Origin of the sequence: Methanothermobacter sp. EMTCatA1, assembly GCF_002356395.1 — an archaeon.
Classification (GTDB): domain Archaea; phylum Methanobacteriota; class Methanobacteria; order Methanobacteriales; family Methanothermobacteraceae; genus Methanothermobacter; species Methanothermobacter thermautotrophicus.
Genome location: NZ_AP018336.1, coordinates 861,013 through 918,683, shown reverse-complemented (window position 1 = coordinate 918,683; position 57,671 = coordinate 861,013). Strand labels below are relative to the sequence as shown.

The following is a 57,671-nucleotide window of genomic DNA, read 5'->3' as shown; positions in this document are numbered from 1 at the left end:
TGAACGTGCCACCTGGAATCTCCCATCAACATGCTCGGTGTATACCACCCTCCCGGAGACCGGGGCCCTGTTAACATGGACATCGAAGGGTGACATGAAGGTACTTATGAGGATACCACCACTCCCATCAGGGAATATCCGCTCAATGAGGGGGTAGTCTGATCCCACCCGTTCTATCCTGTCTATCTTACCTGAAAGGCGCCTTCCATCTGCAGGGGCAATGACGAGGTCCTCATCGGAGGGCGGCACCCTCTCAGGGTCCCTGAAGAACTGCATCATGAAAGCTATAACCGTGAACATGAGTATACCTATAGCATGGTAACCAAATAGCAGAGGAATCGTGGCCACACTCACGAGGAAGCTGGCCCTCCTTGCAACACCCTTTACAAACAAATAACTCACCTGTTCCCATTACCGGTAATCTGATCTGATAGGTTTCTTCTCACATGGAGTTCACGGTGGCATGAACATCAGTTTCTTTTCACATGGAGTTCGCAGCGATATGAACACCATATGATGAACCTCAGATGTGAATATTCTGGTGAAACATATATATACTCATGTACCGAAGATTAAATGTAATCCAAGTTAAAAGAGTAGCTTCCCTCTGATGGGGGGAACTTCATTCTAAAGTTCCTTCTGGTAGATGTGATGGTGATGATAGAAAGTAAGATAAAGGTTCTCAGAAAGGCGGCACAGGTCTCAACGGCCCAGAGTTCAGATAAACTGTGGTGTGTCATTGCTGGTAATGAGGACATGGTTAACGCTGTGGCCTATGAGGCAATATCATCCCGGGACCTTGTAAGGATAATCTTCAGGGAACACGTTACCATCAGAGACTCCTTTTTAAGGAAGAGGTTCGACCTCATCATGCTTTATGGTGACAGCAACAAGATAAGGGACCTTTCACTTATCTGTAAGGAGAAAGGAGGAGCCTACATTAAGATAGCCCCATACTACGTTGAGAACGAACCCAACCTTGTACTCCTTGTTGCGCCAGAGAACTATATGAAGAAATTTGCAGGGGAAGCTGAAAAGAACGATGCGGGATTCTCATTCATACTTGAAGATAAAACAAGCGGTTTCATAGAAACAGATGTTTATCTCACAGAGAGGCTTCCATCAGTAATAAGGAACATCATAGACCCCCTCTTCAAGGTTACAGACGTTGTTCTTGTAACACTTCTCATCTCTGTCCATGAAAGGGAGGACGTTGAGAGGATAGCTGAAATAGCATCCCGTAACAACATATTTGCAGTTGACTTTAAAGACATATTCGAGGAGGAGTGAAATGTTTTCATTTGGAAAGAAATCTGAAGAAAAACCTGAAAAGAAGAGTGCCATCACCAACACACTCGGGATAGACCTGGGTACCCTCAACACCGTTGTTGCCAAGCCGGCAGGAGATAAATTTGATATCTACAAGATCCCATCTGTGGTGGCTGTGAAGAAGGATGACCCATCATATGTCCTTGCAGTGGGTGAAGAGGCAAAGATGATGCTCGGGAGGACACCAGAGGACATAATCGCAGTTAGACCACTCAGGAAGGGTGTTATTGAGAGCGTGGCCCAGGCAGAGGCCCTCCTGGTCTATGCAATGGAGATGGGTGCCGGTGACTCTGATTCCATAGACAGGATAGTTATAGGCATACCCGGGGACGCATCGGAGGTTGAGAGGAACGCTGTCGAGGAGATAGGGAGGAAGGCCGGCGCCAGCTATGTCCTGGTCATAAGTGAGGGGCTTGCAGCGGCCATAGGCGCAGGTCTTCCAATAGCCGAGGCATCAGGTACCATGGTAATTGACATCGGCGCCGGTTCAAGTGACATCGTGGTGATATCCCTGGGTGGAATAACCGATATCCAGACCATTAGGGTTGGTGGAGACGACATAGACAGCAACATAGTTGAACTGGTTAAGGAGAAATTCAATGTTGAGATAGGTATCCATGAGGCAGAAAAGGCAAAGATAGAGGTCGGGATGGTCAAATGTGATGAGGATCTTGAAAACCTCAAAACAGTGGTCATAGGAAAATGCATGGAAACCAACAAGCCCAAAAAGGTTGAAATAGATTCAGAGATGGTTGCAGAGGCAGCGGAGCCCGTGGTGAATGGTATTGTTAAATCCATCGCAGAGGTTCTCGAGAGACTCTCACCGGAACTCATATCCGGGGTTTACAACAAGACAGTTGTTGTTGGTGGAACCTCACAGCTGAGGGGTTTGAAGGAGAGGATCTATGATGAGGTGGGCATCCCTGTTGAGATATCAGATGACCCCATGACAGTGGTGGCCAAGGGAGCCGCAATAGTTGCTGCAGAGCCAAGGGCCCTTGAACCAGAGGTAAGGCTCAAGGCCATGAAATAATCATTTTTTTGATTTGAAGGGGCCTCCAGCGGATGAAGGTTCTTGGTATTGATGAGGCTGGTAGGGGACCGGTGATAGGCCCCCTGGTTGTGGCGGGTGTGATGATCCCTGAGAGGAAATTCTCCATACTCCGCAAGATTGGTGTGAAGGACTCCAAGAAGCTCACACCTGAGAGGAGACGGTTCCTTGCAAGGAAGATAAGGAGAATGGCCAGGGTGTTCACGGTTAAGATCTCGGCCTCTGACATTGACCGAATGCGTGAGAGGGGCTTCAATCTGAATGAGATAGAGAAGATAGCCATAAAGAGGATAATAGTCGAGGCCCAGCCAGACCGTGTGATCATTGACTCGGTGGATGTTAAGCCAGAGAGGCTTGAGGAGGACATCAGGTCACACTTCGGGGAAATTGAGGTCACTGCAGAACACGGTGCAGATACAAAGTACTACCCCGTGGCCGCGGCATCCATAATAGCCAAGGTCGAAAGGGACCTTGAAATAGAGAGCATACAGAAGAAGAACAGGAAACTCGGGGATATTGGGTCCGGTTACCCCTCCGACCCGCGTACCCGTGAATTTCTTGAATCATTCACCTATGATGAACTGCCAGACTTTGTCAGGAGGTCATGGGCAACCGTTCAGAAGAAGAAGCAGTGAATTAACTGAAAACTAAAGATTTATGGCGCCCTCAGCATTTCATGGCGATTGAGATCATGGTGTTCCTTTAACTGTGAGTGGGACCATGATAATCCTTTAACTGTATAGCCTGATTAAAACCACTATTCTTAAATACCCATTGATTTTTAAATATCCACCAGGTGAGGCAGAAAAATGTTTCTAGATCCCGTTATCAACTTCTTTGGCACAGTACTTGAGATGTTCCGCAGCGGTGGTGTTATCACCTACCTCATAGCAGCAATAGGAATCTATGGATTCATCACAGCACTGGAGAAGATACACTACCTGAGGAAGATTTCACGTGTAAGCACGCCCCAGATAATAGGGGCTGTCAATGAGTCCATGGAGAAGGGAGGGGCCCTGGAGGCCCTCAGAGAGATAGGTCAGTACCAGAACCCGGTATCAAAGATAATATCAGAGGCCCTCAAGATAGGGTACCGGAACCGTTCAGAGGTGGAGGATGCCATGGAGCGAGTGTTCATCGTGGAGATGAGTAACATGACCCGGGGCCTCGGGACCCTGAGAACCATCATAGAGGTGGCCCCGATGCTGGGTCTGATAGGGACTGTCATAGGGATCTGGTACACATTCAGGGCCCTTGGGGTTAACGCTGACCCTGCTGCAATGGCTGAAGGGATCTATGTGGCCCTGATAACAACCATACTTGGACTTGCCGTCGCCATCATCCTGATGCCACTCTACTCCTACATAACAGGAAGAATCGATGATGAGATTGACAAGATTGAACTCATAAAGAAGATGACCAACTGGGGCTACGCCGTTATGAGGATAAATGTTGAGGGGAATGTGGACGACGTTGTGAAGGCACTCATGGAATCTGATGGTGTGGTGAGTGTCCGGGTTGTTGATGAACCCGACGCCAATGTGGTTGTGGCGTTCAAGCCAAGCATGCTTGAGAAGAGCATAAACAATATTATAATTGAAAGGTGCGGTAAGAGTGCTGAGATCATTGAGAGTAAACTGAGACAGTGATAGGATGGCTCTTGACACAGAAAGGTACAGGAACAAGATCCATGGTAAGCCCAGATTCAACATGGTCCCATTCATTGACATACTCTTCACGATTCTGATCTTCCTTGTTGTGACAGCAACATTCTCTGGAGGCGGAACTGGAGAGGCGTCCGGAAAACCTGAAATAAGTGAGAACACAGGGCCCTCCGAGTACTACCTCATCCCGGTGGCAGGTCTCAGGAGGGTCACCGTGAACGGCGTTGACATGTCCGACCGCATAAGGAACAGTGCGGTGGCTGTCCACACAAGGGTCATAGATGAGGGTGAAATAATAATAAGGCCAAAGGAGGGGGCCATAATCATAACCACACCCCCGGACCTTCCAGTCGAAAGGGCTGTGAGGACTCCCTCATAGTCATTCACTGAGGAACCTCATAATGGCCAAGAAATTACCCATGGTCCATGTGGAATCTCATAAAAACCTTCATAGGAATCCTCATAAAAAAAGTTTTGAAGTGGTGGTTTTTTTGTATCTTGGAAGAATACTTGCAGTCGGAAGAAACAGTAATGGGTCCTTTGTGGCATACAGGGTTTCAAGCAGATCATTCCCCAACAGGACGACGAGCATCCATGAGGAGAGGGTGGCAGTTGTCCCGGTGGAGGGACATGAAAGTGATGTCTTCAGGAACCCGTACATAGCATATAACTGCATCAGGATAGTTGGTGACACTGCGGTTGTATCCAACGGGTCCCATACAGACACCATCGCAGATAAGGTGGCCCTCGGCATGAACCTCAGGGACGCCATCGGCCTTTCACTCCTTGCAATGGACTATGAGAAGGATGAACTCAACACCCCCCGCATAGCAGCGGCCATCAACGGCTCAGAGGCCTTCATAGGTATAGTGACTGCAGACGGGATGATGGTCAGCAGGGTCCCGGAGGAGACACCAGTGTACATCTCCACCTATGAACAGACAGAGCCAGCAGCCACCGAATTCGAGGCAGGAAGTGCGGAGGAGGCAGCGGAGTTCATACTTAAAGGGGGTGAATTTGCCTCCTTCACACACCCGGTTACAGCAGCAGCCGCATTCAACGATGGTGAGGGCTGGAGTCTGGCGACAAGAGAAATATAAAGGTGCTTGGATGGGAATAAGTTTAATCGGAGTCGAGGGCATGCCCCTCGTGGGGGAGGGTGATGACATTGCATATCTCATCATCAGTGCCCTCAATGAGGGGGGAGAGGACCTCCTTGATGGCGACATAATCGTGATCGCCGAAACCATCATATCTAAGGCAGAGGGCAACATAATATCCCTTGAAGAAATCGAACCATCCCCAGAGGCTCTGGATATCGCAGAAAGGACTGGTAAGGATCCATCGCTCGTTGAGGCGATCCTGGGCGAGTCCAGTGAAATAATCAGGATTGGCCATGACTTCATAGTCTCCGAAACCCGCCACGGCTTTGTATGTGCAAATGCAGGTATCGACGAGTCCAACGTTGACGATGGCCTGGCAACACCCCTCCCCCGTGACCCCGATGGAAGTGCGGAGAGGATACTGCGGACGTTGCAGGAGGCCACCGGAAGGGAGCTTGCTGTTATAATATCGGACACCCAGGGAAGGCCCTTCAGGGAGGGAGCAGTGGGTGTTGCAGTGGGTGTTGCAGGTCTTTCACCCATCTGGGACCGTAAAGGTGAAAGGGACCTCTATGGGAGAAGCCTTGAGACCACAAGGGTTGCAGTTGCAGATGAACTTGCAGCTGCAGCATCCCTTGTAATGGGCCAGGCAGATGAGGGCGTACCCGCTGTCATTATCAGAGGTTACCCCTGGGGGCACCTGAGATCAGATGGGGGCGTGAAACCACTCTTAAGACCGAGGGAACTGGACGTATTCAGGGGCCAATCAATATTATCCAGGTAATAATGAATATCCTGTGTGGAGGCAATCAATGATAACCGTTCTATCGGGGGGTACAGGAACACCAAAGCTCCTGCAGGGGCTCGTCAGGGTAGTTGATCCTGAAGAGATAACAGTTATAGTGAATACAGTTGAGAACGGCTACTTTTCAGGAGTCTATGTGGCTCCTGACGTTGACACGGTTCTCTACACCCTTGCAGGTATCATCAACGAGGAGACCTGGTACGGTGTGGATGACGATACCTTCATCACCCATGAGACCCTCAGGGAACTTGGATGCCCTGAACTCCTCAGAATAGGGGACAGGGATCGGGCATTTAAGATACAGAAGACCCTCCTCCTGGAGGAGATGCCCCTTCACCGGGCTGTAGAGATACAGTCCAGGGCACTGGGCGTTAAATCCAGGGTTCTGCCCATGAGTAATGAGGATTCCGACATAGTCATAGTCACCGATGAGGGGGATATGAAGTTCCATGAATTCCTTGTTGAGAGGAGATCCGAGCCGGCGGTCCTTGATGTGAGATTCAGCAGGGTTAAACCCGCCCCCGGTGTGCTTGATGCCATTGAATCAGCAGACATGGTTATACTGGGGCCATCAAATCCGGTCACATCCATAGGGCCCATCATACATATGAAGGGAGTCATTAATTCCCTGAGAAAGGTGAATGTATCTGCTGTATCCCCCTTTACAGGTGGGAGGCCCTTCAGTGGCCCAGCCGGGAAATTCATGGAGGCAAGGGGCCATGATGCCTCAAGTCTTGGGGTTGCAGAGATCTACGCAGATTTTCTTGATAGGCTGGTGATCGATAAAACCGATTCTGATCTCAAGGGGGAAATAGAAAAACTAATAAAAGAGGTGACAATAACAAAGACCAACATGAAAAACATAGGGGATAAAATAATGTTGGCCAGAATACTTTTGGGTGAAATATTATGATACAGATGACCTTAATTCAAATAGACAATTATGGGCCATGGACAGTCACACCAACCCCCCGTAATGAGGCGGATCTCCAGATAATGCAGGCAGAACTTTACGCTGATCTTCAGCGCCAGTTTGCTGCCCGTCAGGGACTTGTGTTCTTCACAAGATTTGATAACATGCTTGCAGTCACCAACGGAATGGACCTTGAGGACCACCGCAGGATACAGAAATCCATAGGCAACAGGTACCCCATAACCGTGAGCATGGGTGTGGGCGCTGCTGAGACACCCTACGATGCTCAGAGGAACGCTTCAAGGGCTCTTCAGAGCCATGGAGGCGCCCAGTCAGAGGAGAGGAAGGAGGTACTTGCCATAGACGGCCTTGTGGATGAAGGCTACGTGCAGATAGCTCACATCGATATCAATGGCATCACAGAGACAATGACCGACATTGTACCTGCCTATGACACATCCTTCATCGTGAACAGGGTTCAGCATTTTCTGATGAAGAAGCTTATAAAGGAGGGCGCCCTCCTCTTCTTCATAGGCGGAGACAACTTCATGTCCCCATGCAATGGTCTTGAACCTCAAGGTCTCCTGAGGATAATCAATGAGATAGATGATGAAATAAACGTGGCCCTTAAGGCGGGCATAGGCAAGGCTCCAACAGCCGAGAAGGCGGCAAACCTGGCTGACCTGGCCCTTGAGGAAATAAGGGGCGGCTTCACCTATGACCTTGTCCATGTGATGAAGGAATAGTCCCTAATTAGATTGATTCTCCATAAAAAAATCAGGGTTGTTGATAGCATACGTGTCCTGGCCCCCATGGCAGGAATAAGCGACGCGGAATTCTGCCTGAAACTTATCCCCTATGGATTCGACATGGTCACCCTTGGAGGTTACAATGCGGATAGAGAGACCTCCAGGGCCGGCAGGCTCATAGCTCAGAGGGGCAGACCTGAATTTGATTTTGAATGTTCTGAACTGAGATCAATCATCAATCATGAGGCCTCAAGGATAAAGGAGATGTTCGATGTAATGGTTTCAGTGAATATCAGGGCCCTTGAACCTGAAAGGATGGTGGAAATCTCCTCCATTGAGTCTGTTGACGTTGTTGAGATCAATGCACACTGCAGACAGCCGGAGATAACAGAAATAGGAGCAGGCCAGTCAATGCTCCTGGATCCTGAATTCCTGGAGGACTTCACAGCGGAGGTTACACGGAGGGCTAAATCTGAGGTTTCAGTCAAGATACGTGGAAACGTACCTGGAGCTGACACCTTAGGGGTGGCAGGGGTCCTGGCTGACCTTGGGGTCGACTACATCCACCTCGATGCAATGAAACCCGGGGAGGATAGGGCTGACCTGGAACTTGTATCCCTTGTTTCAGGGGTGAAGGGGGACTCCATCCTCATAGGTAACAATTCTGTGAGGGACCTTGAATCCGCGAGGGCAATGCTTGCAGCCGGAGCTGATGCTGTGTCGGTTGCAAGGGCGGCAATATCCGGCAGACTCGGCTTCAACCTCAGGGAACTGAAATTTAATTCAGACTAAAAATTTAGGAAAATTTTAATAGTCCCTTCATCAAAAGAATATACAGATTCATGTTTACTGACAATGTTGATTCTGGTAGCTGAGGGTGAGGACATGTCTTTCATAAAACTGGAAAATGTCACAAAGAAGTTTAAGGGTGTTGAGGTTCTAAGGGATATCAGTGTTGAAATCGATGAGGGCAAGGTTCTGGGTATACTCGGAAGGAGTGGAGCCGGAAAATCAGTTCTCATCAACATGCTCCGTGGTATGAAGGAGTACAGGCCTGACAGCGGTCGGGTGATCTACAACGTCGCCATATGTCCTGAATGCCTCCGTGTGGAGCCACCATCCTTTGACGGCAGGAACTGCTCCTGCGGATCAAGCTTTGCACTGGAGGAGGTCGATTTCTGGAACTGTGACAAGAAGATATTCGCCGCTGTGAGGAGAAGGATAGCCATCATGCTGCAGAGGACCTTCGCCCTTTATGAGGATGACACCGTAATCGATAACGTCATAAAGTCAATGCCCGAGCTTGAATATGAGACAGCCCTCTACCGGGCCCTGGAGCTCCTTGAGATGACTCAGATGGGCCACAGAATAACCCACATTGCAAGGGACCTGAGTGGTGGTGAAAAACAGAGGGTCGTACTCGCAAGACAGCTTGCAAAGGAACCCATGCTCTTCCTGGCCGATGAACCAACAGGTACACTGGACCCCCAGACAGCGGAACTCATACACGACGCACTCATTGAGGGTGTCAAGGACAAGGGCATCACAATGATTATAACCTCCCACTGGCCAGAGGTCATGAGCGACCTCTCAGACCACGCCATATGGATCGAGAAGGGCGAAATCATCGAGGAGGGAGACCCGGACACAGTGGTGGCCAGGTTCATGGAACAGGTACCCGCCCCCGAGAAGTCAAAGGAATTCGAACAGGAAAGCCCCATAATAAAGATGGTTGATGTCAAGAAACACTACTACTCCATTGACAGGGGTGTTGTTAAGGCAGTTGATGGGGTTGACCTCACAGTCTATGAGGGCGAGATCTTCGGTGTTGTTGGTCTAAGCGGTGCCGGGAAGACAACCCTATCCAGGATAATAATAGGTATCACAGAGCCCAGCAGCGGGAAGGTCTGTGTGAGGCTTGGTGATGAGTGGATTGACATGACCGAGAAGGGACCCCTCGGCCGTGGCCGTGTAACACCCTACCTTGGAATACTGCACCAGGAGTACAGCCTCTACCCCCACAGGGATGTTCTGGGCAACCTCACAGAGGCCATAAGCCTGGAGCTGCCCGCCGAATTCGCAAGGATGAAGGCTGTATATGTACTGAAGGCGGTCGGATTTGACGATAAATATGCTGAAAGCATCCTTAGCAAGTATCCCGATGAACTCTCAGGTGGTGAGAGGCACAGGGTCGCCCTTGCCCAGGTCCTCATCAGGGAGCCGCGCATAATAATACTTGACGAGCCGACAGGTACAATGGACCCCATAACCAGGGTGCAGGTCACAGACTCAATCCTCAAGGCAAGGGAGGAACTGAATCAGACCTTCCTCATAATATCCCATGACATGGACTTTGTCCTGGATGTATGTGACAGGGCATCCCTGATGAGGGGTGGCAGGATTCTAAAGACAGGGGACCCCGAGTCAATTGTCGGTGACCTCACACCCGACGAGAAGAGTAAGATGCTCAGGGAGTAAATCAGCCCTTATCAGGGAAACCACAATTTATTTATTAAACTGCAATTAAAGCCATTAAAGTATCTGTTAACCATGATGTTTTATTAATAGAATAAATATAGTTAATAAAGGAGGACTTTGTTTGGTATGGAGCGATGCACCATCCCACGTTTGCAGGGGTGGTGATAAGAGGGCACTCACCTTCTGCTGCCCGCCGGTTAAACCCTGCCCCATAATGATAGCCCTTGAGGAGGCAGGGCTCACACCCCAGGATTACATTGAAATCAAGGAGTCATTCGCAAAGAGAACAAGGCTCGGGGAGGGCCAGGGGACATGCTTCGGTTCCCTGGTATGGTGCTGCAAGCCATCAAAACCATGCCCCCTCCGGGACATGGCCATGAAGAGGATAAACATGAGCACCGAGGAGTACATGGAACTCAAGAAGAAGCTCTCCGAGGAACTCGTCGGCACATCAGAACCCGACACCGAGAGCGTGAAGGCCCTTGCAGATGCCTTCAACGTAACTCCTGAGGAGGCCAGGGAGGCCCTTGAGGATGCGGCCAACGACCTCAGGACGGCGATGAAGATACTGAGAATGAAGTCCCTCTGACGGATGATAGGATGTCCCTCACACCCCTCTACATGGACATGGATGGTAGAAGGGTCCTCATTGTTGGCTCCGGTACGGTGGGGAGGAGGAGGGCTGAAAGATTCCTTAAAGCAGGGGCAGAGGTCGCGGTTATTGGCACATCAGAAATTGAGGGGACCATCCCTGCCGCGGAGAACGACCTTGAGTACTGGGTGGACTGGGCCGAGCTCATAGTGGCAGCAAGTCCTGACGGGGACCTGAATGAAAGGGTGACTGAACTTGCAGGCGGTAAACTGATAAACAGGGCAGATAACCCCTCAAGGGGCAACGTCGTGGTCCCGGCCACCTTCAACATTGGAGAGGTTTCAGTGTCGATCTTCACAGGGACAAAGAGCCCCCTAATGGCAAGGTATCTGAGGGAGAGGATCCAGGAGGCCATCAGCCCCCAGGACCTCCTCATGATCGAGGTCCAGGACAGAGCAAGGAGGATTCTGATGGGCGAGGCCGGTGATCACAGGAAGAGGCGCAGGATACTCTATGAAATTTCAGAGGACCCCCTCGTGAGGGAGATGATTGAAGGGGGAGACCTTGATGGGGCAGTTGAAAGGGCTGAAATCATAATCAGGGAACGGCTGGGGTGTTGCAGGTGATTCTCAACATAAGGCTGGACCACAAGACATCCGATGTGAAGACCATGGAGTCCTCACATGAGAGGATGGAGGCCCTGGTGGATGAACTTGAGTCCAGGGGAGCTGTGATGGAGAAGGTCCCAATAAGGACCTGCAACCGCATCGAATACTACCTTTCAGTCCAGGAGATACCCCATGGCTTTGAGTTCGATGGATTCACGGTTGAAGGGGATGAGGATGCCCTCAGGCATATCCTGAGACTTGCATCCGGTCTTGAATCCATGATAATAGGGGAGGACCAGATACTCGGCCAGATAAAGGCTGCAAGGGTTCAGGCCATGCGTGAAGGGACCTGCGGCCCGGTCCTTGACATGGTGTTCACCAAGGCAGTCCATGTTGGGCAGACCGTAAGGAGGAAGACCCAGATAAACAGGGGCTCTGTTTCCATAGGGTCAGCAGCGGTTGACCTTGCAGAATCCATACATGGAGATCTGAAATGCAGGAAGGTCCTTGTCATAGGGGCAGGTAAGATGGGGACCCTCGTTGCAAGGGCACTTGCAGAGAAGCACCTCAGCGCCATAATGGTGGCCAACAGGACCTATGAGAGGGCCTACCAGCTGGCATGTGAACTCGGTGGGGATGCTATACACTTCGACAGACTCAACAGAGCCCTCAGGGACGCAGACGTTGTTATCAGTGCCACGGGCTCACCCCACTACATCCTGACCCGTGAACGTGTCAGGGACGCCATACCCCCGGAGAGAAGACCAGCTGTGGTCATGGTGGACATAGCCAACCCACGTGACATAGAGGAGTCGGTAAGAGAACTTGGCATCAGACTCTTCACAATCGATGATCTGAGGGGAGTGGCGGAAGAGAACAGGAGAAGGAGGGAGGCAGAGGCGAGGGAAGCTGAAAGAATTGTTGAAAGTGAACTTAAGCTCCTCCTGAGGTCCCTCAAACACATGGAAGTTGAGCCCCTGCTTGCAGAGGTGAGGGGTAATATGGAGTCAATCCGCAGGCGCGAGGCAGAAAGGGCCCTCAATAAGATCATGAACTCCTCGGACCCTGAGAGAGTTATTGAGGCCCTCAGCCGGTCCATCGTGGATAAGATATTCCATGATATAGCCATCAGCATCCGGCAGGCGGCTGAGAGGGGCGATGAGGAATTTCTGAGCATGTGTGCGGAACTCTTTAACTGCAGAGATATAAAATGAGGAACTCTTAAGAAGATTATTCTTTCTGTGCGGTGTAAGTCCGTTAAAGCTATTCTTTCTATGTAAGTGAAAAAGCTATTTAAATATTGCTTGACGGCTATTTCTTTCTCTGTAAAAGGCTATCTCTGTAGATAAAAAAGTTCGTTTCAGGCGAACATGTGTCTGGGTTCGCCTGAGACCTTACGCTCCTTAAGGGCGTACTCTATGTGTTCGGCTCTAACAGACGCGCTGTCCTCTGCTATGGCCCGGTGGAGGGCCGTCTTAAGAACCCTGTCCTTTATATCCCTCCCTGACATTTCCCTCGTGAGCTTGACAAGTTTGTCAACAGGGAAATCCACCTTGAGAGGCATGGTTTCAATGTATTTCTCAAGCATCAGTTTTCTCTCCTCATCATCAGGCAACTTGAACTCAATTTCCTCCTCAAAACGACTCCTTATGGCCTTATCAAGCAGTTCGGGGTTGTTGGTGGCTCCTATTGTTACAACACCCCAGTTCTGGTTTATACCATCCATCTCTGTGAGGAGGGCGTTTACGACCTCTGAGACGTCTCCACGGAGTGACTGGTATCTCCTGTCAAGGCCAATGGCATCCATTTCATCTATGAATATGACTGAGGGGGCTGTCTTTGATGCGAGCTCATAGAGTTCATGTATCTGCCTTGCACCATCACCAACATGTTCCCCTATGAGGCTCGTGGCCTTTATGAGGTAAAGGGGGACCTTCAGTTCATTTGCAAGGGACTTTGCAAGCATGGTCTTACCTGTCCCCGGGCTTCCATGGAAGAGAACGTTCCTGGGGGCCCAGTCCCTGAAGCGGTCCGGATCTTCAAGGTACTTCATGATTATCCTGCACTTTATCTTGGCGTCCTCCTGCCCGATAACGTCATCCATGGTGATGCTGCTCCTGACCTCATGGAATTCCTCCCGATCATTCTCCAGGAGTATTATTGAGGTGTTCCTGGTTATCTTTGAACCGTCAGGATGGGCCCTTATTATCTTGAAGGCATAGTCAGGGAGCAGTTTCTGGTCAAAGAGGTATGAACCCTCAGCTGCCATGAAACCCTCCCACTGGTCCCTGGCGTATATCTCAAAGAGCTCCTTGTTAACAGCGTCTATCCTCGGAGCCTCCATGAGGTTGCATACAAAGGGGTATCCAACTGGCTGCAGCACAACAAGTTTCGCCTCCCTTTCAGGGTCTGCTGCCTGTACTGGAAACTTTTTATCGGATACCTGGGGGTCATAGATTATATTGTTGAATTTCACCACATCACCTGTTCTTCAGAAACAAATTCTGGTACTGATATATTTCAGAAACAAGGTCATCATAAATAAATTGTGCAGTTGTCTGTATAAACCTTTAGGTCAGATGATTCAAGTTAGAGTTACCATCATTTCCTGGAGGTTTACTTATCTCTGGAGGTATTCCTTGATGATGCCCTTTATTTTCCGGGCATCAGTGTCCTTCATTGGTGTCTCAGAGATTATGGTGGCATCCCACCCACCATCCACAAGAACCTCTATGAGGGGCTCTATGGGAGGCCCGCAGCCCTCAGAGAGGCTGTGGTGCTTCCTCTCCCCGGCGTCGGTGTACTCTATCCCTGTGAAGTGGCAGTGTAGGTGATGGGATCCGAGCCTGGACTCGATTCTCTCAAGTATCCCCATGTAACTGGAGGCGTCCCTTATGCATCCACCGCCCCTTGCATGTATGTGTGCAAAGTCTATGGTGGGCATGACCTCATCGAATTCCTCTGAAAGCCGTATTATCTCATCAAGGCTTCCAAGCTGTGACCTCTTACCGGTTGTCTCAGGTGCAAGGGTGAATTCCCTGATATCTGCACCATGGAGGCGCTCGATGAGTTCATCCAGGGCTTTGATGCAGAGTCCAAGGGCTCCTGATCTTCCATGGTCGCCATAGAATCCAGGGTGGAATACGATCCTGTAGGCTCCCATCAGTTCCGCTGCAACGGCACAGTCAAATAGGCGTTCAATGGATTTTTCAACGGTTTCCTTCTTGGCCGATGAGAGGTTTATGTAGTATGGTCCGTGCATCGAGACAAGGATGTCATTCTTTCTGGAGTTCTCTCCAATCCTGATGGCGTTCTCTTTCTTTAACCTGAGGCCATAGGTTGCCTGGTACTCATAGGCGTCCAGTCCCATGGCCCTGATCTTGCTGAAGACATTGACGGTGCTTCCACGGTAACCAACAGGGTTACCTGCCGGACCAACCCTTATCAAAAACAACACCACTAGAAAAAAGAAGGGGAGATTTAGAGGATACCCATGGCCCTGTTGGTCTTCATGATGGACTTCATGTTGTCCTCCTCGAGCTCCAGGAGTGCCCTTATGGCATCCACACTCTCGGGCACAGCATCTGACTCCTGGTGGACGGCCTGCATATAGAAGAGTTCCCCGTCAACAACGTTTATTGACTCCTCCCATACAGGTATCTCGAAGAGGTCGTTCCTTGACCTTCCAAGTTCCTTGGCGTACTCCATTATCTCAGCCGTTGATGCGAGACCCTCAGAGGCCCTGACAAGCATGACCCTCGTGGTCTCATCGAGTCGGGCCTTTATCTCATCGGCCTCAACAGGATCCTCAAGTTCAACCATTATGTTGTGCTGGTGCATCAGTGTTGTTGGGACCAGGAGGGCCACCGTATGGATGTTAACGCCCTTCATGACGGTCTTGAGGTCGGGGCCGTGGTGTGATGGCACGGTTGGAGGGTTCGGTACTATGGCGTTTATCGGCCCCTTTTTGACCTGCACGGGGTCGGCACCCCTCCTCACCATAACAGCCCTCACCTTTCTTATGCCGCAGAGGTCATCGATGGGTTTGAGGGTTCTGCAGAGGCCTGTTGTGTTGCATGAAACCACACGGGTATAGTCGGCTCCAAGGGATTCATCGTAGTTTGCAAATGAGTTGAAGGATAATCCTATGGCGTCGTGTTTTTCACCGCCCTGGAATATGGCCTTTATGCCCTTCTTCCTGTACATTTCAAGGTTCTTTGCACCTATACCCTCAGGTGTTGCATCAACCACTATATCTGCTTCCTCCAGCATATCTTCCACGGTACCGCTCACAGGTATGCCGGCCTCGTCGAAGAGCTTCTCACGTTCAGGGATGCTGACGTAGAGGTCGTATCCTTTCTCGATTGCAACCCTCGCCTCAAAATCAGGTTTTGTTTTGCTGACACCAGCGACCTTCATGTCGTCCTGGGCAGCTACAGCATCAGCAACTCTCTTTCCTATTGTCCCATACCCGTTAATGGCTACAGATATCATTTAAAAAAACCTCCTATCCCCTGAAAAACGCTGTTCCCAGGGAAACCTCTTGAGTTTAAATTCCTAACCTGATACTATTTTTAATGGATCATTTTATATACTTATCTAAAAGTGCGGTGAATGGCGGATCCGGGATTAGGGGGTCCCTTGATAATCTTTAATGCTTCCCATGGACTCTGAGGGAAAAGGATACCTCTAAGGGCCCGGGATTTAAAGGAAATGTTGGGGGTGCAGCTTCATCCACAGAGAAACCGCAGTTATTGTTCACCGGGTTAGTAGCGATCAGTTTTTTCTTGAAAAAAGGATTATGTGTCTAAAAATAAAAATGTAAGATGCTTCAGCTACTGGTTCTCCACAGCCTCGAGTTTCTCTGGCAGATAGGTGTCTACAACATACTCAAGACCATACTTTGAGAATGACTGCTGTTCTGCCTTCTTACCGATAGTGAGCATCTTCTTGATCTCTGTCTTCCAGAAATCACCCCTGTACCTTGGGTCGTGGAGGAGCTCCTTGAGCCTCACAACATCGACGTCCTTGAGGGGATCCGTTGGAAGGTCATAGTTTATTATGTCACTTGCAGTCACACCCAGGAACTTTGCATCCGGGGTTGCAAGCTGATGGTTCACATGGGCGAGTTTTGCACTGCCTGAGATTATGACCATGGCGATATGGAATCCCCATGGATCTCCGTCGTTGCAGATGTAAACCGGGAGGTTGAGTTCCTCGTTGACCCTCTTGATGAACCTCCTTGTTGCCCTTGCAGCCTGACCCTTCAGTCCGACTATAAGGGCATCAAACTTCTTGTAGGCCTTCTCCTGAACGAGACGGTGGAACATACCCATTGTCTCAACTGCAATGACACGTTCAACGTCATGGTCCACAAATTCAACCTCATCGATGGTTGGAGATATGTTGTAGCCTGATTTACCTGATCGGAGGGCGTCTATTTCAATATCACCCTCACGGACAGTCAGGGCCCCGTAGACGGATGCTCCGTCCTCCTCTGGCATGAGGCCCAGTTCCTCCCTGGTCATGCCCAGGGTGACCTCAAGGTCCTCACCAACGATGTTGGACTCCTGCTGGTCCGCAAAGTCCACCTCCCAACCCTCTGAGATGTAGTAGAGTTCCCTGAGGGTGGCTGTTTTTTCCCTCGCCACCAGGTCCTTGCAGAAGTTGGCTGTGTAGAGCATCTGCCCTATCTTCTTGATCTGCTTAACGTTACCCATTGAACGTGTACCGTATCGGTCTCCAAGGACGTAGTGCCTCTTAGCTTCATCATAGATTATGTTGGATGTGCCCCTTGACGGGACCTTTATCCTGGGGATCCTCCCATGGGTCACATCATCGAGTATAACGTCTCCAAGACTTTTGAGTTTGTTAATGGCTATTTCCCTTCTATTCATTCAGTGATTCCCCCAGAATTTCAAGTTTCGCCCTTCTTGTAACTGTGTCGAGCAGTTCTCTGTAATCGGGTTCTTCCCTCTCCGCCAGAAGAGCGGCCTGTTTTATGATCACAGGCACGTAGGTCTCAAAGATCTTCGCCCTTTGAGCCTCCTCCTTGGCTGCCTTCTTCTTCCTGAGGTACTTGTAGAGTTTCCTTGCAACTATCATGGTGGCCTGCCGGATCTCCCCGAGTATCTCGGGTTCAGGTGACACGCTCTGCTTACCTGTTGACAGGTAGGGGACGTTGGTTGACACCACATTGACGAATATGCTTATGGGTGCATTTTCAAGGTCCCTTATGCCGTAACGCTTCCAGTCGAGGCTCTTAACACCCTCTGTTATGGCACAGCTTCCGGCGTCGAAGGTGAGTGGTACCCTGTTGGCGAACCTCATTATCTCAGCCTTTCTCTGGTCACCGACCAGTCTGCCGGAGTTTCCGCCGTAGGCGATACCTGCCTCAACGATGAAGGCTATACCCCCACGGTAGGTCTTTGGCTTCCTTGTTACCGTTGCTGTGAACTCTGGCTGGAGTATCTCCTTCATACCCTTCTCAATCTGCTCCTCTCCGATGGGTATGAGGCCGGAGGTCGGTGGGGACATGAACTTCATCTTCTTGAAGGCCTCAACTATCTGCTCGGCCTCCTCCCACTTCATGTCCTTCGGTCTTTTGTTGAGGTCTATCCCTGTCAGTTCCTCCAGTTCCTTGATCTTCATGGAGGACATCCTTGAGAGGTTGCTTTTCAGCATGCTCCCGAACCGCCTTTTATCGGTGTGCTTTGCCATGAATATAAGGTCATCGGCGGTGACACCCCATGGGTGGGGGAGAACCTCCTTTGGCATTGGGGGTATGACGTCTGATGCCCTGTTGAAGACGTAACGGTTCCCGGTTGGGTCATTGAATACTATCCTGGCATGGGGGTTGGCTATCATTGTCCTCCTTATGTACTCGTAGGCTCCCTGTTCTGAGAGTGAATAGGAGACGTCCTTGAAGTGGAGTTCTATGCAGACACCGGTACCATCGACTTCGACTTCCTCCTTTTCGAGTATGAGGCCCTGGTTCTTTTTAACATCCATCTTGAGGGTCATTTTGACCCCCTTGAGTTCCCCGTTTTCCATTGTACCTGAGATGACCTTCACGGGTTTACCTGTGGTCATCTGTGATAGCAGCACACAGCCACTGCATCCGAGTCCCTGCTGTCCCCTGGACTGGATGTTTCTGAACTTTGACCCTGCGAACATGGTACAGAAGACCTTTGGGATGTACTTTTCAGGTATACCTGGGCCATTGTCCTGGTGTCTCAGGATGTAGTGGTCCTTCCCGATCCTCTTGAGATCTATTTTGATCTCAGGGAGTATACCTGCCTCTTCGGCAGCGTCAAAGCTGTTGGTTATGAGTTCATGGAACACTATTGTAAGTGACCTTATTTTCCCGGTAAAACCAAGCATCTGCTTGTTTTTTCTGAAGAATTCTGAGGGGGTGAGTTCCTGGAATCCTTCATCAAAGAGATCCAAAGCTTGCCTCGCCAAAAATTCGCCTCCTTTAAAAATTTTTCATGGGATTAATACATGGGGGCTGCCATGTTCATATGGATACATGTGTAATTCATGCCATATAAACTTATACTCCTATATGTAACTATTACAGAAGATGCATTTTGGAGGGTATCTTTAGAATAATTGAAGTTAGCACCCATGAAAAGTAGGTTTGTGATGGAGTTTACATTAATTTAGCGCCTTCCTGAAACTCCTTCATTTTCAGTTCCTGCTTCTTCTTTTCAAGAAATGCGTACACAGATTTGTGTCTTGCACCATTAAGTATCATTTCTATGGCTTCCCTGGCAACAGCGAGTTTCTCAAATTCTCCTATGAGTGAAACTGTCTTGCCGTAAACAGATATGTCCACGCCTGTCATATCGTGGATTATACGCCTTGTTATACCTTCACGGCCGATGACACGGCCCTTCTGCCTTGCAATGGCCTTCTTGGATTTACCAACATAGTCGGTTATCTTGATGACCTCAAGGGCAACATCGTCATCAAGGAGCCTCAGGGCAACCTCCGGGTTGAAACCCCTCCCTATGGCCCTGACAATGTGCCTGGCCTTCCATGGTGAGAGGGGGTCCTCCAGTTCATCCTGTGGTATGAGAGTAACTGCACCGGTTTCGCTGTCAATTTCCAGTTCAGTCTGGGTCAGGCGCTCTATTTTTGCCTTAACCGCACCGTTTTTGCCTATTAAAACTCCAACCCTCTCACGGGGTATTTTAATGTATTCCTCGGCTGGCATTTCATTCACCTCGATGAAATAAGTGGTTTATGGTTCATGCTGTTTTTGGCAATGTTTTTGGTTTTCATGGGTTTGCCGATTATCAGGGACTTCCTGGCCTATGGATCTGCTGTTTATTTCCTGTAGAGGCCCCTAACATCATACTGGTTTTTTTCTACAGTATATATGTTTCCCCGGTTCTTCATGTTTACTTTCCAGTTATCCTCTCTCGCATATAATCTGCACTTACAGAAACCCCTATCCTTCTGAAGTCACGTATTATGTTCTCTATGTCCCTTTCAAGGAGTTCGCTGGCAAGGGGATGGTCAAGGACCATGGCCTGGGATACATCTATTATCACGGGTTCACCGCAATGGTTGAGTATGTTGAAGAATGATAGATCCCCATGGACAAGCCTGGCTCCCTTATAGAGGCGGTGCATGTATTCAATTATTATCTCAAGGGCTTTCTCAGGGTCCCCGGGTGGGGCGTCCCGCATGGTGGGCGCCGGAACACCATCCTTACCAATGAATTCCATTATGAGTACATTGTCCCTTGCAGTGACCGGTTCCGGCACACGGACCCCCGCCTCAAGGGCCCTCTTAAGATTCCTGAATTCCTTGTTAACCCAGGCCTGGACCAGCTGGCGCCTGTTTGTTGTCCTGACCTTGAATCGGGGGTCCCCCTGGATGTAGTACTGCATCTTCTTGAAGTCGGATGTGGCCACCCGGTAGATCTTGACCGCAACGAAGTCGTCGGTGTCTGTGATGCCCTTGAAGACATTGGCCTCCTTCCCGGTACTCACAGCACCATTGAGAACAGCAAGATAACCTGAATTCGCCAGCTTGTAGAGGGTTTTGAGGGTCAGCTCATCAAAGACCTCGCTACCGACCCGCCGGTCCTCAACACCCTTCAATCTTTTAACAGCTTCCATCCGGCCAAGGTCAGAATCAACCCTGTTCACTGCCCTGGATTTAAGGGCCCTGATCTCAGGGGCCTTCCCGGTTTCTTCGGGGTCCATTAAAATCAACTTCACAGTTTAAGGTAACCCTTCCTTTCGAGCCAGTTTGACTCTGTACGTGTGTATCTCCAGACAATATCAGCCTTCTCTTCGCTCTGGAACTCCCAGGGCTTAACAAGGACCACGTCCCCTTCACGTATCCATATCCTCTTTTTCATCTTACCCGGGATACGGCCGAGCCTTATATGGCCATCGGCACACCTCACCTTCAGTTTTCCGTGGCCCATTATCTGTTCAACAACTCCCGGTATCTCACCCCTCCTCGGGGTCCTAACACGCCTGACTTCCTGTGTCTGATGTCCTCTACTCAAATACTCTCCTCCTGATTTTTTCGTTGATTAACTTTGATTTTAATGGAATTTAATATCCAGCAATCAAAGAAATAGACATTATAATTTATTACCTCTGCAGATATAAATAAATTGCTCAGGAGACTAGATTCGCGGTGATTTGATGGGTGTTGAATTTCTTGAGATAATCGATCTGGATGATGCCAGGAGAATAACAGGGAAACTGTTCAGTGAACTCTACAGGCAGGGCACTGAAACTGTTGATATACTGGATGCTGATGGAAGGGTGCTTGCTGATGACACTGAAAGTCCGGTGGACCTCCCACCATTTGACAGGGCCTCCAGGGATGGCTACGCTGTGAGGGCCGCGGACACCTTCGGGGCAGATGAGGAGAACCCTGTCACTTTGAGGTGCATCGAGACCGTTGATGCTGGGTCTGTACCGTCCCTTGAGCTCTCTGAGGGTTTGTGTACCCGGATAAGTACCGGGGCCCCTGTGCCTGAGGGTGCAGACGCAGTGGTCATGGTGGAGTACACCTTGGAGGAGGGTGACCGGGTTTACATCCAGAGACCTGCCTACCCCTCCCAGCACATAGCTGCAAGGGGATCCGATATCAGGGCGGGAAGCGTCCTCCTCAGGGCCGGAACCATACTCTCACCCGATAAAATAGCAGCCCTCTCAGCTGCAGGGATAACCCGCGTCAATGTGATTTCAAAGCCATCTGTATGTGTTATATCCACTGGTAATGAACTCATTGAGCCATCAGGACAGCTAGAGCCAGGTAAAATATTTGATTCAAATTCCGCGGGCCTTTCATCCGCCCTGAAGGAGGCTGGCTGCTCTGTTAAACATGGCGGTATAGTGCGGGATGACTATGGAGAGCTCAGGGATGCCATCCTCAGGGGTCTTGAGGAGGCTGATATTGTAATAACATCCGGGGGGACATCTGCAGGGGTCGGTGACATACTCTCGGAGGTCCTGGATGAACTGGGCAGGGTGGTTATTCATGGTATCTCAATAAAGCCTGGTAAACCCACCATAGTCGGGGTGGTTGATGATAAAATTGTTGTCGGACTCCCAGGCTTCCCTGTATCAGCCCTCATAGTGTTCATGTCACTCATAGAACCATTCATCAGGAAACTGTCAGGTAAAAAGGCATCCTCAGGGCAGGTTAAAACCCTTAAACTTGCGGAGAGGCTCCATTCATCAAGGGGCAGGGTGCACTATGCACTTGTGATGGTGGAGGGGGATTATGCACGCCCAATATTCAAGGATTCAGGTGCAGTAGCAGCCCTGGCAGGGGCCGATGGTTACATCGAGGTCCCCAAGAACATTGAGATCATCAATGAGGGAGAGGAAGTTGAAGTTGTCCTCTTCGAAAATCAGTAGTATGGGGTAGAAAATCAGCAGTTAAAGGGTCGGTGTGAGGTCCCGGGGATCACTTCAGTCACCTGGCTCTCCCATATCCCTGAGGATCTTCAGAACATGGTCCATGAGGTCGTTGATGTCACCGAAGACAGCCTCACCCTCAAGGTTAACCTCCGGCCTCTCCACGAGTATAACAGGTATGCCAAGTTCTGATGCCGCCTCAACCTTCTCTGGGAGCCCACCTGTTTCACCACTCTCCTTGGTTATAACAGCACCTGCACGGTATTCGCGGAGGATGGCAAGGTTCATTTCAGCCGAGAACCTCCCCTGCATGGCGATGATATGGCTGGCCGGGACACCCAGCTGGAGGCATTTCGCGATGGATGAGGTGGAGGGGAGTACGCGGACAGCAACCCTCTCAGGTTCAAGGGATCTGAGGACATCCCCCAGGGTGGATACACCGGCAAGGTGCATCACAACCTCCCCATCCCCTATGAGGGATGAGGCGACTTCACCGGCCTCCCTGAATGAACCGACCCTTATAACTCCATCGGGGATAACTTCCGGCCTTTCAAACCTCACATAAAGGGTTCCAGTTTCCCTGCAGGCCCTGAGGGCATTCCGTGTCGCCTGTGCTGCGAAGGGGTGGGTGGCGTCAATCAGGATGCAGGCATCAAGGTCTGCCATGAGTTCACGGAGCCCATCACTGTCGAGGGATCCTGTAACTGCCCTTGAGGCTCCAGACTTCTCTGCAAGGTCAGATCCATGCTCTGTTGTCGCAGTGGCTGTCACCTCGACCCATGGCATCTCTGAGAGCCTCGATATTATCCTCCGGGCATCCTCTGTCCCGGCCATAACGATGACAGACATTTTTTCTCTCTGCCGGCCACTTTCCTGTTTGTTCACTCCTTTATCTCCAGGGTTCATTGTTTTTCTTCTCCAGAGGATAATGTTCTGTTTGTTCACTCCTTTATCTCAGGTTTTACACGGTTCCCTACCTTATTTCTCCCATCGGCGAATCTCAGGACGGCCTCGAGGATGAGTATCAGTGATGCCACCAGGACTATTAGCACCCAGTCCACCACGGATAGTGGCACAGTCCTGAATATGCCCTCAAGGGGTGCAAGGTAGATCACGAGGATCTGCAGGGCCAGTGAGGCCACAACAGCAAGGATCAGCGCCCTGTTTGACAGGCCAGTCCGTGACTTGCAGTTGAAGACGTTGAATATCTGGAAGACGACGAACACCGTGAAGGCCACTGTCATGGCCCTCTCAATCCCAGCCCCTGATGATAGCATGTACATGTAGAGCCCCAGGGTACCGGCGGCCATCACAGCACCCGCAAGGATTATCCTCAGGATGTTCCTCCCTGGGAGTATATTCTCCCGTTCAGGTCCGCGGAGCATTATATCTGACTCAGGGGGCTCAACACCCAGGGACTGTGCAGGTGGTCCATCCATTATTATGTTGATCCAGAGTATCTGTATCGGGTTGAAGGGGACCGGGAGGTTGATGAGGGATGCTGACACAATTGTCAGGATGGCCCCCACGTTTGTTGAGAGCTGGAACTTAACAAAACGCCTTATATTATCGAATATCGTTCTGCCCTCCTTAACCGCCCTGACGATGGTTGCAAAGTTATCATCCTGGAGTACCATGTCGGAGGATTCCCTGGCCACATCTGTACCGCTACCCATGGCCACACCGATGGCAGCCTTCTTGAGGGCCGGGGCATCGTTCACTCCGTCACCGGTCATGGCGACCACATGGCCCCTGCCCTGGAGGGCCTCAACTATCCGGACCTTCTGCTCGGGAAAAACACGTGCATAGACCCTCACATCCTCAACGATTTCATGGAACTCCCCCTCACTGAGCTCATCAAGCTCCCTGCCTGTGAGGGCCATCCCATTGTCCATGAGTCCCAGTTCCTGTGCTATGGCAACAGCGGTGTCCCTGTGATCCCCTGTAATCATAACGACTTTTATACCGGCCCTCTTACATGTTTCTATGGCATCTGCAGCCTCCCTTCTTGGTGGATCCATCATACCAACAAGTCCGACAAACACCAGGTCCTTCTCCTCATCGTCACCGTCAGGGAGTTTCCTGTATGCTAGTGCAAGCACCCGGAGGGCCCTTGAAGTCATATCATTGAGTCTGGAGAGCCACCTCTCCACTTCTTCATCAGTCAGTTCCTTAACACCTTCACCGCTGTCGATGTAGCGGCATCTTCTGAGTATTATCTCCGGGGCTCCCTTCACGAGGAGATACCGTCCGTCCTCCAGCTGGTTTATGGTGCTCATCCTCTTTCTTGTACTGTCAAGGGGTATCTCTGCCAGACGGGGATACTTCCTTTCGAGTTCATCCCGCAGGTAGCCCTTCTCAGCTGCGAAGTTCAGTATGGCAGCATCCGTGGGGTCACCTATCACAGCCCCCTCAGATGATGTGGCGTTGTTGCAGAGGGCGCATACCAGGAGGGCCATTTCCGGTGATGTGAGCTCTGATTCCCTCACAGTCATCCGGTTGTGGGTCAGTGTACCTGTCTTGTCTGTGCAGATCACAGAGCAGGAACCGAGTGTCTCCACTGCAAGGAGTCTCCTAACTATGGCGTTGCTCCTGGCCATCCTCTGCATTCCAAGGGCAAGGGTCAGTGTTAGTATTGCTGGCAGTCCCTCAGGTACAGATGCGACGGCAAGGGAAACTGCTGTCATGAATGTGTCCACCAGTGGCAGGCCGCGGAGGAACTGTATTGCAAATACAAGGGCACATACCACCACTGCTATGAGGCCGAGGTTCTTCCCTAGGGAGATTATCTTCTCCTGGAGGGGTGTTTTACCCTCATCCTCCTGTATCATCCTGGCGATTTTACCCATGGAGGTCTCCATGCCGGTGGCTATCACAGCCCCTCTGCCGCGCCCTGAGACAACGTTGGAGTCCATGAATGCAATAACATCCCTTTCATCTTCAGGATTTTCATGTGTCTTCCTGACGGGTATTGATTCCCCGGTGAGGGCTGATTCATCTATCCGGAGATCATAGGTTTCTATCAACCGGAGGTCGGCGGGTACATTGTCTCCCTCCTCTATGATCACCATGTCTCCCAGGGTTAGCTCGGATGCAGGGATCCTCAGGGTCTCACCGTCCCTTATGACGACAGCTTCTGTCGATACCAGACCCTTGAGTTTCTCCATGGCACGCTCGGCCCGGTACTCCTGGATGAATCCAACGGTGGCGTTTACAACCACAACGAAGAGGATGACTGCAGAGTCAAGGACGTCACCCACGAAGTAGGATGCAACGGCAGCCAGTATGAGGAGTATTATGAGTATGTCCATGAACTGGCTGAGGAATAGCTTCACCGGGCCAGCCTTCTTCTCCTCAACGAGTTCGTTCTTCCCGTATTTCTCAAGTCTCCTCGATGCCTCGTCCTGGCTTAGACCCTTCCTGGACGTTTTAAGTTCCTTTAAAACTTCATCTAAACTCATATCAGCCCATTTCATTTTAAACACGTCTTAAATCTTTAATTAGCACATTTAATAAGTTCATTCTATTCTGTCAACCAGCTGTTCTTCAACGTTATTCTTTCATATAAGTTCCGTCTGCGGATTTTCTCTCAGTCCAGTTATTCAATGTTGTTCTCATATCCATCATAAGTCCGGCTGTTCTTCAACGTTATTTCCATATCCATCTCATAATAAATATAATATAAAGTGATGTGCACATTCAGTGCTCGGTACCAGTTACGGGATCAAGGTGGCAAGGCACCCATTTACATGGTTAGCTATTCTTTCACCTACTGCGGACTTCAGCTATGTATTCATAGAAGTATGTCCTGCCATAATTGACAAGTTTCATCTTCCTTTCCGTTACAATATCCTCCCCTGTCAGGGGCTTAATTATTAGCCGCGCCCCCACAGCATCGGCGACCCTCATGAGGGAGCTGTGGATCTCTGCCGGCGGTCTTATGGAGTATATGACTCTGGCACCACGGTAGATCTCCATCCTGGGGGATGTGATGTCATCACGTACAATGCCTCCATGGGAAGGTTTAATATCTGTAAGAACCAAATCAACCTTTGAATGTTTCCTGATGTAATCTGAAACATAGAGGAACCTGCCGGCACCCACCTCAACAACACGGGTTCCCGGCCCCGAGCACCTGATTATGTAAACTGCAAGATCCTTCCACATTGATACCACGGAGATAGAGATGATAATAAGAGAGTTCAGACCACAGGACCTTAAGGTGGTCCTTAAGATTGAAAGGGACTCCTTCATGGACCCATACCCCGCCCACCTCCTCAGGGACATCTACAACCTTGGAGCAGGCTTCCTTGTGGCCCAGGAGGATGGGAAGGTCGTTGGATTCATAATATTCTGGATCCGTTTTGAGGATGAGGGTCATATTATCTCACTTGCAGTTGATAAAGATTACCGCAGGAGGGGTGTTGGGGCGGCACTTGTCATGACAGCCATAAGTATATTTGAAAAATTTCACATTAAAAATATTAAACTGGAGGTAAGGGCAAGGAATAAAGGGGCCATAAAATTCTACCGGGCCCTTGGCTTCAGTGAGGAGAAGATATTAGAGAACTATTATGAGGATGGAGAGGATGCTGTGGTCATGAGGATGGATCTCCAGCCTGATTCACTCCATGGCCATGAATATCGACCAGTCTAATCTAATCAAAGGAAATCAGGATCATGGTGGTGAAATGTTTAAGGAAGCAAAACTCGCCTTGGAAGACGGTACCATAATCAGAGGAGAAGCCTTCGGATCGGAAACTGTGAAAACAGGGGAGGTTGTCTTTGCAACGGGAATGACAGGATACGTTGAGTCCCTCACAGATCCATCATACAGGGGCCAGATACTGATGCCAACCTACCCATTACAGGGCAATTACGGCGTCACCGAGGAGTGGTACCAGTCAGATGGGATAAAGGCCGAGGGTCTCATCGTCAGGGAGATGTGCCCTGCACCCTCACACAGCCTGTCAGAAAAGACTCTCCCGGACTTCCTGGAGGAATATGGGATTCCAGGGATAGCTGGAGTGGATACACGCGCCCTGACAATAAAGATAAGGGATAAGGGTACCATGAAGGGTGCCCTGGCAACCGAGGAGATTGATGATGAGGAACTGCTTGAAATGGCGGTGAAACAGCCAGACATAACAGAAATCGACCTTGTGGATATGGTGTGTGTAAGGGAGCCTGTAATCCTGAATGAGGATGCATCAGGGAGGGTTGTTATAGTTGACTGCGGAATCAAGAGGAACAGCATAGATGCCCTCCTTGAAAGGGATCTGGAGGTCGTGATCGTACCCTACACCACATCACCCGCTGAGATCATGGATTACGAGCCCGACGGTCTCCTCATATCAAGCGGACCAGGGGACCCCACACGTGTGAGGGATGCCATAGACACAGTTAAAGCACTATCCGAACGTCTGCCAATATTCGGGATATGCCTCGGACAGCAGATAATCGCACTGGCCTTCGGGGCCCGCATATACAAGATGAAGTTTGGTCACAGGGGCGTAAATCAGCCTGTGAAGGACCTGAGGAGCGGGATGGTTTCAATAACCTCCCAGAACCATGGATTCACGGTTGACCCTGATTCGGTGGAGGGCACCGACATAGAGATAACCCAGCTGAATCTCAACGACAGAACACCGGAGGGTATAGAGCACAGGGAACTCCCGGTGTTCAGTGTCCAGTATCACCCTGAGGCGGGTCCAGGGCCACATGACACAGTCAACATCTTTGACCGCTTTGCGGATGTTTTAAGGGAATATTAAGATGAAAGGAATGGGGATAAAATGCCGCGGGATGAAAGCATCAATAAGGTACTTATCATAGGTTCTGGCCCTATACAGATAGGCCAGGCAGCTGAATTTGACTACTCTGGCTCTCAGGCATGTAAATCACTCAGGGAGGAGGGAATAGAGACAGTACTTGTGAACTCGAACCCTGCAACCATACAGACCGACATGGAAATGGCCGACAGGGTCTACGTCGAACCCCTCACACCCGAGATCGTTGCCAAGATAATCCAGAAGGAGAAGCCTGACGCAGTACTCCCAACGATGGGCGGCCAGACAGGCCTAAACGTTGCAACGGGCCTTGCAGAGATGGGCGCCCTGGAGGGAGTCCGTGTTATAGGTTCATCCATTGAAACCATAAGGAACGTGGAGGACCGTGACCTCTTTGACAGCTTCATGAAGAAGCTCAACGAACCCGTACCAGCAGCCAGGGCCGTCAGTTCAGTTGAGGAGGCCCTTGAGGCGGTTGAGGAGATAGGCTACCCTGTGATCGTGAGGCCCGCCTTCACCCTCGGGGGAACAGGGGGTGGAGTGGCCCACAGCCGGGACGAACTCATTGAGATAGCAACAAGGGGCCTCGAGATGAGCTTCATCAACCAGGTCCTCATTGACCAGTCAGTCCTGGGCTGGAAGGAATTCGAGTACGAGGTTATGAGGGACCGGAATGACACCTGTATAATCGTCTGTAACATGGAGAACATCGACCCCATGGGTATACACACAGGTGAAAGCGTGGTGGTTGCACCTGCCCAGACCCTCAGCGACGAGGACAACCAGAGGCTGAGGGATGCGGCCATAAAGATCATAAGGGCCCTCAAGATAGAGGGTGGCTGTAACATACAGTTCGCTGTCCACCCGGAGACCGGCGAATACAAGGTCATAGAGGTGAACCCGAGGGTCAGCAGGAGCAGTGCACTGGCATCCAAGGCCACGGGTTACCCCATAGCCAAGATAGCGGCCAAGATAGCCGTCGGGATGACCCTGGATGAGATACAGAACGACATCACCAAGGAAACACCGGCGTCCTTCGAGCCCACAATAGATTACGTGGTCACAAAGATCCCCCGCTGGCCCTTTGACAAGTTCAAGGGGATAAGCAGGGAGATAGGGGTTCAGATGAAGTCCACGGGGGAGGTCATGGCCATAGGGAGAACCCTTGAGGAATCCCTCAACAAGGCCATAAGGTCCCTGGACATCGGTGCACACGGATTCACCGAGACACCATACACCAGGGCGGACCTTGAGAATCCAACGGACCAGAGGCTCTTTCAGGTCTACACTGCCCTCAGGGATGGTATGAGTATAGAGGAGATACATGGCCTGACACAGATAGACCCCTTCTTCCTCCAGAAGATAGGCAACATAGCTGAATTTGAATCATCCCTCACCGGGGAATCACTGGAGGACCCCCGCATACTCCTCAAGGCCAAGCGGATGGGCTTTTCAGATTCAAGACTCGCATCCCTCACAGGTATGGATGAATCCAGTATCAGGGCCCTGAGACTTGAGAACAACATAAAACCTGTCTACAAGATGGTTGATACATGCGCAGCTGAGTTTGAGGCCAGGACGCCCTACTACTATGGCTGCTATGACCTTGAAGATGAGGTGGAGGTATCAGACCGTAAAAAGGTCCTCATCATAGGTTCAGGTCCAATAAGGATAGGCCAGGGTATAGAGTTCGACTACTGCTGCGTCCACGCCGCCATGGCCCTCACTGAGGATGGATATGAGACCATAATGGTCAACAACAACCCGGAGACAGTGAGTACAGATTATGACATCTCAGATAAGCTCTACTTCGAGCCCCTTACCCTTGAGGACGTCCTCGCCATCATCGAGAAGGAGAAACCCGAGGGTGTTGTTGTCCAGTTCGGTGGCCAGACATCCATAAACCTGGCGGTCCCCCTGGCAGAGGCTGGTGTGAGGATACTCGGAACACCACATGAGAGCATAGACAGGGTCGAGGACCGTGAAAGATTCACTGAGGTGCTGAATAAACTGGGAATACCCCAGGCACCCTACGGAATCGCCAAGTCCTTTGAGGATGCAAGGGCTGTGGCTGAACGCATAGGCTACCCTGTACTCGTAAGGCCCTCCTATGTCCTGGGTGGTAGGGCCATGGAGATCGTCTATGATGATGTGGAGCTTGAGGAATACATGAGGGAGGCTGTCCGTGTATCCCCTGAACACCCCATACTGGTGGACAAGTTCCTCGAGGATGCCATAGAGGTCGACGTGGATGCACTCTGCGACGGCACCGACGTCTACATAGGAGGTATAATGGAGCACATCGAGGAGGCAGGAGTCCACTCAGGGGATTCAGCGTGTGTGATACCACCACAGAGCATCCCTGAGGATATAATTGATACCATAAAGGAGTACACAAGGAAACTGGCCCTTGAACTTGAGGTGGTGGGCCTCATAAACATACAGTACGCTGTAAAGCCAGACTCAGATCCATCAGTCTACATACTCGAGGCAAACCCGAGGGCAAGCCGTACAGTACCCTTTGTCAGCAAGGCGACCGGGGTTCCCCTTGCCAAGATGGCTGCAAGGCTCATGATGGGTGCGAAGCTCAGGGACCTTGGTCTCACAGAGGAAAAGGATATAGAACACGTGGCTGTGAAGGAGTCTGTATTCCCATTCATAAAGCTCCCTGGAGCAGATTCGGTTCTGGGCCCCGAGATGAAATCAACAGGCGAGGCCATGGGAATAGATGAGAACTTTGGCATAGCCTACTACAAGTCCCAGCTATCAGCCAGCATGGACCTCCTCAATGAGGGGAAGGTCTTCATAAGTGTCAGGGACCAGGACAAGGATAAGATAGCCGATATCGTTAAAAAGGCCGATGAACTCGGCTTCAGGATCATGGCAACAAGGGGAACAGCCAGGGCAGTCAGTGACATTGCAGATATAGAGGTCGTGAGGAAGGTGAGCCAGGGATCACCAAACATCAGGGACGCAATTCTGGATGGTGAAGTTGGTCTCATAATAAACACACCATCCGGGAAGCAGTCAGCCGATGACGGCTACCTCATAAGGAGGATGGCCGTTGAACTTGGAATACCCTACGTCACGACACTTGCAGGCGCAAGGGCGGCCCTGAATGCCATTGAAGCAGTTCGCATGGGAAAAATAACAGTGAAGTCCCTTGACGAATACCATGATATGTGAATCTGAGCACCATGATACCATCATATGTTTAAGTTTATGTGAAGCCATAGAACTGAGAGGTGAATATGATGAGGGTATCAGGATTTATACTCACAGCACTCATCATCGCATCAGTCATCACACTTCCAGTGGCAGAGGCCCACATACTCATAATAGCAGATAGCCTCTCAGATAGCCCTGACATGTATGATGAGGCAAAGAAGGTTGCAACGACCCTCAAAAACAGGGGCTACCAGGTTCTTGAGCTCTACAGGAACAATGCAACCGTCAAGAACATACTGAAGGGTATGTACGGGGCAGATGCAGTGATCTACGCCGGGCACGGTGGCTACATGGCGGGCCACTATGATGGTCGTGGAGGTAACGCCACACCACCCTTCGGCCTTGTTGCAAGGGATGGGTACATATGGGGTGCCGGTGACATGATGATGGTGAACGGCACCACCTTCTATGCTCCATTCAAGGATGGCATACCCGCAATTCTACTTCACGCATGCTTCTCAACCGGCTGGGTTGAGGATTATGAGGTTAAAAACCCCGTTGAAACTGTTTACAGCTTTGCAAGGATGTTCACGGGGGCAGGGGCCAACTACTATGCAACTGCATGGGATGGTGCTGAGATAATTTATGACTTCCTCAGCGGCGCCAGGAACTTCTATGAGGCCAACCAGCAGAACTATGAGGTTATAAATCAGAGCACCCTGTACAATGGAACACAGGTATGGCGCAACGATCATGGATACGCGGCCTTCGTCGGGGACTGGAACGGAACATTTCCCAGGGTTAATCAGACAACACCCTACGATGATGCGGCTGCAGAGGAATGGTACAGGACAAAGAACAGGCCCACCTTCACAGGAAGCAAACCTGTGGCTGACTTCACCTACGCCTACTGTGGCTCAACATCAATCAGAACATTTGCATTCACTTCAACCTCATATGACCCTGATGGCGACAACCTCACCCTTACATGGAACTTTGGCGATGGTTCAACCGCCACCGGTTCTAATGTTACACACACCTATGCCCGTGAGGGATACTACACGGTTTCACTGACAGCGACAGACCCCAGTGGCCTCATATCAGTTAAGAAGAAGACAGTAACCGCTGGAAACCCGAAACCAGACCTGGTGGTTACGGGGACCAGAAAATCAGGCAGCACACTGTACATATACATCAGGAATCAGGGTACAGCCGCCGCCAGGAACTTCTACACAAGGGTCTGGTATGGCAGCTCATCAACAAGGAACTACAAGCAGGTTTACACCGGGACCCTCAACCCGGGTGCAAGCACCACACTCAAGGTATACTACAGGTACTACAGGGGCACGGTTAAGGTGGACTACTACAACAGGGTCGCTGAGAAGTCTGAGCTGAACAATCTTAGGAAGTTTTAGTGGTTTTTCCACTTTCCCTTTCCTTTTGAACTGGAAAAATTTGAGGAGCTATGTGCGATTTTTTCTCTTCTTTTTCTGGAAAATCACCACAGTATCCAGAAAGCATTAAAGAAGATCCCGCACCTATATAATGAATATGCTTGTGGTTGAAAATGGAACCATCCTGAGGGGCCCCGAGCTCACACCCCAGAGGGAGAACCTGGTGATTGAGGATGGAATCATAAAGGAGATCACAGATGAACGGGTCCCATCAGGAGAGAGAATCGACGCTTCAAGGCTAATGGTATGCCCTGCACTCGTAAATTCACATGTTCACATCGGGGACTCAGTTGCACTTGATGTGGGTGATGGAAGACCACTTGAGGATATAGTGAGACCCCCCAATGGCCTCAAGCACAGGATACTGGAATCATCACCCCCCGGGTTGCTCCTGGAGGCCATGAGAAACTCGGCCAGGGACATGATCACCCATGGGATCGGATCATTTATTGACTACCGGGAGGGCGGCCCTGGGGGGGTTGAACTCCTGAGGGAGGCCATCGGTGACCTCCCCATTTCAGGGATTGTACTTGGAAGGGATCCAGTGGTCTTTGATCAGGAGGCATCCCGGGCTGAGATCCGCCGGCGGGTCAGGGGGGTCCTGAAGGTTTCAGATGGATTCGCCCCCAGCGGTATGGGTGAGATAACGGATGAAACAGCATCCATAATCGTTGAGGAATGTGAAAGGGCAGGAAAGATAGCATCCATACACGTTGCAGAGCACAGGGAGTCACAGAGAAGGTCCCTTGAGGATACAGGAATGAGTGAGGTTGAAAGGGCCCTCAACGCAGGATTCGAACTCCTTGTGCACCTCACACACCCTGTCAGGGGGGACCTTGAACTTGTGAGGGAGAGTGGTGCGTCGGTGGTCCTCTGTCCCAGGTCCAACGGGGCGCTCTCATCTGGAATACCCCCCATCATGAGGATGCATGAGATGGGCATCAACCTTCTCCTTGGCACAGACAACCTCATGTTCAATTCCCCTGATATGCTGCGTGAGATGGAGTACACACTCAAGGTAACCCGGGGATGCACACGCAGATACTTTCCACCGGTGGAGGTGCTGAGGATGGCCACATCCAACACATCAGCCTTCACAGGCACAGGTGTGATTGAGGAGGGCTTCCCCGCGGACCTTATCCTCGTGGAGAAGCTTTCAGAGGATCCATACCTCTCAATAATAAACCGGACCGAATCGAAAAATATAATATATTTAATAATAAAAGGTAAACTAGTTAAGAGGTGAGGCTATGTACAGTAAAATCCTGCTCCCGACCGACGGCTCAAAACAGGCCAATAAGGCTGCTGAACATGCAATATGGATTGCCAGGGAAAGCGGAGCTGAAATAATTGCTTTAACCGTTATGGAGACGTCTTCACTGGTGGGTCTACCAGCCGACGACCTTATAATAAGATTGCGGGAGATGCTTGAGGAGGAGGCCTCAAGGTCCCTGGAGGCTGTTAAAAAGCTCGTTGAGGAGTCAGGGGCGGATATAAAGTTAACAGTGAGGACCGATGAGGGTTCACCTGCAGAGGCCATACTGAGGACAGTGGAGAAGGAGGGTGTTGACCTCGTGGTAATGGGTACCTCAGGCAAACACGGTCTTGACAGATTCCTTCTGGGAAGCGTGGCCGAGAAGGTTGTAAGATCCGCAGGCTGCCCGGTCCTCGTGGTTCACTGAAAAACCTTTTTTACGAATTACTTCTGGTGTTGGTCATGCTTGTAAAGGATATAATGTCAGAGAACATACACTACGTTACTGTACCAGGGAACAGGGCAACAGCCCTTGAACTTATGAGAAAGAAGAATGTTTCAGGGCTTCCTGTGGTTAAGAAGGGAACGGAGGAACTCGTAGGTATAATAACAAGATCTGATCTTGTTGAAAACCCTGATGAGGAGCAGATAGCCCTCATTATGACAAGAAACCCGATCACAGTATCCCCTGATGATGACGTCAGGGTGGCTTCAGAGCGGATGCTCGAGAACAACATCCGCAGGGTTCCTGTTGTGGATGGGGACAGGCTTGTGGGCATAGTGACAAGCTATGACCTTGTTGCAGGGGCCATAGCTGAGATGGACATCCAGGAACCGGTTGAGAATTACATGACACGCAACATCCCCACCACCTGGGACAGGACACCACTCAACGTGGCCTTTGAGATAATGCGGTACTTCAGGTTAAAGGTGCTCCTGGTCCTCAACAACAGCGGAAAACTATCAGGTGTCCTCACAGAGACAGACTTCATAAATGAGAGTGAGGTGGTCTCGGAGAGCACAGTCCACAACACCTCAGTCGGTACAGAGGGTGACAGGTGGTCATGGGACAGCAAGAACGTCCTCTACGTCATAAAGAATCAGCTGAAATTCCCTGACAAGGAGGTCAGGGACGTTGCCACCACAGATATCGTGACGGCAACCACCTCAACAACCGTAACCTCCTGCGCACAGAAGATGAAGAGGAGGAAAATTGAGCAGATACCCATCATAGACTATGAAGGAGACCTCGTTGGGCTTGCAAGGGCCAATGACCTTATAAACGCTCTTATTGATGGAAATGACTGACCAGAGGATAACGCTGAGAACCTCCAGGGGGGTTCTCACAGTTGCAGTTAAGAACCATGGAGAGGTCTCAATAAAGGATATACAGCTCAAGATGCTCCTCGGGTACTGCTGGTGGAACGACCTCCAGGTCATAGAAACCTTTCTGGATGTGCTGGAGATGACTCTCAAGTCCGCTGTTTCAGATGTCCTTGAACATGATGAACTACTTGTTGACTACAATGTGAGGACCAATGACATCCCGGACGACTCAAATGAGGTTGAGATAGTCTTCAATGAGATAAGTGCCGATGGCATCCAGTTCAGTATTGAGGAGGACCTAATCCTGAGGGGACCTGACTCAAGGGGCCTCCTGAGGAGGATGACATCCTTCAGGAGAAGGGTGGATGAGAATGTTAGGAGGGTCCTCTAGTTTAACCGGAGCCTCCAGGTCTTCCGCAATCCTTTCAATGGCCCATTAACTAACAGGCTCCCTTATTATGTGGGGGATCACCTCAAGGAGGACATCCTCTGCTTCCTCCTGGTCTCTGACCCTCCTTGCAACGATCTTCCCGTTCCTGAAGATGGTGACGTTCCCATCACCAGCCTCCAGCATGATGACCCCCATCTTCTCTGAACACTTGGGCCCCCTATCCATGAGTTCCCTGCAGGTCCCGGCAATGTCTATGCTGTAGGGCAGTTTAACCTCGAACATTATCCTTGATTCAGCATCGCGGCAGGGTCTGTAGATCATGGCCTCGTCAGGGGTCTTTCTCCCTGTAAGGTCAAGAAGCACCCTTCTGAATCCAACGGCCCTCAGTTCATCATCCAGGTGCCTTATGATGGGTGCCTCAAGGAGCCGTTCTGGTTCATCAACCTCTATTATGGCGGATTCCCCTTCGTGGCGGACACGGATCTTCCCATCACCGTACACGCCCCTGATGAGGCTTTCAGCATAGGAGACCCTGTTTATCCTCTCGGGTGTGATTTCTTCACCTGTCCTGATCCTGGTTGCAAGGCAGGTGGTTTCCTCCAGATAGTTAAGACCCCTGGACCTGAGGTATTCAATCACATCACTTCTCTTCATCCCTGCGTCCAGGAGGGGTGTTCTTATTCCAAGAAGGTGGTTCACAAGGACTCCCGGGCGGTCCTCGAACATGTCACTGGCTGTGGTGCCGTCTGCAACCACATCAAGGCCCCGGTTATGAGCTTCTCTGATTATGGAACTGTATATGATGTTCTTACACACAAAGCACCGGTCAGCAGCATTTTTCGCAAATTCCACATTCTCGAGGAGGTTCATCTCCAGGACAACATGTTCCACGCCAATCTCCCGGGCTATGCCTGAAGCCCCTTCAATGAAGCCACGGGGCATCACGCCGGTATCCACGGTGAAGGCGACCACAGTATCAGCAACATCTGCGGCCATATCAAGGAGAGCTGTGCTGTCAGCACCACCCGAGAATCCAACGGCGATCCTCTCACCCCTGAGGGCCGTCTTAACCCTTTCAACCTTTGATTCAAGATCCATGATAACACATCCATATGCTAGGTTCTGTGAGGTTCATCATTTCGCTGTGGTTTCTGTTATTTTGCAGCAGCATGGTTCTGTTATTAGTTTGGTTCAGTCTCATCTCTGCGTATTTGGGGGTTCTGTTATGTGTGGTTCTATCCCTTACTTTCTGGACCCTATCCTTTAGATGCAAGTTTCTTTATATGACGGATGACCTCCAGCGCATCCTCCCTTTTAAGGTCCCTCCCCTCTGATTCAAGGAAGGAACGCAGGGATTCTTTGGTATCATCAGGGATCCCGGTTTCATGGAGGATCCTCCTGTAATTTCGGAGGGGGTAGAAGAGGTTCTTCGCGGTATTCATAAGCTCCCTGAAATCATCCTCTCTTATCACACCCCTCCTGAGGGCTCTTTTAAGGTTGAATTCTATGCTGACAAGGGAGTCAGAGAGGGGCTCCAGGGTGTCAGGGTTGAAGGCCACTGCAACGTCATCATCCGATTCGATTTCACCATCAAGGTATGATCTGAAGATGCGGCCAACACCCACCATTCCAAGTTCACTGAGCTCTGAGGCCCTCAGGGCCCCCATGCTGGCCCCCCCAACCACCTTCACACCCCTCCTGATGGCATCAATGATCTCCCTGTGACCAACAGCAGGGCTCTGGTGGAAAACACCGTCTATTATGCATATTATGTCAGGGTTCTCCTTCATGGCCTCCTGAATGTCACCCCTCCTCACCGGTGGCCTGTACTCAGCTTCAAGGATACTGGAGGCTTCAGTGTGTGATAGGGATGGTCCCGTGAAGATGATTATTTTCTTACCATGCATGCTGGTTGGTATCTTGGCGCTGATAATTAATCTTTTAGATGATAAATTGGTCCGGATATCGGAAGGAGGAGCTTCTGATCTGGAAACACTTGATAGAATCAGGTCTTTACAGAATCCTCAGATGGAGGACCTGATGCGACGCCCCACACGTTCCGGGTCAACAGAGAAGACCTCAAGGCCCGGAACTATGACCCTGACGACGGGGACCCCCACATCACGGGTGAGGTCAACATAGAAAACATCCTTCAGCCCGGCTTCACGCAGTTTCCTGAGGGTTATCTCAAGGTCTCCCATGAATGACCTTGTTGAGAGGTCCTCCATGTCATCCAGGGTAATCGTGTCCTCCGGTTCACTGAACCAGTGCCTGTTGAGTCTCTTCATACGTTCATACCCGGCACGTCTCATGAACTCGGCCCTGACGGTGTCCTCCCGGGTTCCATGTATCTGGGTGGCCCTGCTCTGGGCGACCTCTGTAAGGGCCCTTATAACCGCAATTTCAGGGTCAAGGTGGGTCCCGACGCCCATGGTGAGGAGGGCCGGATCCTTTAGGACGGTGTCATCTGCAACCGCAGCCACCGTCGCAACCCCTGTGTCCGCTGTAAGGTCAACCAGGGTCACCTCCACACCAGCGGCATGGAACTTCTCAAGGAGCCCTGATATTATATCATTATCCGTCCCTGAGCAGTCAACCTCCACTTTGGGACCCCTCCTAGCCTCGAAGAGGCTCCAGGCATCCCTTTCAATCACCTCCATCAGCCCGTGGAATATGGCCTCCTCCCTCGCATTCCCTGATGCAAGTCCATTGGTGTTTGATCGGAACAGACTCATGCAGCCTTCCGGAGGGTTGTATGGATGAAAAACAGCATTTGCAGGTACCGGGACCTCCTCATCACCGGTGAGGTTCTCTGCATTAATCCACTCCAGTTCAGATTTCAGATCAGCAGATCCTGGAAGTATCAGTGACTCGGGGTCAAGGCCGTCACAGTCCTCTGGCTGTGCTGTGAATGTTTCATCTTCGGGTTTTCTTTCTGCTGAATACCTCTCAAAGGCCTCCATCATGGCCGAGGCCCTTGCCTGGGTTCTGGTGGCGCCCTTACCGGCGTATATGCTCACAGCCCCATCCTCTGCTGTTGGTCTTATGGCGGAGAATACGGGTATGCCGATGCGGTCGAGGTGTGTTATCTCGGTGATCCTTGTAACACCTATCATGGAGAGTTTGTCCCCGAAGGCCTTCAGGGTCTCAGATGGCCTCACGGCCCTGTGGGTGCATCCAATGTACCTGACAGGAATATCCCGGAACATCTTAACCACTCAGAACATGCTGTTGAATGTCAGCCCAAATGCAGCTGCGGCTGCAAGGAGCCAGATCAGGGGGTTCCACCTGAAAACCTTGGCCCCATCAAGCACCGCTAGGGGTATGAGGTTGAAGAGGGCGAGGAAGCTGTTGACAGCGTATCCAAGGAATGCCACCTGGTTGATGGGTGATGGGAGTACCGTGGATACCATGAGGAACATGATTGCAAGGATTATATTTGTTAGGGGTCCTGCAAGGGATATCTTACCGTTCACATCCCTCTCAATGTAGTTGCCATGGATGTAGACCGCACCGGGGGCTGCAAAGACAAATCCGAAGTAGGCCGTTACCAGTGCAAGCAGAAGGCCCTCAAACCATAGCCTGTATTCTGCCCAGAAACCGTACCTTATGGCCATCAGTTTATGGGCTATCTCATGGAGGACAAATCCAAGGCCAACCGTGATCAGGGTTGCTGGAAGAAGAACCACTGCAGTCTGAATGTTCTTTCCTGAGAAAACATAGGCGAATACGCCTGCAATTACAACCATGGACACGAGAATGTCCCTGACCTCTCTCCTGTTGAATCTAACCATATTCATATTAACATAGGGCACCATTTATAATGCTTTCCATGGGCTTTGATGGGGCCATGAAATGACCCTTCACCACCTGCAGAGATACAAAAACCTTTATTTAACCCTTCAAGCCTTTAATAAAGCTTGAGACGGTATAAGGCTTATCATCCTCTCAGAACATTAAAAATGTTAATTGTATTTAATTGGTCAGTCTGTCCTTGTAGAGGGGTTCTCTGAACCTTATTCTGAAAAGTCCTCCGTTCTCTCCGGAGTATGTCAGTGATCCGTCCAGCTGTTCTGTGAGTATTTCAACAAGTCTAAAGCCCAGTGAGGTGCTGTTCCTGATCTTCTCCTCGTTGAAACCCATACCATCATCCCTGACCTCAAGGACACAGTAATCCCCATCCTTTTTAAATTTAACAATTATATTACCGCTATCTCTTCCCTTAAAGGCATGTTTGAGGGCATTGGTCACAAGCTCGCTGAGCATGAGGCCAAGGGGTATTGATGTCTCAAGGCTGAGTTTCAGGTTTTCGGTGTCCAGTGATAACTCGATATTCTTCCCGGGGGCGTATGATCTTTTGAGGTTCTTGAGGAGCCTTGAGGCATATGATGAGAATTCTATGGAGCTGAAGTCCCCTGAGCGGTAGAGCTGTTCATGTATGAGTGCCATTGACCTTATCCGGTCCTGGCTTTCTGAAAGAAGAGACCTGCATGATGGGTCATCGATACCATGGCTCTGGAGGCTCAGAAGGCTTGATATTATCTGGAGGTTGTTCTTGACCCTGTGGTGTATCTCACTCAGAAGGACCTCCTTCTCCCTGAGGGATTTCATCAGCTCTGACTCCATCCTCAGCCTTTCGCTTATATCCCTGGCAACGAGCACAGCGTATCTATCACCCTTAAAATCAAGGATGTTTACCTTTATCTCAACGGGCACCTCATCGCCGTCCCTCTTAAGTAAACGACCATCCATGGTCACCCTGTCCTCATCACCCTCCAGTATTCCACGGAATACATTGTGGAGTTCCCCCGGCAGGAGATCGTATACCACGTGTCCCGGGATGTCCCTGGTGGAGTATCCCAGCCTTACGCAGGCTGAACGGTTGGCATCCACGAGTTCACCACCCGGAATTTTAACCAGGAATATGGCGTCATCTGTGCAGTCAAGGAGTTTTCTGAACCTCTCAAGTTCGGCCATTGACTCCTGAAGTCTCGGGTAGTAGCTCTTCCTCACGGATTTCTCACCGAATCCGATTATCTTTTCCCGGAGGGTTTCCCAGTCCCTATCAGACATTTCACCAGCACCTCAGAGGGCCCTCCTGAATATGGCCTCAACATCTTCAATTGAGGGCCGTACAGGGTTTGTTACAATGCAGGGGTCCTTCATTGAGGCCTCTGCAAGTTCAGGTATGTCGTCCTCCCCGACACCGAGATCCTCCAGGGTCATGTCGATCCCTATACCGGACCGGAATTCCCGGATGTAATCAATGAGCTCGGCGGGCCCCGAACCCCTGAGGCCCATTGCCCGTGCGATTTCATGGTACCGTTCACTGGCTCCAGGGTAGTTGAATTCTATCACGTGTTCAAGTAGCAGTGCATTGGCCTCACCGTGGGCCATGTCAAGTTTGCCTCCAAGGCTGTGGGCCATTGCATGGACAAGTCCCAGACTGGCATTTGAGAATGCAAGGCCAGCCTCGAGGCTTGCAAGCATCATACCCTCACGGTACTCCATGTTCCCGGGTTCATCAACGGCAGATGGGAGGCACCTGCTTATGATTCTGATGGCGTCCAGGGCGTTGAGGTCAGTCAGATGGAAGCTTGCATTGGATACATAGGCTTCGATGGAATGGGCAAGGGCATCCATACCTGTTGCAGCTGTCAGTTCCCGGTCCATGGTGACGGTGGTCTCAGGGTCTATGAGTGATGCGTCGGGTACCATGGCCTTGCTTATGATGGCTATCTTCACCATCCTCCGGGTGTCGAGGATGATTGCAAACTGGGAGACATCCGCCCCTGTCCCTGCAGTTGTGGGGATGCATATTATGGGAACCGATGGGGTCGGGATCATATCAACACCCTCAAAGTCAAGTACGTGCATCCTGTTGGATACAACAGCACCCATGGCCTTTGCACAGTCAATGGGGCTTCCACCACCCAGGGCAACTATCATGTTGCATTCCTCGGCATCGAAGACCTCAGCCCCCTCCATGACCTCATGGTCACGGGGGTTGGGCGTCATGTCATCAAAGATGACATAGTCGAGGCCCTCCTCCTCAAGGGAGGAGCTGACATCATCAACGAATCCAGTCTTCATTAATCCCCTGTCGGTCACAAGGAGGACCCTGTCGGCTCCGAGGTTCAGGGCGTATCTGCCAGCAAGGAATCTTGCCCCGTCACCAAATACGAATTCACTTGTAACGAATTTTCTAAGTTCCCCCAACTTCACCACCAGTCCCTGATCTGGATCAGTACAGATTTCATGGGATGTTATGTTCTTCAGTGCCTGGTTCAGTACAGATTTCATCATGGCACCCCATGTTCTATATATAAGGAGGTATACTCTTAATTAAACCTTATTAAATGGTGTGGTGATTCCTGTGGCTTCCTGTGAATACTGTGGCCTGGATGGGTACTATGGACGCGAACTTGCCAGAACACGGCACTGGATAATCTACCTTGCACCGAGCCAGCGATACCTCGGGACATGCGTCGTGGCCCTCAAGAGGAAGTGCAGGGACCTCTCAGAGCTCATGGATGGGGAGTGGGCTGATTTTGCATGGATTCTGAGGTGCCTTGAGTCTGCCGTGAGGGAACTTTTCAACCCGGACCTCTTCAACTGGAGCTGCTTCAAGAACTCGGCCTTCAGATCAGAGGATCCGGACCCTGAGGTGCACTGGCACTTCCATCCAAGGTACAGCAGGCCGGTCAGGTTCGGAGGTGAAACCTTCAGGGACAGAGAGTTCGGCCACATACCTGTCCCACTTGAAGGTAAGGTCCCGGAGCCTGTTATGGATGAACTTGAAGGCATAATGAGGGACAGGATAGTTAAGTTTCTGAATGAGGGAGAGGATATTTAACTCTCTGTCCTCTGGTGATGAATGGATGTATGGAAAGGTGATAGGTTGAATAGAATCGAATGTGTCCTTGAGAATATTCATGAGGAGGGCGGAAGGGCCCTTATAACTGCAAGGAAGAACATATACTACCTCTCAGGCTTCATGCCAACAGCCACATCATTCCTGATCCTTGAGGATGAACCGGTACTCCTTGTGAGTGAGATGGATAGAGAATCCGCCATGGCGAAATCCCGGGTTGATGTGAGGACCTTCAAGAGAATAAGGGATGTGAGAGAATCATTCGACCTCTCAGGCGTGCTTGTTGAACCGGCCACCCCAGTGGGCCTCCTTGAGAGGCTCGGCATCGGTGGGGACTTCAGGGTCATGGATCCTGTATCAGATATCAGGATGGTCAAGGACAGGGAGGAACTTAAAAGGATGGAGGAGGCCCTGAGGATAGCAGAGAACTCATTCAAAAAACTTGAATTTAAGGGGACTGAAATTGAGATAGCCGCCAGACTTGACTACACCATGCGCCTGGCCGGTTCTGAGGGGGTCTCCTTTGACACCATAGTGGCATCCTCGGAGAGGTCAAGCATCCCCCATGCAGTGCCAACAGCAAACACCACCGGGTCACCTGTACTGATTGACTGGGGGGCTGTCAGGGAGGGCTACCACTCTGACACCACAAGGACAATCGTTGAGGGTGAAGGGGAGCATGAGGTACTTGAAATTGTCCTTGAAGCTAAAAGGGCGGGGGTGAAGGCCCTCAAACCTGGTGCAAGGGCATGTGATGTTGACAGTGCTGTCAGAGGAGTTATAGGGGAATATGGCTATGCTGATAACTTCATACACTCAACAGGTCATGGGGTGGGGCTTGATGTCCATGAAAAGCCATCCCTGGCAGCAGGTGATGAAACCGTCCTGAGGAAAGGGATGGTCCTGACAGTTGAACCAGGGATCTACATCCCGGGCGAGTTCGGTGTGCGGGTTGAGGACATGGTCGTGGTGGGTGATGGTGTTATGAACCGGCTGCCTGATGCACCGAGTTGATGTGGTAATTATAAATAATAGGCGCCAGATAGTTAGTAACAGAGCATGATGTTACACTGGAATGTGGTGTTGAGATGGCCGTAGTACCAAGCGCACTGAAACCAATGAGCGATGCCCTTGAGAACATAATACCTGATAGGCTGCTCCTGAGGCTGCAGGAGACCCTCATAAGGACCGGGCTGTATGTAAAGGCATCAGAGATAGTAACCCTTGCATTCCTTGGAGGGGCCATATTTGCAGTTCTCGCATCCGTTGTTGCAGCCCTTCTTGGTTTAAGTGTTATCCTCGCAGTACTGGTAGGATTCTCCCTGCCATCAATCATGCTGGGGGCATACATCTTTATAATGATGGAGAGGCGCGTTGATGCCATTGAACAGTCAACACCCGACTTCCTGAGGCAGATAGCCTCTCTCCTGCGGGCGGGTGTGGGCCTTGAATCAGCCCTTGAGGATGTATCCCGACAGGGGGAGGGACCCCTGTATGATGAACTGAAGAGGGCCGTCATTGAGATAAACATCGGCAGAACATTCGATGAAGCCATACTATCAATGAGCGAGCGCCTGAAGTCAAAAAACCTTGACAGGACATTCAGGATGATACTTGAGGGTAGAAGGGCCGGTGGAAGTCTTTCAGATGTCATTGAAACCGTTGCAGAGGACCTGAGGGCGGTCCTTGCACTTAAGAGGGAGAGGAAGGCCAACGTCATGATGTCAGTCATGTTCCTTGTTGTCGCGGCCATAATCGCAGCACCCTTCGCCCTGGGGATGATAATGGTCTACTCAGGTTTCATGGAGTCAGTGGGAAAACCAAACCCCATCCTGGGGGCTGCAAAGATCGCTGCTTCAGGCTACATAATAATTCACTCCATAATAGCAGGGCTCCTGATAGGCATCATAATGTACGGGAGTGCAAGGAAGGGTGTTAAATTCGCTGTTCCGCTCTCCATAATGGCATATGCAATATTCTATGTGATAGGAAGTTTCGGAATGACACTTGTAAGTAGCATGGCACCATAGGGAGGTTAAGGCTTTGCATGGTTTAATTGCCGATGAATCAGGTCAGGGATCCGCTGAACTCATACTTGTATTCGGGGGTATAATAGTCATCGTAACGGTGGCGGTTGTATGGTACCGCAACTATGTCAGGGGATCTGAAGCAGCCATGAAATCAGATGTTCAGAATGTTACAAACTCGATAAAGGGCCTTAAGAACAAGTTCTAGGGCACATACCGTCTTTGATTGATTTATGATTTTTGAATCTATAATCCAGAGCAGGGCTATGTCTCTGTGGGCTGATCCTTTACGGGGTGTTTCCAGATGGAGATGATTATTGATGGAGAGGGGGTGAGTGGAGAGAAAATCTTCACCGTCAGGAACCCCTTCAACGGGGATGAGGTGGATAGGGTCCCACTTGCAGGGCGAAGTGATGTTGAGAGGGCCATCAGGGCGGCCCACCGGGCCCGGGATGCAATGGCGGACCTATCAGCCAGGAAGATATCTGAGAAACTCTATGACGTTGCAGATGAACTGAAGACAGAGCTGGATGAATTTGCAAGGCTGATAACCCTTGAGTCAGGCAAACCCATAAGGTTCTCACGTGACGAGGTGAAGAGGTCAGTTGAAACTGCAAGGCTTTCTGCAGAGGAGGCAGGAAGGCTCTACGGCGAATCAATCCCCATGGACGCCGGTATAGGCGGGAAGGGTCTCACTGGCTTCACAGTCAGAATCCCCCTCGGGGTTGTTGCGGCAATAACCCCCTTCAACTATCCCCTCAACCTCGCAATACACAAGGTTGGCCCGGCCCTTGCAGCCGGTAACACCACTATCCTTAAGCCATCCCTCGAGGCCCCACTATCTGCACTGAAGCTGGCATGGATCCTCAGTGAGCACTTCCCGGCCGGCGCTGTTAACGCTGTAACCGGAAGGGGATCAGAGGTGGGGGATGTTATCATTGACAGCCCCCTCGTTGATAAGATAACCTTCACTGGAAGTGTTGAGGTCGGGAGGTACATATCTGCCAGGGCCTCCATGAAGAGGGTCACACTTGAACTGGGAGGCAACGACCCCCTCATTGTCATGGATGACGCGGACATCGACTCTGCAGTGGAGGCTGCTGTGAGGGGATCCTACCTCTACTCTGGACAGGTCTGCATAGCCGTTAAGAGGATGATAGTCCATGAGGACGTGGCCGATGAATTCGCAGATAAACTCGTGAATAGAACAGGGAGTTTGAGGGCCGGGGACCCAATGGATGTAAGAACAGATGTTGGGCCCCTGATAAATGAGGATGCCGCCATTGAGGTTGAGAGGGTAATCGGGGCGGCGGTTGAGGATGGTGCTGAACTCCTCTGTGGCGGTTCAAGGAGGGGTAACTTTGTTGAACCCACGGTGCTTGACCATGTGGTGCCCGGCATGGAGGTTATTGAAAGGGAAACCTTTGGTCCGGTCTCCCCAATAATAAGGTTTACAGGTGCTGATGAGGCCATAAGAATTGCCAACGGGACCTGCTATGCACTTCAGGCAGGGGTCTTCACAGAGAACATAAGGACAGCCCTCAGGATGGCCAGGGAAATTGAGGCCGGCACAGTGCTTGTAAACAAGCAGTCCACATTCAGGGTGGACCACATGCCCTTTGGGGGATTCAGGTGCAGTGGAATGGGTAGGGAGGGTGTCAAGTACGCCATAAGGGACATGACACGCACAAAGATGATAGTCCTAAATGAAAACTGATCCGGTCCGCTGAATGCACCCTATCCTTAATTTTTCAGAACTTTGATTGAGAACTGAATAATCCCCTGGATTGTTCCCTATTTTAATAAAGGTAATCTGAATGAACATTTTGGCTTGTTCTGGATTAATATGATCTATATGGGTGATTCAGATCATAATGGGGGTTCAAAATTTTTATAAAGGGTTCTCAGGCAGCTACAATTTTTAATAAAAAAAATATATGTAATTATTTTTTTAATAAAAAATTGTCAGTCATGTTTGAAGGGATCTGATTCATGACAATACTTGAGACTGGATCTGGGGAGCCATAATCTGCTATTTCTAAGTAAATATGGTTCATACCAATTTTTAATGTACTTGACTTAAATTATATGTGCATTCTCAAGATTTAAATTAATAACAGAACTTAAGTCTTATTATTCCAGTTAAACAAAAAAAATTTTTATATTAAATATATCTATCTAATATCTGATGATAATGTGGAGGTGAAAACTTGAAAGACAAATATATTGTGCTACCATTACTGGTCCTGCTTGCATTCGCTGCAGGTATCTCAGGTGCATCAGCAGCGGATATACCATCCAATGCTGTTAACCTGACAATGCAGCAGAACGCCTCGGACCCCGCACAGATAATTGTCGATGTTAACTACAGTGATGACCTCCAGGACGTTGATCCCACAGTTGCGGTCGATGCAAAGCTTGAACTCCTTGAGGGTAACATCACAGATGCAACCATAAAGTGGTACTACACCGGTGACCTCAGCGGACCCTCAGCAGATTACACGGTACCTGAAGGTGTCCAGGAGGTCTGGCTCAGCTCCTTCACAGGGGCACCGGTACCCTAGGGAGCAGCAAAGCTCTACATGGAAGATGGAAATAGTTACAGGTGGCTCTTCGTCGTTGAAAATGCAAATGGTAAGGTCTTCAGGGTAAGGGCAAGTTCAGTGGCATTCCAGCTGAATTCAACCGGCGGAATTGAAAATGAAACAGTACTGAACTCCACCAACCTCACAGTGGACCTGCAGCCACACTTCTCACTGGCAAACCTCACAGTTAACCCCCTGAGCGGCAGCGCACCCCTCACCGTGAACGTGACAGTCAATGTCACAAACACAGGTGTTGCAGGGGACTACACAGCTGAGCTTAAGGTCAACGGTGAGGTGAAGGACAGCCAGAAAGTGACCCTCGCCACAGGAGAAACCAGGGAAGTCACATTCACATACGAACTGCCAGCAGGACTCCACAGTGTTACCGTGGGCGACCTCACACCAGTAGCAGTCACATCAACTCCAGCAGCACCATCTGCAAGCCCGGCATCAGGGATATACCTCAAAAATGTTACCGTGACACTCACAGGCCCTGCAAACTCAACAATATACTACACAACCAATGGCTCCACACCAACAGTCAACAGCACAAAATACACAGCTCCACTGGTTCTGAGCAAATCAACAGCACTGAAATTCATTGCAGTTGTTAACGGCGCATCATCAGCGGTATCATCAGCAAGTTACACAATCATGAAGCCAGTGACCCTCACCTATTACGTTAAGGTGAAGGTGAAGAAATGGTACAAGAAATGGTACAGGTACTACGGTAAATGGAGATACAAGTGGAGATACTACTGGACCTACAGGTACGTTAAGAAGACATCCACCTACTGGCAGATAGCATAAATCCATTCCAATTTTAATTTTTTTTGGAATGCCACATCATATATTTATTCTCTGGAGTATCCATAAGGAATAGGAATATCAGAGTACCTTCATTTTTGATGTTCATCAGCCGCATGAAAACTCCCCTACCTTTTCAGAAAAATGTATTAATCACATCCCATAAACTGTTACCATGGATGAATCAGGGAGATGCATGCTCTGTGAGTGGAGGTGCGGTGCAAATCGGAGTGATGGGGAAAGGGGCGTGTGCGGTGCATCAGAAACAGAAATAGCATACACATCCATCTCAGAAACCCTGAGAAGTTATTCCGTCACATTCCTGTGCTGCCCATTCCGGTGCGCCTACTGTAACGCCTACCGCATATCCCAGTACCCCCACTCTGGCTGGATCTACAGGGGACACGTTGAAGCAGAGGAACTTGCAGATGAGGCCATCACTGCAATTAAATCACATGAGCGAATCTCAAATATCAGCTTCACAGGGGGAGAACCATCCATACACACACCCTACATTGAGGAGCTGGTAAGGCGAGTAAGGGAAGAAATCGATGTCAATGTTATCCTCGCAACAAACGGGTTCTCAACCCCTGGAACCCTAAGGAGGCTCATAGGGTTAACATCACTCTTCAGCTTTGAGATAAAGGCCCTTTCAGATGAGCTTCACAGGAACCTCACCGGTGCACCTGCAGGACCGGTACTCAGAAACGCAGCCCACCTTGCAGGTAGGTTCCCTGATAAGATAAGGGTTTTCAGGACAGTGGTGATCCCCGGGATCAATGACCATGAGATCCGTGAAATAGCCGCCTTCATAGCCTCCATTGACCCGGAGATACCCTACCGCCTCATAGGCTTCAGACCAAACTTCATGCTCTACTACCACAGGGGGCCCGGTAGAGAGCTGATGGAGAGACTCGTTGAGGAATGCAGGGCAGAGGGTCTTGAGAGGGTTGACTATTCTGGCTACTACCCGGCCTCTGAGCTGAAACTTGAGGACAGATTGAAGGCAGCGGGTTGCAGTATTCCACGTGACTGTGGCAGCTGCAGCAGGGTCTGCAGGGCGATCATAGGGGAGCCATGGAGGGGTTAACTCTTCAGGAACTCCTCAACAAGGTTTCGGGTTTCGTTGAGGGCCTCGAGGGGTATCCCCCTGGGCATTTCACCAGGTTCACCATCCACATCCCTCAGGACACCTTCAACACCAAGGAACATTCCCTCACTGGTCACGCCCATGAAATTCTGTGGGGGGAGGAGTGCCACAGCCACATGATCATTCTCACGGACATCGAGGTCATTGGTGACGACCTTTATTGACCTCCCACCAGCATTCACGTTGCACACATGCAGCTTATCTGCCACGGGATGGTTCCCCACGCTCATGACCTCACCTGCAATTATATCAACTCCGATGACAGGGTCAGATATCTTTCCGAACATGAGCCTCCTGTCAAGGTTTCCAAGGATGTTCAGGAAGAACCTCACCCTTGCAATGTTCTCCTCAACCTTCTCCTTCTCCTCACGAGGGGCCTCCTCAAGGAACCTCCGGCTCCAGTCCTCACCGCCAAGGGCCTCAACTATCTCCTTAACCTTTTCCTTGATCTCCATGACATCGGGGCTTGAGGCGAGGTCCTCTGGCTCCATATAGCAGTATGTGAGGCCCTGAAGTATCCTCTCGATTTCAGTGGCAGCCTGAAGGGCGGGCTTCTTCTTCCACTGTCCCCTGAAGCCCCCTGATTCAAGGGTCCTCCTGAAGAGGTCAACTGCCTTAACTGCAACCATGAGTCTGTAATCCTTACTGGTATCCCACATTCCAATCACCATCCACAATCATGAAGAAACGGCCTCTTTTCTGCCGCCGCACTGATCTATTATTTCCCTATAAGTATTTAAGCTATAAACAATAATATTAACCAATAGCAGGTTTATGCAGTGGAGCTCCCTGTTAAACTGTCTGGTGGTGGAAAAATGGTTGAATTATCCAGTCTATATGGACTTGAAATATACACATCAAGGGGTAAATACGTTGGAAGGGTCCAGGATGTTGTCCTCAACATCAAGAAGGGACGTGTCTCAACCCTCAAGGTGAGACCAATGCGGCATGACAAGAAGAACGTGGGTATAAAGGACGTCCTCAAGACAAGTATAAGGATAGTGCCTGAATCCGATGAGATAAGGCCCATACAGGAGGAGGGCATAATAGACATAAACTATGACAGGGTACAGGCAGTTGGGGATATACTGATAATATCACCCGATGTCTCGGTGGAGAAGAAAGTGAGCCCTGTTGAATCCTGATCCTATTTTTGCGTGATACTGATGATGGTGGGTATAGTTGGCTGCGGTGCAATAGCCAACCTCATCACAGGTTTTGTGAGGGATGGCAGGGTACCGGTTAAACTTGGTTTCTTCTATGACCGGGACCTTGAGAGGGCAGAGAACCTTGCCTCAATGGTGGATGGGAGGGCGGTGATTGATGTTGCCGACATGCTCCCTGAGGTGGACCTCGTGGTTGAGGCCGCTTCACCGGAGGCGGTGAGGGACCTGGTTCCTGAGATACTTGAGGCAGGGAAGGACGTTGTTGTCATGAGTGTCGGAGCCCTCATGGACCCGGAACTCAGGGAGATGCTGGTTGAACTGGCATCCCTCAATGGCGCCACCATTCATGTTCCCTCAGGAGCCATAGTGGGCCTGGATGGTCTCAAGGCAGCGTCCATGGGGAACATTGAATCTGTTAAGCTCATCACAAGAAAACCCCCCAGGTCACTTGGCATAAGCATGGATGAGAAGAAGGTCCTCTACAGGGGCAGGGCATCCGAGGCTGTTAAGAAGTTCCCGCTTAACATTAACGTTGCCGCGGCCCTCAGCCTCGCCTGTGACCGTGATGTTGATGTTGAGATAATAGCCGACCCCGCGGTTGACCGCAACGTCCATGAGGTGACGGTCAGGGGGGACTTTGGCGAGTTCAAGACAATAACAGAGAATGTCCGCTGCTCTGTTAACCCCAAGACCAGTGTTATGGCGGCGTACTCAGCAATAAAACTCCTCAAGTCACTCAGTGAAAACATACACATTGGAACCTGATGGCTGGTCATTCTATGCGTGAACACGAGGTCTACTCAAAGCTCAGGGCACCACCATCATCCAGGATGATCCTGAGACTTGATGGGAGGGGATTCCACAGGCTCACAGAGTCCCTTGACTTTGATAGGCCCTACGATGAGGCCTTCAGGGACCTCATGATCAGGACATGCCTGGACCTCATGGAGGAATTCAGCCCCTCCCTCATATACACATTCTCTGATGAGATAAACGTGCTACTTGACTCTGTACCATTTGCCGGGAGGGTTGAGAAGCTCGACTCTGTATTCTCCGGGTTCGCATCATCCTCCTTCACCAGGGGTGCACTGGAGGCAGGTTTTTCACCGGTTAAGCCGGTTTCATTTGACTGCCGGGTGATACCCATCTCCTCAGACATTGTCCCTGAGTACTTCAGGTCAAGGCAGGATGAGTCCTGGAGGAACTGCCTCAACAGCTACGCCTACTGGACCCTCCGGCGGGAGGTTGGGGCCAGAAGGGCCGCTGAGAGGCTCAGGGGATTAAAGTCGGATTCCCTCCACGACCTTCTCTTTGAGAGGGGTGTGAACATATCGCGTGTCCCTGCCTGGCAGAGGAGGGGCGTGGGGGTCTACCGCGTACCCCACAGGGTGAGGGGATACAACCCCATCAGGGATGAGGAGGTATCTGCTGTGAGGATGAGGGTGAAGGTTGACCTTGAACTCCCCCTCTTCACAGATGAATTCTTTGAGGGCCTCATGAGATAGCAGGTAAAAATAATATCTGAGTGTATCCTATGGGTTTAATTGAGAAGATATTTGCTTTAGCCGGTTTTAAACCGGTCAGGCGTGTTGTTGTTGACTTTGAGGTCATGGATGAGGTCCTTGAGATAGCCAGAAGGTCCCATCCCCATGAATTCGCAGCCCTACTTGAGGGAAGGCAGGAGGGTGAGGTGCTCCATGTGACCGGTCTGATATTTCTACCCTCAGAGACATCAGATGAGGGGGCTGTCATGGATGTGCTCATGCTTCCACCCTTTACCGGTGCAGTCGGGTCGGTTCACTCCCACCCAGGGCCTGTGAACCTCCCATCAGCTGCAGATCTCCACTTCTTTTCAAAGAATGGGCTGTTCCACCTTATAATAGCCCACCCCTACACCATGGAGACCGTGGCGGCATACACAAGGAACGGGGATCCCGTGGATTTTGAGGTTGTTCCCTGATTGGCTGGATGTCTGTAGCTGAATTGTTGATTTTGAGGTTGTTCCCTGATTGGCTGGATGTCTGTAGCTGAATTGTTGATTTTGAGGTTGTTCCCTGATGTCTGTAGCCGAATAATAAACTGGATTGGATGGTGCAGAACCCGGGAGTCAGATGTGTGCCCGCCTCTCAAGGGAAACATGAAATTAGATTAGGCGGATAAGGTTTTATAAGAAAAGGAAACATGAACGGGAATCTTCTGAGGAATAAACGTTTTATAAGAAAAAAGGTAATGGCTGGATCTCAGGGATACTGGGGTTAGATCTCTATTGCAACCGCATCATCCACGTTGTCCAGCTTCTTAACCTCCTCGATGACCTCTGCCGGGACACTCTGATCGACCTTGAGGACCATCACAGCCTCACCGCCGATCTCCTTCCTGCCGACCTGCATGGTTGCAATGTTTATACCGTGCTGGCCGAGCTTTGTTCCTATGGCGCCGATGGTACCCGGGAGGTCCCTGTAGCGTGCTATTATCATGGTACCCTCAGGTTTCACATCGACCCTGTAACCGTTGATCCCGATTATGGTGGGCTCCTTGATGTGTGTTGCCTCCACACTGAACCCGCCCCTGTCTGATTCTGCAGTGGCGATTATGATTGACCTGTAACCATCTGACTCAGACCGGCGGGCCTCTGTAACCATTATACCCCTCTTCTTTGCAATTGAGGGCGCATTTATGAGGTTAACTGGTTCTGTGAGGATGGGGTTGAGTATGGCCTGGAGCATGGTCCTTGTGAGGATGTCGAACTGCATCTCTGCCAGTTCACCGCAGTATGTGACATCAAGTTTCTCTATGTTACCCGGGAGTGCCTGTGCGATGATGGCCCCCATCTTCTCTGCCAGTTCAATGTATGGTTTGAGGGACTTGTAGGTCTCTGAGTCCATCACCGGCATGTTGAGGACGTTCCTCGGTGCACCGCCCTGGAAAACCGTTTTTATCTCATTTGCAACTATGATGGCGGCGTCCCTCTGGGCCTCAGAGGTGGAGGCTCCTATGTGTGGTGTCAGGACCACATTTTCAAGTTCAAGGAGTGGGCTGCCCTCAGGAGGCTCCTCCTCAAAGACGTCAAGGGCTGCGCCGGCTATTTCACCATCCTTAAGGGCCCTGTAGAGGGCTTCCTCATCGATTATACCGCCACGGGCACAGTTCACTATGAAGGCCGTGTCCTTCATCAATTTGAATTCATCCTCTGAGATGAGGTGCCTTGTCTCGGGTGTGAGGGGGACGTGTATGGTCACTATATCTGATTCCCTCAGGAGGGTTTCAAGGTCTGTGACGGTCACACCCATCTCCTCGGCAGCCTCCTTGCTTATGTAGGGGTCGTAGACCATTATGTCCATGCCGAAGGCCTTTGTCCTCACAACGACCTGTGAGCCTATGCGGCCCATACCGATTATACCCAGGGTCTTGCCGTTGAGCTCGATACCCATGAACCGGTTCTTCTCCCATTTACCCTCCTTCACGGACCTGTCTGCGATTGCAATCTTCCTTGCAAGTGCGAGCATGAGACCGATTGAGTGTTCTGCAACCGTTATGGATGTGGACTCAGGGGCGTTTATCACCATTATACCCCGGTCGGTGGCAGCCTTAACATCAACGTTGTCAACACCCACACCGGCCCTTGCTATTATCTTGAGGCGGGGCGCCGCCTCTATGACCTCACGCGTAACCTTTGTCCTGCTCCTTACAACGATGGCATCAAAGTCCTTTATGGCATCAAGGAGCTCCTCAGGGGTTATGGTGGTGTTGACCACAACATCAGCCACCTCTTCGAGTTCTGATATTCCCTTTTCATTGATGGAATCAGCAATAAGCACTTTCATCCTGGACATAATTTCACCACACTTATCACAATGAAGATTTTATAGAATGATAGAAGAATCTATAGAGGTAGTGTATATTATAATTATTGGTGGGATCAGCCGGTACCGGGGTTCAGTGTGCATCCCATGCAGGTGCCCGCTGCAATATCCCATCAGAGGGAGGATGGATTATCATGTTCAGTGGATCAGTCACCGTTAATGGCGTGGAACTGCCGGCAGCATTCATGGGGAGCGCACCCTTCACAGCAGCGACCTACTTCGGGCACAGGTCGAGGCTCTATGAGATGGACCTCAAAAACCGGCCAGGGGCCATCGCTGAGGTGATTGTTGAATCATATGATCTTGGTGTGAGGGGTTTCCAGGTCATACCAGAGAAGCAGGTCCTTGAGGCCCTTGAGATGGCGAGGGATGCCGGCTGTGAACTCACCCTCATGGGTACCCTGAGGCATGAACACCTTGAGGAGGACCTCCAGACCCTCTCAGACCTTGGGTCCGCTGCGGTGCTCCTTGATGAACACTACACAGATCTTCTTGAAGCCTCTGAGGTTGCTGAGATTCTGGATGGTGTTGAGGGGATGCTCAGGGGCCTTGCAACAACCATGCCACGGGAGACAACCCTCAGGCTGATTGAGGAGGGTGTTGATAACTTCGAACTTTACATGATCCCCGTCAACAGACTTGGGTACATGACAGATTTTCCTGTTTTCCTTGAGGATGAGCGGAAGGAACTCGGAAGGCTCCTCAGTGAACTCGGGAAAACGGTGGTCGCAGAGAAGGTCCTTGCAGCGGGGATAATACCGCCAGCGGAGGCCTTTGAATTCATAGGGGGCCTTGACTATGTGGACATGGTTGCCGTTGGTGTTGCATCGGTATCCGAGGCAAGGGAGACATTCAGCGAACTCTTCGGGAGGTGATGGATTCTCCATGATTCTGGAGTTAGAGCTGTACTGGAGGTGATGAAACAGTTTGTGTCTGCAGTAAGAGGTCAGATTTCGGAAACTGCCGGGCACCGGGAGCTGAGTTAATCCGTCCACAGCTTTCAGGTTGCTACATCACAAGTTTTTTCCATATGAATCTCGGGAGGTGTAAATCTTGGATAATACAACAAAGGTACTTATCGTGGTATGTTTTGTTCTCATAGGATCTCTGGGGTTCCTCTCCGGTGTTTTCCTGAAAAGGTCCACTGCAGACCACTATGATGTCACCATTGAGGGTGACGAGGGGGTGACCGGAAGCCCTCAGGGTCCATCCTGGCACAGGGTTATGAGCTTCACCGGCTCTGGATCTGATTACCGCTGCGTTGATATCAGGGGAAACAAGTTCAAGGTGGTGATGTCGGCTGCACCGATAATCAATTACGATGTGAACACGGTGACAGTGGATGTCCTCAGGGATGGCCAGACTCTGGCATCGGCCACCGCTGAATGGGGTCCAACAGAGTCACCGACAAGGAAGAAGAAAATGATAGAGGTTTCAGGGGGCCCGGGATACTACTGCATATCTGTATACGCCTATGAGATTGAGGACTGGGAGGTTACTGTCTGGGACTATTACTGACCCTTCCAATCTTTTTTTGTGGTTGCCCTTTGAGAGAGATTGAAGGGGGTGTTCTATTGAAAGCCCAGATGACTGATATTAAGAGGTCTTTCAGAGCATGTCCGGCCAGAGGGATGGGATTGAAAAAATAGATATCCTCCTGCGCAGCTTGTGCCGTGTTCACCTAAGAACAGAGGGGATACCCTCATACACTAACTGCAGGTTTTCCTCTCGGCTATGACCTTGAGGAACTCCCTGCTGCTCTCCATTTCACCGATCTCCCAGCTCTTGATGACGGGGATTCCCTCAATGTTTTCATTTATCCTTGGATTATCGATTATGAACACTGACTCGGAGCCACTTACAAGGGAAAGATCCTTGAGCGGGACAGCCATCCTCCGCAGGGTCCTTGAATCCCTCTCCTTCTCAAGGTTGGTTATCACCGTATTATCAAACTTGATCTCCTTTGCCACAGCATCAAAGGGGGTTTTGTGGGTTTCTATCATGCCAAAACCGATATCAGCAAGTCTACCTGAGGGTTTTATCTCAATTTCATCCCTATCGGGTACACTGAATATGTCAATGGAGAGGGTTATCCTGATGTTAAGTATCTCCTCCAGGATCATGGCTGTCTCGGCCGAGGCCCTCGCAAGTCCATTCTCATACTTGTAGATGGTCTTCCTGGAGACATGGGCGAGGTCAGCCAGGTCCTTAAGTGAGAGGTTGTACTCCTCACGGACCTCCCTGAGGGTTTTACCGTCTATATGGACATAGTAGCCGCCCCGGTCAGCGATTATCTCAGGGTAATCACCATCAGCCACCATGTTCCTGAAGGTCTCAGGGGCCACTGCAGGGATACCGTGCCTCTCATAGACAACATCCTCCTCAAGGGGTTCTGTCTTTGACCTCACACCTATAATAATTGGTGAGGCAAGGAAGGTATGTGCAAGGGTTCTTATCTCATGGGCCTGCAAACTATTTATACCATCAATGTTTACAAGGACCTTAAGTAAGAGAAGTAATAGTTTCCTTCTTGCCATGAGGTCAAAGCAGCTCCGCTCATATATGTGTGATGTCTCAAACCCATTGCTGGCAAGAAGTTCATGCATCTCCCTTAATACATGCTCCCTTTTAATGGATCCATCCAATTAGATCACCAGGTGAATGTAATGTACAGGCTTCATGTTGGTATAGATGATACTGATTCCCCTGATGGGATGTGCACCACCTATATATCATGTGTCATAATCCAGGAACTTAAAAGTTGCGGTTTCTCCCTTGAGGACCATCCCCGGCTGATAAGGCTCAACCCCTTCGCACCCCACAAGACCCGTGGCAACGGTGCGGTCACCTTCACTGTGCTGGCAGAGTCCAGGGAGGACCTTAACACCATAAAGGGGATTGTCCTTGAAGGGGTGGCGGAACTCGCCGAGCTTGATAGTGAGAGGACCAACCCGGGTGTTGTATTCTACACCGGCGAGATCACAGAGGAGATGAGGGAATTCGCCCTGTCAGCCATAAGGAGGATACTCAGGATAGAGGACGCCCGGAGGCTCGCAGAGAGGGTCGGTGCAGAGGTTCACGGTTTCAAGAAGGGGAGGGGTATCATAGGGGCCCTTGCAGCCATTGGATGCCCCCTGGATGACTCCACCTATGAACTCCTGACCTACAGGGTCCCTGAGAACTATGGTAAGCCCAGGCGTATCGACCCTGAGTCGGTTGCAAGGATGGATGATGAAACCGGTTCTGAAACCTTTGATAACATCGATGGAGACTACATTGCAATAGAACCCCACACACCCTGCCCCATACTCTACGGTATACGGGGAGAGTCCCCGGAGGTCCTCCTGAGGGCGATGGAGATGGTCCGTGTTGACGAGGAGGTTGAAAGGTACTGCATCTTTGAGACCAACCAGCACACCGACCAGCACATACAGGACGCCGGGAGGATCGCAGACATGGAGACCTTCGGATGCTACAGGGTGCGGGGTGAGGTTATCGACGGTCCGAGGGTGATCGAGGGGGGCCATGTGTTCTTCACCCTCGGTGATGACTCCGGCCAGATTGAATGTGGAGCCTACGAGCCCACAAAGGACTTCAGGAAGATCATCCTTGAACTCATACCC

Annotated in this window: 59 protein-coding genes (2 of these 59 only partly in view); 38 read left to right on the top strand and 21 right to left on the bottom strand. The window is 50.6% G+C overall.

The genetic code is table 11. The annotated features are described in order from the left end of the window. Positions 1-393 carry the 5' portion of an archaetidylserine decarboxylase gene (locus tag tca_RS04870; protein ID WP_286708589.1) on the bottom strand. The gene continues 312 nt to the left of window position 1, outside the view, so the window shows 393 of its 705 coding nt (coding positions 1-393); its start codon is at positions 391-393; the stop codon falls past the left edge of the window. A gap of 264 nt (positions 394-657) precedes the next feature. Here tca_RS04870 and tca_RS04865 point away from each other — a divergent pair, with 264 nt between their 5' ends. The 14 genes from tca_RS04865 (at position 658) to hemA (ending at position 12,506) form a co-directional block, all read left to right on the top strand. Next, complete coding sequence (locus tca_RS04865) at positions 658-1,290, top strand: hypothetical protein (protein ID WP_286708588.1); 633 nt, start codon at positions 658-660, stop codon at positions 1,288-1,290. 1 nt (position 1,291) lies between these two features. After that, a complete protein-coding gene (locus tag tca_RS04860; protein ID WP_286708587.1) occupies positions 1,292-2,362 on the top strand; it encodes a rod shape-determining protein in 1,071 nt (356 codons plus the stop codon). A 32-nt stretch (positions 2,363-2,394) separates the two neighbouring features. Further along, entirely contained in the window at positions 2,395-3,015 is a 621-nt protein-coding gene (rnhB, locus tag tca_RS04855; RefSeq protein WP_286708586.1) for a ribonuclease HII, read from the top strand. A gap of 174 nt (positions 3,016-3,189) precedes the next feature. Continuing rightward, positions 3,190-4,029, top strand: a complete 840-nt coding sequence (locus tca_RS04850) for a MotA/TolQ/ExbB proton channel family protein (protein WP_286708585.1) — start codon at positions 3,190-3,192, stop codon at positions 4,027-4,029. A gap of 4 nt (positions 4,030-4,033) precedes the next feature. Beyond that, a complete protein-coding gene (locus tca_RS04845) occupies positions 4,034-4,423 on the top strand; it encodes a biopolymer transporter ExbD (RefSeq protein ID WP_286708584.1) in 390 nt (129 codons plus the stop codon). Between the two features lie 112 nt (positions 4,424-4,535). Then, positions 4,536-5,144 carry an IMP cyclohydrolase gene (gene purO, locus tca_RS04840; RefSeq protein WP_286708583.1) on the top strand — a complete coding sequence of 203 codons (609 nt, stop codon included), beginning with the start codon at positions 4,536-4,538 and terminating at the stop codon, positions 5,142-5,144. A gap of 10 nt (positions 5,145-5,154) precedes the next feature. Next, positions 5,155-5,931, top strand: a complete 777-nt coding sequence (cofE, locus tag tca_RS04835) for a coenzyme F420-0:L-glutamate ligase (protein WP_286708582.1) — start codon at positions 5,155-5,157, stop codon at positions 5,929-5,931. A gap of 28 nt (positions 5,932-5,959) precedes the next feature. Then, positions 5,960-6,865 (top strand): 2-phospho-L-lactate transferase, encoded by a 906-nt coding sequence (cofD, locus tag tca_RS04830; protein ID WP_286708581.1) that lies wholly within the window; start codon positions 5,960-5,962, stop codon positions 6,863-6,865. Beyond that, entirely contained in the window at positions 6,862-7,611 is a 750-nt protein-coding gene (locus tag tca_RS04825) for a GTP cyclohydrolase III (RefSeq protein ID WP_010876648.1), read from the top strand. The genes cofD and tca_RS04825 overlap by 4 nt, the downstream gene beginning before the upstream one ends. Before the next feature lie 12 nt (positions 7,612-7,623). After that, positions 7,624-8,406: an MJ0144 family RNA dihydrouridine synthase-like protein gene (locus tca_RS04820; RefSeq protein WP_353681334.1), complete on the top strand. Its 783-nt coding sequence runs from the start codon at positions 7,624-7,626 to the stop codon at positions 8,404-8,406. Between the two features lie 93 nt (positions 8,407-8,499). Continuing rightward, complete coding sequence (gene atwA, locus tca_RS04815; protein ID WP_286708580.1) at positions 8,500-10,092, top strand: methyl coenzyme M reductase system, component A2; 1,593 nt, start codon at positions 8,500-8,502, stop codon at positions 10,090-10,092. Positions 10,093-10,213: 121 nt separating this feature from the next. Continuing rightward, positions 10,214-10,681 carry a methanogenesis marker 9 domain-containing protein gene (locus tca_RS04810; RefSeq protein WP_286708579.1) on the top strand — a complete coding sequence of 156 codons (468 nt, stop codon included), beginning with the start codon at positions 10,214-10,216 and terminating at the stop codon, positions 10,679-10,681. 11 nt (positions 10,682-10,692) lie between these two features. Beyond that, on the top strand, positions 10,693-11,310 hold the full coding sequence (locus tag tca_RS04805; RefSeq protein ID WP_286708578.1) for a bifunctional precorrin-2 dehydrogenase/sirohydrochlorin ferrochelatase: 618 nt from the start codon (positions 10,693-10,695) through the stop codon (positions 11,308-11,310). After that, positions 11,307-12,506, top strand: a complete 1,200-nt coding sequence (gene hemA / locus tca_RS04800) for a glutamyl-tRNA reductase (protein ID WP_286708577.1) — start codon at positions 11,307-11,309, stop codon at positions 12,504-12,506. Before tca_RS04805 ends, hemA begins: the two co-directional genes overlap by 4 nt. Positions 12,507-12,652: 146 nt before the next feature. Here the strand turns inward: hemA and tca_RS04795 are convergent, their stop codons facing one another. The 8 genes from tca_RS04795 to eif1A all read right to left on the bottom strand — a co-directional run bounded on the left by tca_RS04795 (position 12,653) and on the right by eif1A (position 20,824). Continuing rightward, complete coding sequence (locus tca_RS04795; RefSeq protein ID WP_286708576.1) at positions 12,653-13,768, bottom strand: AAA family ATPase; 1,116 nt, start codon at positions 13,766-13,768, stop codon at positions 12,653-12,655. A gap of 144 nt (positions 13,769-13,912) precedes the next feature. Next, entirely contained in the window at positions 13,913-14,749 is an 837-nt protein-coding gene (locus tca_RS04790; RefSeq protein ID WP_353681333.1) for a deoxyribonuclease IV, read from the bottom strand. A 23-nt stretch (positions 14,750-14,772) separates the two neighbouring features. Beyond that, positions 14,773-15,786 carry a phosphorylating glyceraldehyde-3-phosphate dehydrogenase gene (locus tca_RS04785; RefSeq protein WP_286708574.1) on the bottom strand — a complete coding sequence of 338 codons (1,014 nt, stop codon included), beginning with the start codon at positions 15,784-15,786 and terminating at the stop codon, positions 14,773-14,775. Positions 15,787-16,127: 341 nt separating this feature from the next. Continuing rightward, positions 16,128-17,189, bottom strand: a complete 1,062-nt coding sequence (locus tca_RS04780; RefSeq protein WP_286708573.1) for a DNA topoisomerase IV subunit A — start codon at positions 17,187-17,189, stop codon at positions 16,128-16,130. After that, on the bottom strand, positions 17,182-18,756 hold the full coding sequence (top6B, locus tag tca_RS04775) for a DNA topoisomerase VI subunit B (protein ID WP_286708572.1): 1,575 nt from the start codon (positions 18,754-18,756) through the stop codon (positions 17,182-17,184). Before top6B ends, tca_RS04780 begins: the two co-directional genes overlap by 8 nt. A gap of 190 nt (positions 18,757-18,946) precedes the next feature. Beyond that, positions 18,947-19,513: a KH domain-containing protein gene (locus tca_RS04770; RefSeq protein WP_048060946.1), complete on the bottom strand. Its 567-nt coding sequence runs from the start codon at positions 19,511-19,513 to the stop codon at positions 18,947-18,949. A 187-nt stretch (positions 19,514-19,700) separates the two neighbouring features. Next, a complete protein-coding gene (locus tca_RS04765; protein ID WP_286708571.1) occupies positions 19,701-20,513 on the bottom strand; it encodes a serine protein kinase RIO in 813 nt (270 codons plus the stop codon). Positions 20,514-20,524: 11 nt separating this feature from the next. Next, the gene (gene eif1A, locus tca_RS04760; RefSeq protein ID WP_010876635.1) at positions 20,525-20,824 is read right to left on the bottom strand and encodes a translation initiation factor eIF-1A; all 300 of its coding nucleotides are present in this window, start codon (positions 20,822-20,824) and stop codon (positions 20,525-20,527) included. Positions 20,825-20,966: 142 nt separating this feature from the next. On the opposite strand from eif1A, the gene glp reads away from it, so the two are divergent. Continuing rightward, positions 20,967-22,193 (top strand): gephyrin-like molybdotransferase Glp, encoded by a 1,227-nt coding sequence (glp, locus tag tca_RS04755; protein WP_286708570.1) that lies wholly within the window; start codon positions 20,967-20,969, stop codon positions 22,191-22,193. 54 nt (positions 22,194-22,247) lie between these two features. On the opposite strand, the gene cobK is transcribed toward glp, so the two are convergent. The 3 genes from cobK to tca_RS04740 form a co-directional block, all read right to left on the bottom strand. After that, entirely contained in the window at positions 22,248-23,042 is a 795-nt protein-coding gene (gene cobK, locus tca_RS04750) for a precorrin-6A reductase (protein WP_286708569.1), read from the bottom strand. A 92-nt stretch (positions 23,043-23,134) separates the two neighbouring features. Continuing rightward, positions 23,135-25,669 (bottom strand): calcium-translocating P-type ATPase, PMCA-type, encoded by a 2,535-nt coding sequence (locus tag tca_RS04745; RefSeq protein ID WP_286708568.1) that lies wholly within the window; start codon positions 25,667-25,669, stop codon positions 23,135-23,137. Between the two features lie 289 nt (positions 25,670-25,958). Next, a complete protein-coding gene (locus tca_RS04740) occupies positions 25,959-26,360 on the bottom strand; it encodes a UPF0146 family protein (RefSeq protein WP_286708567.1) in 402 nt (133 codons plus the stop codon). A gap of 19 nt (positions 26,361-26,379) precedes the next feature. Between tca_RS04740 and rimI the strand changes: the two genes are divergently transcribed. From rimI to tca_RS04700, 8 genes are all read left to right on the top strand, one after another. Next, positions 26,380-26,850 (top strand): ribosomal protein S18-alanine N-acetyltransferase, encoded by a 471-nt coding sequence (gene rimI / locus tca_RS04735; protein ID WP_010876630.1) that lies wholly within the window; start codon positions 26,380-26,382, stop codon positions 26,848-26,850. 34 nt (positions 26,851-26,884) lie between these two features. Continuing rightward, complete coding sequence (carA, locus tag tca_RS04730) at positions 26,885-27,967, top strand: glutamine-hydrolyzing carbamoyl-phosphate synthase small subunit (protein ID WP_286708566.1); 1,083 nt, start codon at positions 26,885-26,887, stop codon at positions 27,965-27,967. 21 nt (positions 27,968-27,988) lie between these two features. Then, positions 27,989-31,168, top strand: a complete 3,180-nt coding sequence (carB, locus tag tca_RS04725; RefSeq protein WP_286708565.1) for a carbamoyl-phosphate synthase large subunit — start codon at positions 27,989-27,991, stop codon at positions 31,166-31,168. Positions 31,169-31,236: 68 nt separating this feature from the next. Next, positions 31,237-32,565 (top strand): PKD domain-containing protein, encoded by a 1,329-nt coding sequence (locus tca_RS04720; protein ID WP_286708564.1) that lies wholly within the window; start codon positions 31,237-31,239, stop codon positions 32,563-32,565. Positions 32,566-32,701: 136 nt separating this feature from the next. Next, positions 32,702-33,850 (top strand): amidohydrolase family protein, encoded by a 1,149-nt coding sequence (locus tag tca_RS04715; RefSeq protein WP_286708563.1) that lies wholly within the window; start codon positions 32,702-32,704, stop codon positions 33,848-33,850. 4 nt (positions 33,851-33,854) lie between these two features. Beyond that, positions 33,855-34,286, top strand: a complete 432-nt coding sequence (locus tca_RS04710; protein ID WP_010876624.1) for a universal stress protein — start codon at positions 33,855-33,857, stop codon at positions 34,284-34,286. Positions 34,287-34,321: 35 nt separating this feature from the next. Continuing rightward, positions 34,322-35,167 carry a CBS domain-containing protein gene (locus tca_RS04705; RefSeq protein WP_286708562.1) on the top strand — a complete coding sequence of 282 codons (846 nt, stop codon included), beginning with the start codon at positions 34,322-34,324 and terminating at the stop codon, positions 35,165-35,167. Beyond that, positions 35,160-35,576, top strand: coding sequence for a hypothetical protein (locus tca_RS04700; protein WP_286708561.1), 417 nt, complete (start codon positions 35,160-35,162; stop codon positions 35,574-35,576). The genes tca_RS04705 and tca_RS04700 overlap by 8 nt, the downstream gene beginning before the upstream one ends. Positions 35,577-35,621: 45 nt before the next feature. Here the strand turns inward: tca_RS04700 and larE are convergent, their stop codons facing one another. The 6 genes from larE to ercA form a co-directional block, all read right to left on the bottom strand. Beyond that, entirely contained in the window at positions 35,622-36,674 is a 1,053-nt protein-coding gene (larE, locus tag tca_RS04695; protein ID WP_286708560.1) for an ATP-dependent sacrificial sulfur transferase LarE, read from the bottom strand. A gap of 158 nt (positions 36,675-36,832) precedes the next feature. Further along, complete coding sequence (locus tca_RS04690; RefSeq protein WP_286708559.1) at positions 36,833-37,483, bottom strand: TfuA-related McrA-glycine thioamidation protein; 651 nt, start codon at positions 37,481-37,483, stop codon at positions 36,833-36,835. Between the two features lie 117 nt (positions 37,484-37,600). After that, positions 37,601-38,785, bottom strand: a complete 1,185-nt coding sequence (locus tag tca_RS04685; protein WP_269899077.1) for a YcaO-related McrA-glycine thioamidation protein — start codon at positions 38,783-38,785, stop codon at positions 37,601-37,603. A 9-nt stretch (positions 38,786-38,794) separates the two neighbouring features. Continuing rightward, a complete protein-coding gene (locus tag tca_RS04680) occupies positions 38,795-39,370 on the bottom strand; it encodes a site-2 protease family protein (protein ID WP_269899076.1) in 576 nt (191 codons plus the stop codon). 181 nt (positions 39,371-39,551) lie between these two features. Beyond that, positions 39,552-40,649, bottom strand: a complete 1,098-nt coding sequence (locus tca_RS04675) for a sensor histidine kinase (RefSeq protein WP_286708558.1) — start codon at positions 40,647-40,649, stop codon at positions 39,552-39,554. A 12-nt stretch (positions 40,650-40,661) separates the two neighbouring features. After that, the gene (gene ercA, locus tca_RS04670; RefSeq protein WP_231855260.1) at positions 40,662-41,879 is read right to left on the bottom strand and encodes an alcohol dehydrogenase-like regulatory protein ErcA; all 1,218 of its coding nucleotides are present in this window, start codon (positions 41,877-41,879) and stop codon (positions 40,662-40,664) included. Positions 41,880-41,952: 73 nt separating this feature from the next. Between ercA and tca_RS04665 the strand changes: the two genes are divergently transcribed. The 8 genes from tca_RS04665 to tca_RS04630 all read left to right on the top strand — a co-directional run bounded on the left by tca_RS04665 (position 41,953) and on the right by tca_RS04630 (position 48,959). After that, positions 41,953-42,432, top strand: coding sequence for an HIT family protein (locus tca_RS04665; protein WP_286708557.1), 480 nt, complete (start codon positions 41,953-41,955; stop codon positions 42,430-42,432). A gap of 45 nt (positions 42,433-42,477) precedes the next feature. Continuing rightward, entirely contained in the window at positions 42,478-43,464 is a 987-nt protein-coding gene (locus tca_RS04660; protein ID WP_286708556.1) for an aminopeptidase P family protein, read from the top strand. Positions 43,465-43,538: 74 nt separating this feature from the next. Then, positions 43,539-44,480, top strand: a complete 942-nt coding sequence (locus tca_RS04655) for a type II secretion system F family protein (protein WP_286708555.1) — start codon at positions 43,539-43,541, stop codon at positions 44,478-44,480. A gap of 13 nt (positions 44,481-44,493) precedes the next feature. Beyond that, positions 44,494-44,685 carry a class III signal peptide-containing protein gene (locus tag tca_RS04650; RefSeq protein ID WP_269899071.1) on the top strand — a complete coding sequence of 64 codons (192 nt, stop codon included), beginning with the start codon at positions 44,494-44,496 and terminating at the stop codon, positions 44,683-44,685. A gap of 96 nt (positions 44,686-44,781) precedes the next feature. Next, positions 44,782-46,194, top strand: coding sequence for a lactaldehyde dehydrogenase (locus tag tca_RS04645; RefSeq protein ID WP_269899070.1), 1,413 nt, complete (start codon positions 44,782-44,784; stop codon positions 46,192-46,194). A gap of 493 nt (positions 46,195-46,687) precedes the next feature. Beyond that, positions 46,688-47,041 (top strand): hypothetical protein, encoded by a 354-nt coding sequence (locus tca_RS04640; RefSeq protein WP_286708554.1) that lies wholly within the window; start codon positions 46,688-46,690, stop codon positions 47,039-47,041. An 18-nt stretch (positions 47,042-47,059) separates the two neighbouring features. Next, positions 47,060-47,872 carry an FN3 associated domain-containing protein gene (locus tag tca_RS04635; RefSeq protein ID WP_286708553.1) on the top strand — a complete coding sequence of 271 codons (813 nt, stop codon included), beginning with the start codon at positions 47,060-47,062 and terminating at the stop codon, positions 47,870-47,872. A 172-nt stretch (positions 47,873-48,044) separates the two neighbouring features. Continuing rightward, a complete protein-coding gene (locus tca_RS04630) occupies positions 48,045-48,959 on the top strand; it encodes a radical SAM protein (RefSeq protein WP_286708552.1) in 915 nt (304 codons plus the stop codon). On the opposite strand, the gene tca_RS04625 is transcribed toward tca_RS04630, so the two are convergent. Then, positions 48,956-49,678, bottom strand: coding sequence for a tRNA-binding protein (locus tca_RS04625; protein ID WP_286708551.1), 723 nt, complete (start codon positions 49,676-49,678; stop codon positions 48,956-48,958). The two genes, tca_RS04630 and tca_RS04625, sit on opposite strands and share 4 nt — an antisense overlap. 156 nt (positions 49,679-49,834) lie before the next feature. On the opposite strand from tca_RS04625, the gene tca_RS04620 reads away from it, so the two are divergent. The 4 genes from tca_RS04620 to tca_RS04605 are packed head-to-tail and all read left to right on the top strand — an operon-like array spanning position 49,835 to position 52,145. Then, positions 49,835-50,164: a PRC-barrel domain-containing protein gene (locus tca_RS04620; RefSeq protein WP_048060937.1), complete on the top strand. Its 330-nt coding sequence runs from the start codon at positions 49,835-49,837 to the stop codon at positions 50,162-50,164. Positions 50,165-50,185: 21 nt separating this feature from the next. Continuing rightward, the gene (locus tca_RS04615) at positions 50,186-50,950 is read left to right on the top strand and encodes an aspartate dehydrogenase (protein ID WP_286709232.1); all 765 of its coding nucleotides are present in this window, start codon (positions 50,186-50,188) and stop codon (positions 50,948-50,950) included. A gap of 14 nt (positions 50,951-50,964) precedes the next feature. Next, positions 50,965-51,690: a tRNA(His) guanylyltransferase Thg1 family protein gene (locus tca_RS04610; RefSeq protein ID WP_048060935.1), complete on the top strand. Its 726-nt coding sequence runs from the start codon at positions 50,965-50,967 to the stop codon at positions 51,688-51,690. 29 nt (positions 51,691-51,719) lie between these two features. After that, entirely contained in the window at positions 51,720-52,145 is a 426-nt protein-coding gene (locus tag tca_RS04605) for a Mov34/MPN/PAD-1 family protein (protein WP_048175605.1), read from the top strand. Between the two features lie 295 nt (positions 52,146-52,440). On the opposite strand, the gene serA is transcribed toward tca_RS04605, so the two are convergent. Beyond that, positions 52,441-54,009: a phosphoglycerate dehydrogenase gene (gene serA, locus tca_RS04600; protein ID WP_286709231.1), complete on the bottom strand. Its 1,569-nt coding sequence runs from the start codon at positions 54,007-54,009 to the stop codon at positions 52,441-52,443. 89 nt (positions 54,010-54,098) lie between these two features. On the opposite strand from serA, the gene tca_RS04595 reads away from it, so the two are divergent. Then, positions 54,099-54,923 carry a hypothetical protein gene (locus tag tca_RS04595; RefSeq protein WP_286709230.1) on the top strand — a complete coding sequence of 275 codons (825 nt, stop codon included), beginning with the start codon at positions 54,099-54,101 and terminating at the stop codon, positions 54,921-54,923. A 178-nt stretch (positions 54,924-55,101) separates the two neighbouring features. Then, a complete protein-coding gene (locus tag tca_RS04590) occupies positions 55,102-55,566 on the top strand; it encodes a hypothetical protein (protein WP_010876599.1) in 465 nt (154 codons plus the stop codon). A gap of 191 nt (positions 55,567-55,757) precedes the next feature. Here the strand turns inward: tca_RS04590 and tca_RS04585 are convergent, their stop codons facing one another. Next, positions 55,758-56,693, bottom strand: a complete 936-nt coding sequence (locus tag tca_RS04585) for a transcriptional regulator (protein WP_286708550.1) — start codon at positions 56,691-56,693, stop codon at positions 55,758-55,760. 21 nt (positions 56,694-56,714) lie between these two features. On the opposite strand from tca_RS04585, the gene tca_RS04580 reads away from it, so the two are divergent. Continuing rightward, positions 56,715-57,671, top strand: the 5' portion of a protein-coding gene (locus tca_RS04580) for a tRNA(Ile)(2)-agmatinylcytidine synthase (protein WP_286708549.1). It continues 378 nt past the right edge of the window; the window shows 957 of its 1,335 coding nt (coding positions 1-957); it begins with the start codon at positions 56,715-56,717; its stop codon lies off the right edge, out of view.

Coding starts and splice junctions, on each gene's coding strand:
- tca_RS04865 (WP_286708588.1), top strand. CDS start 658: ATGATAGAAAGTAAGATAAAGGTTCTCAGAAAGGCGGCACAGGTCTCA.
- tca_RS04860 (WP_286708587.1), top strand. CDS start 1,292: ATGTTTTCATTTGGAAAGAAATCTGAAGAAAAACCTGAAAAGAAGAGT.
- rnhB (WP_286708586.1), top strand. CDS start 2,395: ATGAAGGTTCTTGGTATTGATGAGGCTGGTAGGGGACCGGTGATAGGC.
- tca_RS04850 (WP_286708585.1), top strand. CDS start 3,190: ATGTTTCTAGATCCCGTTATCAACTTCTTTGGCACAGTACTTGAGATG.
- tca_RS04845 (WP_286708584.1), top strand. CDS start 4,034: ATGGCTCTTGACACAGAAAGGTACAGGAACAAGATCCATGGTAAGCCC.
- cofE (WP_286708582.1), top strand. CDS start 5,155: ATGGGAATAAGTTTAATCGGAGTCGAGGGCATGCCCCTCGTGGGGGAG.
- cofD (WP_286708581.1), top strand. CDS start 5,960: ATGATAACCGTTCTATCGGGGGGTACAGGAACACCAAAGCTCCTGCAG.
- tca_RS04825 (WP_010876648.1), top strand. CDS start 6,862: ATGATACAGATGACCTTAATTCAAATAGACAATTATGGGCCATGGACA.
- atwA (WP_286708580.1), top strand. CDS start 8,500: ATGTCTTTCATAAAACTGGAAAATGTCACAAAGAAGTTTAAGGGTGTT.
- tca_RS04805 (WP_286708578.1), top strand. CDS start 10,693: ATGTCCCTCACACCCCTCTACATGGACATGGATGGTAGAAGGGTCCTC.
- tca_RS04785 (WP_286708574.1), bottom strand. CDS start 15,786: ATGATATCTGTAGCCATTAACGGGTATGGGACAATAGGAAAGAGAGTT.
- tca_RS04780 (WP_286708573.1), bottom strand. CDS start 17,189: ATGAATAGAAGGGAAATAGCCATTAACAAACTCAAAAGTCTTGGAGAC.
- tca_RS04770 (WP_048060946.1), bottom strand. CDS start 19,513: ATGCCAGCCGAGGAATACATTAAAATACCCCGTGAGAGGGTTGGAGTT.
- tca_RS04765 (WP_286708571.1), bottom strand. CDS start 20,513: ATGGACCCCGAAGAAACCGGGAAGGCCCCTGAGATCAGGGCCCTTAAA.
- glp (WP_286708570.1), top strand. CDS start 20,967: ATGGGTGTTGAATTTCTTGAGATAATCGATCTGGATGATGCCAGGAGA.
- cobK (WP_286708569.1), bottom strand. CDS start 23,042: ATGTCTGTCATCGTTATGGCCGGGACAGAGGATGCCCGGAGGATAATA.
- tca_RS04745 (WP_286708568.1), bottom strand. CDS start 25,669: ATGAAATGGGCTGATATGAGTTTAGATGAAGTTTTAAAGGAACTTAAA.
- tca_RS04740 (WP_286708567.1), bottom strand. CDS start 26,360: ATGTGGAAGGATCTTGCAGTTTACATAATCAGGTGCTCGGGGCCGGGA.
- rimI (WP_010876630.1), top strand. CDS start 26,380: ATGATAATAAGAGAGTTCAGACCACAGGACCTTAAGGTGGTCCTTAAG.
- carA (WP_286708566.1), top strand. CDS start 26,885: ATGTTTAAGGAAGCAAAACTCGCCTTGGAAGACGGTACCATAATCAGA.
- carB (WP_286708565.1), top strand. CDS start 27,989: ATGCCGCGGGATGAAAGCATCAATAAGGTACTTATCATAGGTTCTGGC.
- tca_RS04720 (WP_286708564.1), top strand. CDS start 31,237: ATGAGGGTATCAGGATTTATACTCACAGCACTCATCATCGCATCAGTC.
- tca_RS04715 (WP_286708563.1), top strand. CDS start 32,702: ATGCTTGTGGTTGAAAATGGAACCATCCTGAGGGGCCCCGAGCTCACA.
- tca_RS04710 (WP_010876624.1), top strand. CDS start 33,855: ATGTACAGTAAAATCCTGCTCCCGACCGACGGCTCAAAACAGGCCAAT.
- tca_RS04705 (WP_286708562.1), top strand. CDS start 34,322: ATGCTTGTAAAGGATATAATGTCAGAGAACATACACTACGTTACTGTA.
- tca_RS04700 (WP_286708561.1), top strand. CDS start 35,160: ATGACTGACCAGAGGATAACGCTGAGAACCTCCAGGGGGGTTCTCACA.
- larE (WP_286708560.1), bottom strand. CDS start 36,674: ATGGATCTTGAATCAAAGGTTGAAAGGGTTAAGACGGCCCTCAGGGGT.
- tca_RS04690 (WP_286708559.1), bottom strand. CDS start 37,483: ATGCATGGTAAGAAAATAATCATCTTCACGGGACCATCCCTATCACAC.
- tca_RS04685 (WP_269899077.1), bottom strand. CDS start 38,785: ATGTTCCGGGATATTCCTGTCAGGTACATTGGATGCACCCACAGGGCC.
- tca_RS04680 (WP_269899076.1), bottom strand. CDS start 39,370: ATGGTTAGATTCAACAGGAGAGAGGTCAGGGACATTCTCGTGTCCATG.
- tca_RS04675 (WP_286708558.1), bottom strand. CDS start 40,649: ATGTCTGATAGGGACTGGGAAACCCTCCGGGAAAAGATAATCGGATTC.
- ercA (WP_231855260.1), bottom strand. CDS start 41,879: ATGAAATCTGTACTGAACCAGGCACTGAAGAACATAACATCCCATGAA.
- tca_RS04655 (WP_286708555.1), top strand. CDS start 43,539: ATGGCCGTAGTACCAAGCGCACTGAAACCAATGAGCGATGCCCTTGAG.
- tca_RS04645 (WP_269899070.1), top strand. CDS start 44,782: ATGGAGATGATTATTGATGGAGAGGGGGTGAGTGGAGAGAAAATCTTC.
- tca_RS04635 (WP_286708553.1), top strand. CDS start 47,060: ATGGAAGATGGAAATAGTTACAGGTGGCTCTTCGTCGTTGAAAATGCA.
- tca_RS04630 (WP_286708552.1), top strand. CDS start 48,045: ATGGATGAATCAGGGAGATGCATGCTCTGTGAGTGGAGGTGCGGTGCA.
- tca_RS04625 (WP_286708551.1), bottom strand. CDS start 49,678: ATGTGGGATACCAGTAAGGATTACAGACTCATGGTTGCAGTTAAGGCA.
- tca_RS04620 (WP_048060937.1), top strand. CDS start 49,835: ATGGTTGAATTATCCAGTCTATATGGACTTGAAATATACACATCAAGG.
- tca_RS04615 (WP_286709232.1), top strand. CDS start 50,186: ATGATGGTGGGTATAGTTGGCTGCGGTGCAATAGCCAACCTCATCACA.
- tca_RS04610 (WP_048060935.1), top strand. CDS start 50,965: ATGCGTGAACACGAGGTCTACTCAAAGCTCAGGGCACCACCATCATCC.
- tca_RS04605 (WP_048175605.1), top strand. CDS start 51,720: ATGGGTTTAATTGAGAAGATATTTGCTTTAGCCGGTTTTAAACCGGTC.
- serA (WP_286709231.1), bottom strand. CDS start 54,009: ATGAAAGTGCTTATTGCTGATTCCATCAATGAAAAGGGAATATCAGAA.